Raw genomic sequence first — 57,671 nt, 5'->3', positions numbered from 1 at the left:
CAGGCCAACCAACGCTGGTTTCACCACTTCGTTGTAGTAGACGAAATCACGTTGCTGCACTTTGTCATACGCACGATGGATACGTCCGCCTAATTCCGGCAGCAGCATGATGCGAATGAAGTCATTCTCCATCCACACCGCCTGATAGTCGCGCATTTCACGCTTGCTGGTCAGGGTATCAATCACGCCGTAGGGATAAACCGCACCAGAGGATCCCTGATACACCCTTTTCTCCAGAAACATCGGGTTAGCGTCTTCTTCACCCACCGTCCACGTTGGGAGGGTGATCGTTTCCTGCCAGACTTTAACTGAACCGTACATGCCGCTCTCCACTCAATAAACAAAAGTAAAAATTTAACCTGAGGCTATTCTGCGGCAGTTAAGTGGCGTTAAAATGCGCAATGCTCACGCAATATAGTAAAGGGAGTTAAGTGTATGCAGCGTTCGGGATTCAATAACGCCAGGGTGCGTCAGGCAAATAAACAGATCTTTTTGTCGCATCTATGGCGGGAAAAACAGCTTAGCAAGTCGCAGTTGGCGCAGCTGACCAGTCTGTCGATCCCGGCGGTCAGCAATATTCTTGAAGAGCTGATGGATGAAGGGAGAATCAGCCATTCGCGAGAGACGTTAAGCCAGCGCGGTTTGAGTAGCGGCAGTTATCATTTGCCAGAAACAGGCGCCTGGACGCTCTGCATCAACGTCACCCCCACCAGCATCACCAGCCAACTGGCGGACGCGCGTCTGGTGGCCGTCGGCGACTGGCGCCATGAGGTCATTAATCCTGATACGCCAAAAGCGCTGCTGACAGCATTGGCGGCACACTGGCGAGAATACCGTCGGCAATTTCCAGAGGTTACGATTAATCTGGCGCTAGGCGTGCACGGCCAGGTTGATCCGATTACCGGCGCATCAAAAACCATGCCTCAGGCTCCGTGGAAAACACCGGTGGAAATAAAATACCTGCTTGAGGAGATGCTTGGTGTGCAGGTCCGGCTGGACAATGACTGCGTGATGCTGGCGCTGGCGGAAAAGTGGCAAAATCCGGCGGCTAACGGTGATTTTTGTGTGATTAACGTTGATTACGGCATTGGTTCATCGTTTGTCATTAACGATAACATCTGGCGGGGCAGTTTGTACGGCAGCGGTCAGATTGGCCATACAATAATTGATCCGGACGGGGTTGCCTGCGACTGTGGCCGTTATGGGTGTCTGGAAACGGTGGCGTCATTAAGCGCACTGAAAAAGCAGGCTCGCGTGTGGATGAAATCGCAACCGACATCCCTGTATGATCCTCAAACGCTGACGACCGACCAGCTTATTGATGCCTGGAGGCACGGAGATGTTCGCATTCAGGCGTGGGCCGAACATGCCGCCAGCGCCATTGGCCTGAGTCTGTACAATTTTCTAAATATATTAAATATTAATCAAATCTGGCTGTATGGTCGTAGCTGCGCCTTCGGCGAGAGCTGGCTCAATACGCTGGTGCAGCAAACCGGATTTAATCCGTTCGATCATGGCGATAACCCACGAGCCCGGGCAACGCAGATCGGTTTCGGTAAGCTTAATCGCGCTCAGCAACTGATGGGCATCGGCTATCTGTATGTCGAGTCGCAGCTTAGCGAGCTGTAGTCGTTAATCCACAACGCTCACGGCTAAACGTTCATGCACCGTGGCGATAAAGTCGGTCAACGCCGGTTTCAGCGCCCCCTTTTTCCACGCCATCAGCAGCGCAATGGTCGGAACATCGCCAACAATAGGGCGAAAAACCACCTGCCCGGTATTAAAATTATTCATATAACCGGGTATCAAAGTCACCCCCAACCCCATGCCAACCAGGTTCATGGTCACCAGAATATTGGTCGCCACCTGCACGATATTGGGCTGGCTTTTTTGCTGCTGAAACCAGTTTTTGACAATCATCGCTAACGCGCCGGAATAGGCCGGATCGGTACTGACAAAATTCACTCCATGCAGTTGCTGTGCCGATATCGCTTTCTCATTAGCGAGTGGATGATTCACCGGTAACACCACCACCAGCGGCTCATGAATCAGCTCCAGATAATCCAGTTCCGGGCTGTAAACCGGATGACGCATTAAGCCAACGTCCAGCTCTCCGCGCAGGATCTTCTCCTCCTGCTCGGTGGTGATCAAACTGACCAGTTCAATATGCGTATCCGGTTGTTTTAAACGAAACAAAGGCAGCACTTTGGGCAACAGATTTACCTCTGCGGAAGGGACAAAGCCGATGGCGAAATGGTTATCTTCCTGCACCGTTTTACGGGCGCGAACTTTGGCATTTTCCGCCTGCTCGAGGATAACCAACGCATCCTGTAAAAAACATTCACCTGCTGCCGTTAACGCAACTTTGCGCTTGTCCCGCACCAGCAAGGGAACCCCCACACAGGCCTCCAGATCGCGGATCTGACTGCTTAACGAGGGCTGAGAGGTATGCAGTTTTTCTGCCGCCCGGGTGAAATTCAGCGCCTGCGCCACCGCCACAAAATAGCGTAAGTGCCTCAGTTCCATGCCCTTCTCCTTGTTATCGAAAAAATGTCTCAACTGGTAGAAATTTACTATTTCACAGATTGATAACTAACCAGCAACATCCTTAGGGTACAAAAAAAGAAGGTCAATACATCTTAGCTTTCAGGATTAAAAAATATGACCATACCCTCAAATTTAGACATCTACCGACTGATCGACACGCAAAACGGTCGCGTAACCCCACGTATTTATACCGACCCTGAAATTTATCAACTGGAGCTGGAACGCATCTTCGGACGCTGCTGGCTGTTTCTCGCCCACGAAAGCCAAATCCCCAAACCGGGCGATTTCTTTAACACTTATATGGGCGAAGACGCCGTGGTGGTGGTGCGCCAGAAGGACGGCAGCATCAAAGCGTTTCTCAACCAGTGCCGCCACCGCGCGATGCGCGTGAGTTATGCCGACTGCGGTAACACCCGCGCCTTCACCTGCCCGTATCACGGCTGGTCGTATGGCATTAACGGCGAGCTGATCGACGTGCCGCTGGAGCCGCGCGCCTACCCACAAGGGCTGTGCAAATCCCACTGGGGGCTGAACGAAGTGCCATGCGTCGAGAGCTACAAAGGGCTGATTTTCGGTAACTGGGATACCACCGCGCCGAATCTTCGCGATTATCTCGGCGACATCGCCTGGTATCTCGACGGCGTGCTGGATCGCCGTGAAGGCGGCACTGAAATCGTCGGCGGCGTACAGAAGTGGACCATCGACTGTAACTGGAAATTCCCCGCCGAACAGTTCGCCAGCGACCAGTATCACGCGTTGTTCAGCCACGCCTCTGCCGTACAGGTATTGGGCGCGAAAGACGACGGCAGCGACAAACGCCTGGGAGACGGTCAAACCGCCCGCCCGGTGTGGGAAACCGCCAAAGACGCGCTACAGTTCGGCCAGGATGGACACGGCAGCGGCTTCTTCTTTACCGAGAAACCGGACGCCAACGTCTGGGTCGACGGCGAAGTCTCCAGCTACTATCGCGAGACCTATGAAGAGGCGGAGCGGCGTCTGGGTAAGGTTCGTGCGCTGCGCCTCGCCGGTCACAACAATATTTTCCCCACGCTCTCCTGGCTGAACGGTACCGCCACGCTGCGCGTCTGGCATCCGCGCGGGCCGGACAAAGTCGAAGTATGGGCGTTCTGCATCGCCGATAAAGCCGCCTCTGATGACGTCAAAGCCGCTTTTGAAAACAGCGCCACCCGCGCCTTCGGCCCGGCAGGGTTCCTTGAGCAGGACGACTCGGAAAACTGGTGTGAAATTCAAAAACTGCTGAAAGGCCACCGGGCACGCAACACTAACCTGTGCCTGGAGATGGGTCTCGGCCAGGAAAAACGTCGTGAAGACGGCATTCCGGGGATCACTAACTACATTTTCTCGGAAACCGCTGCCCGCGGCATGTATCAGCGTTGGGCCGATTTATTAAGCAGCGAAAGCTGGCAGGAAGTGCAGGAAAAAACCGCCGCATACCAGCAGGAGGTGATGAAATGAGCGCGTTAGTCTCCCCTGAGCTGCATCACCGCATCAGCCAGTTTCTGTATGAAGAAGCGCGTTTGCTGGACGACTGGCAGTTCCGCGACTGGCTGGCGCAGCTGGATGACGACATTCGTTACACCATGCGCACCACGGTCAATGCTCAAACCCGCGACCGCCGCAAAGGCGTACAGCCGCCGACCACCTGGATTTTCAACGACAATAAAGACCAGCTTGAACGCCGTATCGCGCGGCTGGAAACCGGCATGGCGTGGGCCGAAGAGCCGCCTTCCCGCACCCGCCACATGATCAGCAACCTGCAGGTTAGCGAAACCGACCAGCCGGACGTGTTCGCCGTGCGCCTGAACTATCTGCTGTACCGCGCACAAAAAGAGCGTGACGAGACGTTCTACGTCGGCACGCGCATGGATAAAGTCCGTCGTCTGCCGGGCGACGAATGGCGCTTACTGGGGCGTGAGATCGTGCTCGATCAGGCGGTGATCACCTCCCACAACCTGAGTGTACTGTTTTGATGAGCCGCATATTTGCCTGCTCCGCCACGGAGCTACCGGAGGGGGAAGCCCTCCGGCTGGAAACCTCTCCCGTCATCGCGCTGTTTCACGTTGGCGGTGAGTTTTATGCCATTAACGATCGCTGTAGCCACGGTAACGCCTCGATGTCGGAGGGCTATCTGGAAGACGACGCCACGGTGGAGTGCCCGCTGCACGCCGCCAGCTTCTGCCTGAAAACCGGCAAAGCGCTGTGCCTGCCCGCCACCGATCCGCTCACCACCTATGCGGTGCATGTGGAAGGCGGCGAGGTGTTTATTGATTTACCCGAGGAGGCCAGATGAGCGATTTACGCGATAACGTTGTGTTTATTACTGGCGGCGGCTCCGGGCTGGGGCTGGCGCTGGTAGAACGCTTTATTGAAGAAGGTGCGAAAGTCGCCACGCTCGAGCTGTCCGCAGCGAAGATTGCCAGCCTGCGCCAGCGCTTTGGTGAACACGTACTGGCGGTGGAAGGCAACGTGACCTGCTATGCCGACTACCAGCGCATGGTGGATCGGATCCTCACCACCTTCGGCAAGCTGGACTGTTTTATCGGCAACGCGGGTATCTGGGATCACAACGCTTCGCTGGTCAATACGCCCGCCGAGGCGCTGGAAAGCGGCTTCCACGAGCTGTTTAACGTTAACGTGCTGGGCTATCTGCTGGGTGCCAAAGCCTGCGCCCAGGCATTAATCGCCAGCGAAGGCAGCATCATCTTTACCCTGTCTAACGCCGCGTGGTATCCCGGCGGCGGCGGGCCCCTGTATACCGCCAGCAAGCACGCGGCCACCGGGTTGATTCGCCAACTGGCCTACGAACTCGCCCCCAAAGTGCGGGTGAACGGTGTCGGCCCGTGCGGCATGGCGACCGATCTGCGCGGCCCGCAGGCGCTCGGTCAGAACGATACCTCGATTATGCAGTCGCTGACGCCGGAGAAAATTGCCGCCATTCTGCCGCTGCAGTTCTTCCCAGAACCGGCAGATTTTACCGGCCCGTACGTGATGCTGGCGTCACGGCGCAACAACCGCACGCTGAGCGGCGTGATGATCAATGCCGACGCCGGTCTGGGGATCCGTGGGATCCGGCACGTCGCGGCTGGTCTGGATCTGTAAGGAGTCATCATGAACGAACAGATTATTGCCATCATCGGCGGCGGCCAGGCGGGAGCGATGGCCGCCGCCGCGCTACGTCAGCAGGGGTTTAGCGGACCGTTACACCTCTTTTCTGACGAGGCTCACCTGGCCTACGAGCGCCCGCCGCTGTCAAAAGCGATGCTGCTGGACGATAACCCGCAGCTTCAGCCGGTTCTGCCCGCCAGCTGGTGGCAGGAACACAACGTGCAGTTGCATCTGGGCGTTACGCTACGCGAGATTGATCGCGCCTCACGTACGTTAACGCTCGCCGATGGGCAAACCTACCGCTGGACTCAGCTGCTGCTGGCTACTGGGGCCGCCGCCAGACCGCTACCGCTGCTGGATGCGCTGGGCGAGCGCTGTTTTACCCTACGTCATGCGGGAGATGCCGAGCGTCTCCGGGCTGCGCTACAGCCAGGAAAATCGATCGTGATTGTCGGCGCGGGTACCATTGGCCTGGAGCTGGCGGCCAGCGCCACCCAGCGCGGCTGCCGGGTGACGGTAGTCGAACTGGCATCAACGGTGATGGGCCGCAATGCGCCTGCGCCGGTGCGCGACTATCTGTTAGCCCGCCATCAGCAGGCCGGGGTGAGAATGCTGCTCAATAGCGCCATTGAGCACGCTGAAGCGGGAGAATTTCTCACGCTCACGCTGCAAAATGGCGAAACGCTACAGGCTGATGCCGTGGTTTATGGTATCGGTATCGTGGCCAACGATACGCTGGCCCGCGACGCGGGGCTGGAAACGGCCAATGGTATTATTGTCGATAGCGCCTGCGCCACCTCCGACCCGGTCATTTTCGCCGCCGGTGATGTGGCGCTCACTCGCCAGTCGGACGGTTCGTTAAAGCGCATCGAAAGCTGGGAAAATGCCAACTGCCAGGCGCAGGTCGCCGCCGCCGCGATGCTCGGTTTACCCCTGCCGGAAGCCACGCCGGGCTGGTTCTGGACCGATCAATACAGCGATAACCTGCAGTTTGTTGGCGAAATGCAAGGAGAAAGTTGGCTCGTACGTGGCGATCCTGATGCGCAGAAAGCAATATGGTTTAGTTTGCAGAATGACGTCGTTGTCGGCGCAGTGACGTTGAACCAGGGTCGGGAAATGCGCTTATTGCGGAAATGGATTCAGGCTAAGAAAAAGCCGCCAGTGGCGGCTTTAGTCGATGAAACAATCTTGCTTAAGTCACTATAACTGGCGGATGTCTCTTCGTTTATCCGGCCTACAGGTAACTCACCTGTAGGCCGGATAAGGTCCAGCAATCAATATGACTTACGCGTAAACCGGGAAGCGTGCGCAGATATCCAGCACTTTACCTTTGATGCGCTCAATTACCGCTTCATCATTGATATTGTCCAGAACATCACACATCCAGCCAGCCAGCTCTTTCACTTCCGCTTCTTTAAAGCCACGGCGAGTGACAGCCGGAGAACCGATACGGATACCGGAAGTCACAAACGGGCTCTTCGGATCGTTCGGTACGCTGTTTTTGTTGACGGTGATGTTAGCACGACCCAGTGCAGCGTCGGCTTCTTTACCGGTCAGGTTTTTATCAACCAGATCCAGCAGGAACAGGTGGTTTTCAGTCCCACCGGAAACCACTTTGTAGCCGCGGTTCAGGAACACTTCCACCATCGCTTTGGCGTTTTTCGCAACCTGCTGCTGGTAAACTTTGAACTCTGGCTCCATCGCTTCTTTCAGCGCCACGGCTTTCGCCGCGATCACGTGCATCAGCGGGCCGCCCTGCGCGCTTGGGAACACGGCGGAGTTCAGTTTTTTGTACAGCTCTTCATCACCGCCTTTTGCCAGGATCAGGCCGCCGCGCGGACCCGCCAGCGTTTTGTGGGTGGTGGTGGTCACAACGTGAGCGTGCGGAACCGGGTTCGGGTAAACGCCGGCGGCAATCAGACCGGCAACGTGCGCCATGTCGACGAACAGGTATGCGCCGATGCTGTCAGCGATTTCACGCATTTTTGCCCAGTCAACCACGCCGGAGTAGGCAGAGAAGCCACCGATAATCATTTTCGGTTTGTGCTCTTTGGCCTGCTTAGCCATGTCTTCGTAGTCAATTTTACCGGACTCATCAATGCCGTAAGGAATGATGTTGTAGAGTTTGCCGGAGAAGTTAACCGGGGAGCCGTGAGTCAGGTGGCCGCCCTGCGCCAGGTTCATACCCAGCACGGTATCGCCCGGCTGCAGCAGCGCGGTATAGACAGCGAAGTTAGCCTGAGAGCCAGAGTGCGGCTGTACGTTAGCGTAGTCAGCGCCAAACAGCTCTTTAGCGCGATCGATAGCCAGTTGCTCAACGATATCAACGTACTCGCAACCGCCGTAGTAGCGCTTGCCCGGATAACCTTCAGCGTATTTGTTGGTCAGCTGAGAACCCTGCGCCTGCATTACACGCGGGCTGGTATAGTTTTCGGAGGCGATCAGTTCGATGTGCTCTTCCTGACGTACTTTTTCCTGCTCCATAGCCTGCCACAGTTCGGCATCATAATCGGCAATGTTCATTTCACGCTTTAACATCCGCATCTCCTGACTCAGCTAACAAGTAAATTTTGGCCTGAAAAGGCAGTCTTCCAGGACTTCGGCCAACAGTATAACCGAATCATTCTTCGATAACAGGTCTTGACAAAGGATTTTACGCAAACGATTACCTTCACGGCACACAAGGCTTTGGAGAACAAAGGTCTGCTGAATTTCAACGGATTTCTTTTCAGGTTTGTGATGCAGATTTTTCACGATGTAACCTTTACAACGCAAAGTTACAAAGAACCATTTACAATGCAGGGGTATTTTTTATAAGATGCATTTGACATACATCATTAAAGTTTTAGATAAAGGAAGACCGTATGCTTGACGCACAAACCATCGCTACAGTGAAAGCCACCATTCCCCTGCTGGTTGAAACAGGTCCAAAGCTGACCGCCCATTTCTACGATCGCATGTTTACGCATAACCCAGAGCTGAAAGAAATTTTCAACATGAGTAACCAGCGCAATGGCGACCAACGTGAAGCGCTGTTTAACGCCATTGCCGCGTATGCCAGCAACATCGACAACCTGCCAGCGCTGTTGCCAGCCGTTGAGAAAATCGCCCAGAAACATACCAGCTTCCAGATAAAACCAGAGCAGTACAACATCGTAGGAAGTCACCTGCTGGCCACGCTGGACGAAATGTTCAGCCCGGGCCAGGAAGTGCTGGATGCGTGGGGCAAAGCATACGGCGTGCTGGCGGGCGTGTTTATTAACCGTGAAGCGCAAATCTACAGCGAAAACGCCAGCAAAACCGGCGGTTGGGAAGGTACGCGTCCTTTCCGTATCGTGGCGAAAACGCCGCAAAGCCGCGCGATTACCAGCTTTGAGTTTGAACCCGTCGATGGCGGCGCAGTGGCGGAATACCATCCGGGTCAATACCTGGGCGTCTGGCTGAAGCCGGAAGGTTTCCCGCATCAGGAAATCCGTCAGTATTCGCTGACCCGTAAGCCAGATGGCAAAGGCTACCGTATTGCCGTGAAGCGCGAGGACGGTGGTCAGGTTTCAACCTGGCTGCATAACCACGCCAATGTCGGTGATGTAGTTCACCTGGCCGCGCCAGCGGGGGATTTCTTTATGGACGTTGCGACCGATACGCCGGTGTCGCTGATTTCCGCAGGCGTGGGCCAAACGCCGATGCTGGCGATGCTGGATACGCTGGCGAAAGCTCATCATACGGCGCAGGTTAACTGGTTCCACGCGGCGGAAAATGGCGATGTACATGCTTTCGCCGATGAAGTAAAAGAACTCGGCAAAACGCTGCCACGCTTTAGCGAGCATACCTGGTATCGTGAGCCAAACGAAGCCGATCGCGCGAAAGGTGCGTTTGATAGCATTGGTCTGATGGATCTGAACAAACTGGAAGGGGCAATCAGCGATCCGGCGATGCAGTTTTATCTGTGCGGCCCGGTCGGCTTTATGCAGTTCGCCGCGAAGCAACTGGTCGGTCTGGGCGTGAAAAACGAGAACATTCATTACGAATGCTTCGGCCCGCATAAAGTATTGTAATGTATTACGCGAGTAGGCCGGATAAGGCGTTTACGCCGACATCCGGCAATCACTCTGCCTGATGCACTACGCTTATCAGGCCTACAAATTAACGGCGCGGCTTAGATTGCCGCGTCGTCTTCTTCACCGGTACGAATACGAATAACGCGTGCCACGTCGAAAACAAAAATCTTACCGTCACCGATTTTACCGGTCTGCGCGGTACGAATAATGGTGTCAACGCAGGTATCGACGATGTCGTCGGGAACGACAATTTCAATTTTTACCTTCGGCAGAAAATCCACCATGTATTCCGCACCACGGTATAACTCGGTATGGCCTTTCTGACGGCCAAATCCTTTCACTTCTGTCACAGTCATACCGGTAATGCCGACTTCAGCCAGCGCTTCACGGACGTCGTCCAGCTTGAAAGGTTTAATAATCGCATCAATCTTTTTCATGCTATTCCTTGAAAAGGTCGCCTGTCTTTTGATCGAATAAAACTAACATAATCCGCAGATTTATTCTTTGAAATCGTTTGCCTCCAGCTCATGGCGAGAAAGCAACTTGTAGAACTCGGTGCGATTGCGCCCCGCCATTCGCGCCGCATGGGTCACATTGCCTTTTGTGATTTGCAATAGTTTGCGCAGGTAGTTAAGTTCAAACTGATTGCGCGCTTCAACAAAAGTCGGCAGCGCGGTGTTCTCCCCTTCCAGGGCCTGCTCCACCAGCGCATCGCTGATAACCGGCGAAGAGGTCAAGGCCACGCACTGCTCAATCACGTTGACCAACTGACGTACGTTGCCCGGCCAACTGGCGGTCATCAAACGCTTCATGGCATCGGTCGAGAAGGCGCGCACGAAGGGTTTGTGCCGTTCAGCAGACTGTCGCAGCAGGTGGTTTGCCAGCAGCGGAATATCTTCCGTACGCTCGGCAAGCGCTGGGATCTTCAGACTAACCACGTTGAGGCGATAGTACAAATCTTCACGGAACTCGCCCCGCGCCATCGCTTTAGGCAGGTCGCGGTGGGTAGCCGATATAATGCGCACATCAATGTCTATATCGCGGTTACTGCCCAGCGGCCTGACCTTGCGTTCCTGTAAAACGCGCAGCAATTTGACTTGTAACGGCGCGGGCATATCGCCAATCTCATCAAGGAACAGCGTCCCGCCTTCCGCCGCCTGAAACAGGCCCTCGCGATTGCTTACCGCACCGGTAAAGGCGCCGCGCGCATGACCAAACAGTTCGGATTCCAGCAACTGTTCCGGTAACGCGCCGCAGTTAATAGCAATGAATGGCTTGTGGCTGCGCGGGCTGGCGTTATGAATCGCCTGGGCAAACACCTCTTTCCCGGTTCCGCTTTGACCGTTAATCAATACGCTCACATCCGATTGCGCTACCATCCGCGCCTGTTCTAACAGACGCAGCATCAGCGGGCTGCGGGTGACGATAGACTCACGCCAGCTGTCATCAGTGGCTGGCGCAGACTGTTCCAATGCGCCATCAATCGCGTGGTATAACGCGTCTTTATCAACCGGCTTGGTGAGAAAACTGAATACCCCTTGCTGCGTCGCGGCAACGGCATCAGGGATGGAACCGTGAGCAGTAAGGATGATAACCGGCATTCCAGGTTGTACTTTCTGGATTTCAGTAAACAGCTGCATGCCGTCCATTTCATCCATACGCAGATCGCTGATAACCAGATCCACTTTTTCGCGGTTCAGCACCCGTAACCCTTCCTGCCCACTTTCGGCGGTTACGACGCTGTAACCTTCGCTGGTCAGTCGCATACCGAGCAATTTCAACAGGCCCGGATCGTCATCCACCAGCAGCAGATGTGCGGGCTTACGGCTTATCATGGTGTGACCTCATCGGCAGATGGCGCAGTGCCATCCTCGTTATCAGGCGTGGTGAGTTTATCATTCCCGTGCGGCGCGTCAGGATTGTAGCTGCCGGCAGGTTTGCGCGTGGAAAGCTGACGTTCTATATCAGTCAGATTCTCCAGCTTACGGGTTGTGAGATCGAGCTGGGACTGCAAATGCTGCTGCTGTTGACGCAGCGTGTCCAGATCGCTGTCCGATGTTTGCTGGAGTTTACTGTAGCGCATACGCTCTTCGGCAAGCTGCAGTTGTAGCGTTTGGCTGCTGAGCCAGACCTGATACAGAGGTCTGACTTGCGGCGGAATTTGCGGACTTAATGCCTCGAGGCGCGTAACAGCCTCCCGCCTTTCAGGTGGCGTAATGTTAGCGTTATCAAGCAGAATCCCGCGTCTGAAAGCCCCCTGCCAGGTATCTGGCATCATCATACTGGCTTCACTGCGCGCCTGTACCGGCATCAGGCGATTGGCGCAATCCATTGCCCGCAGCCAGTACAGTGGGTTTGTCTCTGTAGGCTGGCTCGTCAGGGACCAGATATCCGTACACTCGGTTGCAAGATAGTCCGCCAGTTGGTAAGGCGGAATTTTCTCCTGAGAGGGGTCGCCAGTAACATGATTCACCGCGTTCGGCACGCACCCGGCCAGCGCCAGACACGGCAGGCTCATAAGCAAGACTCGACGGAAAAAATGTCGTTTAAGCATTCGGAAAACAACGTGTGGCATACTCACCAGACTTAGGTTTATTTTAGTGATTTTTTGCAGCAGATAGGGGCAATTCTATGCGAAAACAAACGCTTTGCGCATGGTCATCAACCAGATACAGTTTGCCTCGCATACGGCGGATGCAATCTCTGGCAATGCTCAGCCCCAACCCGCTTCCTTTTACCGCCCCTTTTCGCTGATGGCTACCCTGGAAAAAAGGCTCGAAGATCATGGTCTGTTCTGCTTCTGGAATCGGTGTGCCTGTATTCGTTATATCGATGTATACCGTTGAGCCATGCAAACTGCTGCGAATCCAAATGTTACCGGATTCAGCGCCATAGTGCACCGCATTGGAATAAAGATTGTCCAGCACGCTCATCAACAGCATCGGTTCCGCCAGGCAGGTGTTCGCCTCAAGCGCTACCTCAGTATGTATCATTTTGCCGCGAGCAGGCAGGCTATGTGCAGAAACAACGCTTTCAACCAGCGGCGCAATGTCCACACTCTCAAGCTCAACCTCGTCATCCGCCAGTTTGCGGTTGTAATCAAGAAGCTGCTCAATCAGCTTTTGCAGGTTACGGCTGCTGTCATCCAGAATACCGACCACCTCTTTTTGCTCCGGCGTAAGCGGTCCAACGACCTGATCGGCCAGCAACTCCGTCCCTTCGCGCATGCTCGCCAGCGGCGTTTTCAGCTCATGGGAAAGATGACGTAAAAACTGATGCCGTTGCGACTCAAGCCAGGAAAGACGTTCGCTCAACCAGATAATGCGCTGACCGACAGACCTCAGCTCACGCGGCCCGGTAAATAATACGCTGTCGCCCAGCGAGCGCCCTTCCCCCAGCCGATTGATCATCCTTTCTATGCCCTTCACCGGGCCGATAATCATACGAGTGAACAGCAGTACCATCGCCAGGCTGACGAGAAACAGCACCAGCGCCTGCCAGCCGAAGAACTGCCCACGTTCGGCAATTTCCTGCTGTAGCTGCTGGCCACGAGAAAAGACCACGGTGCGCGTCGCCTGTACCATCTCGGTATTGGCATTCGCGAACGCTTCCAGCCGGGCTGCCGCTACGCTATCTGGACCGCTGTTATTGCACTGTAATTGCGCGAGGTCGTTGAGATCCTGACGTAACGCCTGATAAAGCTTGGTATCCGGCAACACGCCCGCATGCGCATCCAGCATGTCGCTATAGCGCTTACGCTGACTCTGGTAGACCTTTGCCAACGTTGAGTCATCAAGCACACAATACTGCCGGTAGCTACGCTCCATCTCCAGCGCGGCGTTGGTCATCGCCTCACTGCGTCTGGCGTCAATCAGCGTGGTGCGGTTGGTCAGCGCCGCCTGCGCGCTCAAGGCATTCAGGCTTTGCCACGCCTGCCAGGCCAGAACTAACAACGGCAGCAGAATCAGCAAGAAGGCCAACATAACCAATTGACGTAAAGATCGGGGGAAAACTGACCAGCGCTTCAAGGCGTTACTCTCAATGGACAGGAATAGCTTGATGCTAACTGAGGGGAACGCCAGATACAACAAAGCCGGGATTAACCCGGCTTTGTTGTGGAATAAGGCGGTGCCTAACTCGACGTTTCGCCCGGAGGTTGATATGAGCCATGCTAATATCAGATGTTGGACGGCAGGCACCTTGTTGTGCGTCATTCGAAGTTTATGTAGCGCTTCCCGAAGGGGCTGACATAAGAAGGTGAATGAGCCACTGGTTAATATTATGCAGCATCTGTGCCAATATTCAAAACACTTTGTTAACACAATGATAGATATGAAGAATATCGTTGTTCATGCAAAAAATGGTTCTGCCGGTTTTTTGCACTTTCTGTCGCCAATCAGCAACATCTGTAGCACTTAAAAACAAAACCATTATAAATCATATAATTAAATGTCTCTTTTTGACGACATCGTCACCCCGCCCATGTCGGGATTTCCCGACACTTTAATTTTGCGGCATAAGCACTGAGTTTATTGCCGGATGGCGGCGTAAACACCTTATCCGGCCTACAAAGAGACAGGCAAAAAAAAAGCCCCTCGCAGGAGGGGCTTAATGGCTATCGGGCTAATTAACCGAGCTGTTTGCGCGCGTTGCGGAAAATACGCATCCACGGGCTGTCTTCGCCCCAGTTTTCCGGGTGCCAGGAGTTAGCCACGGTGCGGAACACACGTTCCGGGTGCGGCATCATAATGGTGACGCGACCATTTTCAGTGGTAACGGCAGTAATACCGTTCGGCGAACCGTTCGGGTTAGCCGGGTAGGTTTCGGTCACCTTACCGAAGTTATCAACGTAGCGCAGCGCCACCAGGCCTTTGCTCTCAAGCTGAGCCAGATGCGCGTCGTCACGCACTTCCACACGGCCTTCACCGTGAGAAACGGCAATCGGCATCATCGAACCAACCATGTCGGAGAGCAGTAAAGACGGGCTTTGCGTCACTTCGACCAGGCTGAAGCGGGCTTCAAAACGATCGGAGTGGTTACGCACAAAGCGCGGCCACAGGTCGCTTCCCGGGATCAGTTCGCGCAGGTTAGACATCATCTGACAACCGTTACACACGCCCAGCGCCAGCGTTTGCGGGCGATGGAAGAAGGTTTCAAACTCATCACGGACGCGGTTGTTGAACAGAATCGACTTCGCCCAGCCCTCCCCGGCGCCGAGCACATCACCGTAAGAGAAGCCGCCACAGGCTACCAGCGCCTGGAAATTCCCCAGACCGATACGTCCGCCCAGCAGATCGCTCATGTGCACGTCGATAGCATCGAAGCCCGCACGATGGAAAGCGGCCGCCATCTCGACGTGGGAGTTAACGCCCTGCTCACGCAGTACAGCGACTTTAGGACGTGCGCCGGTGGCGATGTACGGGGCAGCAACATCTTCGTTGATATCGAACGTCAGTTTAACGTTGAGGCCAGGATCGGCGTCGTTGGTTTTAGCGTCGTGTTCCTGATCGGCGCACTCCGGGTTGTCGCGCAGACGCTGCATCTGCCAGGTGGTTTCTGCCCACCACATACGCAGGGTAGTACGGCTTTCGCTGAACACCGACTGTCCGTTAGCGGAGAGAGTGAAGCGGTCGCCTTCCACGGCTTTGCCGAGGTAGTGTACGCAGTCTGCCAGGCCGTTGGCCGCCAGAATGGCTTCCACCGCGTCACGGTCAGCGGCGCGAACCTGGATCACCGCGCCCAGTTCTTCGTTAAACAGCGCTGCCAGACGATCGTCGCCCAGCGTGCTGATATCAGCCTCAATACCACAGTGCCCGGTGAAAGCCATTTCCGCCAGCGTCACCAGCAAGCCGCCGTCGGAGCGATCGTGGTAAGCCAGCAGCTTGCGCTGTGCGACCAGCGCCTGCATGGCGTAGTAGAAGCCTTTCAACTGCGCCACGTCACGTACGTCGGCCGGTTTGTCGCCCAGTTGGCGGTAAACCTGCGCCAGCGCGGTCGCGCCGAGTGCGTTGTGGCCCAGACCAAGGTCAATTAACAGCAGGGCATTATCTTCAGTAGAGAGCTGCGGAGTAATGGTGTGGCGCACGTCTTCCACGCGGGCAAAAGCGGTGATCACCAGTGACAACGGCGAGGTCATTTCGCGCTGTTCGTTGCCTTCCTGCCAGCGGGTCTTCATCGACATGGAGTCTTTACCCACCGGAATGGTCAGGCCAAGCGCCGGACATAATTCTTCCCCGACGGCTTTTACCGCTTCGTATAACCCGGCATCTTCACCCGGGTGACCCGCAGCCGCCATCCAGTTTGCGGAGAGTTTAATGCGTTTGATGTCGCCAATCTGTGTTGCCGCAATGTTAGTCAGCGCTTCACCTACAGCCAGACGGGCAGAAGCTGCGAAGTCCAGCAGAGCGACTGGCGCACGTTCGCCGATAGACATCGCTTCGCCATAGTAGCTATCAAGACTGGCGGTGGTCACCGCACAGTTAGCCACCGGGATCTGCCACGGCCCGACCATCTGGTCACGCGCCACCATACCGGTAACGGTACGGTCGCCGATGGTTACGAGGAAGGTTTTTTCCGCGACGGTCGGAAGATGCAGTACGCGGTTCACCGCATCGGCAATCGAGATTTCGCCACGATTCAGGGCATCACCCTTAGCTTTCAGCGTCTGCACATCGCGGGTCATCTTCGGCGTTTTGCCCAGCAACACGTCCAGCGGCATATCGATCGGCTGGTTGTCGAAGTGGCTGTCGCTCAGGGTCAGGTGCTGCTCTTCAGTAGCTTCCCCAATCACCGCATACGGCGCGCGCTCGCGCTTACACAGTTCGTCAAACAGTGGCAACTGGTCAGCGGCCACCGCCAGCACGTAGCGCTCCTGGGATTCGTTACACCAGATTTCCAGCGGGCTCATACCCGGCTCGTCGCTCAGGATATCGCGCAACTGGAATTTACCGCCGCGACCGCCATCGCTTACCAGCTCCGGCATGGCGTTGGACAGACCGCCCGCGCCGACGTCGTGAATAAACAGAATCGGGTTGGCATCGCCCATCTGCCAGCAGCGGTCGATAACTTCCTGACAGCGGCGTTCCATTTCCGGGTTATCGCGTTGTACGGAGGCGAAGTCGAGATCGGCATCAGACTGACCGGAAGCCATAGAGGATGCAGCGCCACCGCCGAGGCCGATGTTCATCGCCGGACCGCCGAGGACAATCAGCTTCGCGCCGACGACGATCTCGCCTTTCTGCACGTGATCGGCGCGGATGTTGCCGATCCCGCCCGCCAGCATGATCGGCTTGTGGTAGCCGCGCAGCTCTTCACCGTTGTGGCTGTTAACCTTCTCTTCGTAAGTTCGGAAGTAGCCGGTCAGCGCCGGGCGACCAAATTCATTATTAAACGCCGCGCCGCCTAATGGCCCTTCGGTCATGATATCCAGCGCGGTAACGATACGGTCCGGCTTACCAAAGTCTTCTTCCCATGGCTGTTCAAAGCCCGGAATACGCAGGTTGGAAACGGAGAAGCCCACCAGCCCGGCTTTCGGCTTCGCGCCGCGCCCGGTTGCGCCTTCATCACGAATTTCACCGCCGGATCCGGTTGCCGCGCCCGGCCACGGAGAGATGGCGGTCGGGTGGTTGTGAGTTTCTACCTTCATCAGGATATGGGCTGGCTCCTGATGGAAATCGTAGCGACCGGTTTTGTGGTCGGCAAAGTAGCGCCCCACGTCAGAACCTTCCATCACCGCGGCGTTGTCTTTATAGGCGGACAGCACGTGGTCCGGCGTGGTTTCAAAGGTATTTTTGATCATCTTAAACAGCGACTTCGGCTGCTGTTTACCGTCGATAACCCAGTCGGCGTTAAAAATCTTGTGGCGACAGTGCTCAGAGTTGGCCTGCGCGAACATGTACAGTTCGATGTCGTTCGGGTTGCGCCCCAGTTTGCTGAACGCGTCCTGCAGATAGTCGATTTCATCCTCCGCCAATGCCAGGCCGAGACGCACGTTGGCGTCAATCAGCGCCTGACGGCCCTCACCCAGCAGATCGACGCTGGAGACCGGCGCAGGCTGGTGATGCGCAAAGAGTTTTTCGGCATCGTTTAGCGCAGAGAAAACCGTTTCCATCATGCGGTCGTGCAGTACGTCGGCAACCTCCTGCCACTGCTCCGCAGTCAGCGTAGACGCTTCGACATAGTAAGCAACGCCACGTTCCAGACGGCTAATCTGTTGTAGGCCGCAATTGTGGGCAATATCAGTCGCTTTAGAAGACCACGGGGAGATGGTGCCCGGACGAGGGGTGACCAGCAGTAATTTGCCCTCAGGAGCGTGGCTGTGAAGAGCAGGACCATATTTCAGCAGGCGTGCAAGCTGCGCGTGCTCATCTTTATTCAACGGTGCGTTCAGATCGGCAAAATGGACGTACTCGGCGTAAATATTGTGGACCTGGAGGTTGGCAGCCTGAAAACGTGCCAGCAGTTTGTTAATACGGAATGCAGACAGTGCAGGTGAACCACGCAGAATTTCCATCATAAGTCTCTCGTCTTCTAAGCTTTCGGTGTGCCCAAGTGGGGGAAACGGGCGGTATTATAAAGAATCTACCGCGCCGACGAAACCGTTTGCGTCGAAATAAAATCGCGGCCTCGTCTTATCATCAAATGCGGTCTGTTTTCTTAATAAGTTGCCAACTGACGCAAGTTTAAGCAAAATGCCGCTCATTAATGACGACTTCACTTCTTAAACAACACTACAGCAGGCAGAGACAACGTACGGTTCAGAGAATTAACTAATTGAAAAAATTAAAGATTAATTATCTGTTCATCGGCATATTAACGCTGTTGTTGGCAGCGGCCCTCTGGCCATCTATTCCCTGGTTCGGTAAAGCCGAAAATCGTATCGCCGCCATTCAGTCGCGGGGAGAACTGCGCGTCAGTACCATTGACTCGCCATTAACTTATGCGACCCTCAACGGCAAAAAATTCGGTCTGGATTATGAACTGGCCCAGGCGTTCGCCAACTATTTAGGCGTGAAATTAAAAATCACCGTGCGCCAGAACATCAGCCAGCTGTTTGACGACCTGGATAACGGTAATGCCGATCTGTTAGCCGCAGGTCTGGTGTATAACAGCGAGCGGGTGAAAAATTACCAGCCCGGCCCGACCTATTACTCGGTGTCACAACAGTTGGTGTATCGGGTTGGGCAATATCGCCCTCGAACCCTGGCTAGCGTGAATGAAAATCAGTTGACTATCGCCCCGGGGCATGTGGTGGTTAACGATCTCCAGCAGCTAAAAGAGAAAAAATTTCCCGACCTGAGCTGGAAAGTGGATGACAAAAAGGGCACCACTGAACTACTTGATGATGTCATCGCCGGTAAGCTGGATTACACCATTGCCGATTCCGTCGCCATCAGCCTGTACCAACGCGTACACCCTGAGCTGGCCGTCGCGCTGGACGTCTCCGACGAACAGCCGGTGACCTGGTTTAGTCGTCTGGACGATGACAATACGCTGGCCGCTGCCCTGTTGGATTTCTTTAATTCCATGAACGAAGAGGGTTCCCTGGCAAGACTGGAAGAGAAATATCTTGGGCATGGCGATGATTTTGACTATGTCGACACCCGCACCTTTTTGCGCGCCGTAGACAGCGTGTTGCCAGACCTCAAGCCGCTGTTTGAGAAGTATGCGCAGGAAATAGACTGGCGACTGCTTGCCGCGATCTCTTATCAGGAGTCGCACTGGGACGCGCAGGCCACTTCTCCGACCGGCGTACGCGGACTGATGATGTTGACCAAAAATACCGCCCAGAGTCTCGGACTGACTGACCGTACCGATGCCGAACAGAGCATCAGCGGCGGCGCGCGTTATTTGCAGGATATGATGAGTAAAGTGCCGGATACCGTCCCGGAAGGAGAACGGATCTGGTTTGCGCTTGCCGCCTACAATATGGGTTATGCGCATATGCTGGACGCGCGGGCGCTGACGGTCAAAACCAAAGGCAATCCGAATAGCTGGTCCGATGTAAAACAGCGTCTACCGCTGCTCAGCCAAAAGCCGTATTACAACAAGCTGACCTATGGCTATGCGCGTGGTCATGAAGCCTATGCCTATGTGGAAAATATCCGTAAATACCAGATAAGCCTGGTGGGATATCTGCAAGAAAAAGAAAAACAGGCGCAGGAAACGCAGCAACTGGCGCAGGATTACCCGGCGGTGTCGCCCGCGGAGTTATTAGGTAAAGAGAAATTCCCGCTTTCCGCGTTTCTGTCTCAGACGTCGTCAAACTACCTGACGCACTCCCCTTCCCTTCTGTTTTCAGCGCAAAAGAAAGAGGAAAAGTAGTCTTATCGGCCTGATAAACATCAGGCAATCAGACCGGCATTTACGCATTGGCGGATTTTTTCAGGGCTTTAATTTCCTGACGACGCATACGAAAGAAATCGCTGAGCAGCGTGGCGCATTCATCCCGCAGGACTCCCTCTGTCACTTCAACCCGATGATTCATTCCAGGGTGATGTAGCACGTCAATTAATGAACCCGCCGCCCCCGTTTTCGCATCGCGCGCGCCAAAAACCACCCGGCCGATACGGCTGTGCACCATCGCGCCGGCGCACATCACGCACGGCTCCAGAGTGACGTACAACGTGGCATCCAACAGACGGTAATTTTGCAGCACCAGGCCGCCCTGACGCAGCGCCATAATTTCAGCGTGGGCCGTGGGATCATGGTGACCAATCGGCCGATTCCAGCCTTCGCCAATGACGCGGTTATTATGCACTAATACTGCGCCCACCGGGACTTCACGCTCATCCCAGGCGCGCTTAGCCAGCGTTAAAGCATGACGCATCCAGTATTCGTGGCTAAATTCAACTTCAGACAAAGGGGGTAACTCCAGTAATCAAAGCGGGCGCATTATACACAGACGCTATCGTTTACTCTATTCGAGTTGTTGCAGTTCCCCACGCGGCGTGACGCGCCAGCGATGCTGGCAAAAAGAGAGCAGCGGGTTGTCCTGCTTACTGTCGCTAAAACCACTATAAAGTTGCAGCGGCGCGCCAATCTGACGTTCCAGCTGTGTCACTTTCTCATGCCCCAGACAACGCAGAGGCAGCACCCAGCCACCGTATCCTCGCGCCATTTTACTGGCGATCAGATTGACGCGTGGTAGCCACGGGGTATCAAAGTAAACCTGCTCCACCAGCGACTGTGGGGAGCCGGTGATAAGCCAGATGTCGGCGTCAGAACTTAACAGATAAGTGGTCAGCCGCTGCTGTACGAGCGGAAACGCCGTCACGTTATCGCGAAACCAACGTACAAAATCGGCCTGGTGCGCTTTCAGACGCGCCTCGCTACGACCAAAAGTGCATCCCCACAACAGCAGGCTCATTGGCCAGCGGGCCGCGCGTCCTTTTATCAACAACGCCAGCGCAATCACCGGTAACAGAGGTAGCACAAGCAGCACGTTCAGCGGCTGACGACGCAGCAGATAACGTATAAAACTCCCGAACATATCCTGCTGATGTAACGTGCCATCCAAATCAAAAAAGACAACGCGGCGCTGGTGATTGGTCAAACTTTATTCCTCTGGATCGTTGAACCCCAATAGCCAGGTAAACAGAAACCCGGCAATAACTGCTACCAGATAGCCTAACAGATAGAACATCACTTTTCCGGCAACAATCGTTAATGCCAGCGGTAATCCTGAGATACCAAAGGTGATAACCGTCGCCACTTTCCAGTAGCTTATCAGCGCCCCGCCTACCGCTCCGCCAAGACAGGCACCGATAAACGGCTTACCCAACGGCAGCGTAACACCAAAAATCAGCGGTTCGCCAATCCCCAACAATCCAACCGGCAACGCCCCTTTGATCACCTTTTTTAGTCGTGCGTTGCGGGTTTTCATCAGCACCGCAATCGCAGCACCGATTTGCCCAACACCCGCCATTGCAAGGATTGGGAAGAGCGCGTTATAACCATGCGCCTGCACCAGTTCGACGTGGATAGGCACTAACCCCTGATGAAGTCCGGTGAGCACCAGCGGCAGGAAGGTTCCCGCCAGTATAGCGCCGACCAGAAAACCGCCGCGATCGATAGCCCAGGATGCGCCGTGAGCGATAGATTCGGAAATCCAACCGCCCAACGGTTGCAGCGCCACTATCGCAATAGCCCCGGTAATAATGGTGGTCAGCAGTGGGTTAAGGATCAGTTCCAGTGATTCCGGCAGCAGTTCGCGGAATTTGCGTTCGATCCAGCACATCAACGCTACCACCAACAGCACGGCGATTACCCCGCCGCGCCCCGGCTGCAGCGTTTCGCCAAACAGGGTAATTTGCGCCAATTGCGGACTGGAGAGGATCCCCGCCATCACTCCGCCCATCGCCAGAGAACCACCAAACACTTTAGCGGTATTCACCCCGACCAGAATATTCATAATGGCAAACACGGCGCTGCCAAATATGCCCATCAGTCCAAGTAAATTCGGATAGTGGGTCGCAAAATCCCCGACGATATCCGGTCGCTTAAGGATGTTAATAATGCCGGTAATTAAACCGGAGGCGATAAACGCCGGAATAAGAGGGATAAAGACGTTCGCCAGCTTACGCAGCGCATCGCTCATCGGCGCTTTGTATTTCGCTTTAGCCGCTGACTTCGTGCGCTCGATATCATGCGCATCGGTGCGCTCGCCGCCATCGGCAATCAGGGCGCGCATAGCATCCACCACCCTGGCGGCTTTACCGGGACCGACGATGATCTGGTGCTGCGCGCCCTGCTTCACGTAGCCGCTGACGCCGGACAGTTGCTTGAGTCGGGATACATCGAGCTGAGCCTCATCCCGGACTTCCACCCTGACACGGGTCATACAGTTTTCCAGGCGCAGAATATTTTTCTCTCCGCCAACGCCCAGCAGAATGTCGCTGGCCAGCACCGCCGTCTTATCCATATACACCTCTTAGTGTTCTAACGCCGCGCGTAAAAAACCCTGGTGAGCGGCAAGCTTTTCGCGGGCGGCAGCGGCGTCCAGGCCGGTGAGCGCCATTAAAATGGCGGGTTTAACCTCAAAGTCAGTCTGCTTTAACAGCGCTTGCGCCTGCTCTCGCGCAATGCCAGTGGCCTCAACCACCATGCGACACGCCCGATCGACCAGTTTGACGTTGGTTGCCTGCATATCCACCATCAGGTTCTGATACACCTTGCCAAACTTCACCATCGCACCGGTGGAGATCATATTGAGCACCAGTTTTTGCGCAGTGCCGGATTTCAGTCGTGTTGACCCCGTCAGGGCCTCCGGCCCTACCACAGGGGATATGGCAATATCCGCTTCATGAGCAATAGGAGAGTCCGGATTGCAGGAAATCGCCACCGTCGTACAGCCTACCGTCCGGGCATATTTCAGCCCACCAATCACATATGGCGTACGACCTGAAGCCGCCAGACCAACCACCAGATCCTCTGGGGTAAGGTTGAGCGTACGCAGATCGTCTTCACCTAACTGCGGGTTATCTTCCGCGCCTTCAACCGCCTTCAGCAACGCGCCCGGTCCTCCGGCTATCAGGCCAACCACCAGACCGTGCGGTACGCCGAAAGTCGGTGGGCATTCAGAAGCATCCAGCACGCCAAGACGCCCGCTGGTACCCGCGCCCATGTATATAATGCGTCCGCCCGCTTTAAGCGCATCCGCCGCCGCATCGACCGCTCGCGCAACGTCAGGAAGAGTGGCTTTTACTGCTTGTGCTACCAGCGTATCCTGTTGATTAAAACGATGAACCAACTCCAGCGTGGAGAGCGCATCAAGATCCATGGTCTGAGGGTTACGGGTTTCTGAAACTAATGCACCGAGATTCATTTTTTGGTCCTTAGGAATTTTTAATTCATAATAATCTGTCATAATGGAATATTATATTCATCCAGGCGAGGGAAATTTTGTTTTGTAATCGCCATCACGTTTTCGCCAGGAGACAGCATGAACTGTTTAATTCGCATTCGTCAGCGTTACCCGGATCTCGCGCAAAGCGATAAAAAACTTGCGGATTATCTCCTTGCTCAACCGGATACCGCGCGTCACCTCAGCTCACAGCAGTTGGCCTTCGAAGCGGGCGTCAGCCAGTCCAGTGTGGTGAAGTTCGCGCAAAAATTGGGTTTTAAAGGATTTCCGGCACTGAAACTGGCGATTAGCGAAGCGCTGGCCAGTAATCCCAACCCCCATTCTGTTCCGGTGCATAACCAGATTCGGGGTGATGACCCGATGCGTCTGGTGGGTGAAAAGCTGATTCAGGAGAACGTGGCGGCGATGCATGCGACGCTGGATATTAACAGCGAAGAAAAACTGTTGGAGAGCGTCACGATGTTGCGCTCTGCCCGACGTATTATTCTGACCGGTATTGGCGCATCGGGTCTGGTCGCGCAGAACTTTGCCTGGAAGCTGTTGAAGATAGGTTTTAACGCGGTAGTCGAACGTGATATGCACGCCCTGCTGGCGACGGTGCAGGCGCTTTCACCAGGCGATTTGTTGCTGGCTATTTCGTACACCGGTGAGCGCCGCGAACTTAATCTGGCGGCAGATGAAACGCTGCGTACCGGGGCCAAAATTCTCGCCATCACCGGATTTACGCCCAATGCCCTGCAGCAACGTGCAAGTCATTGTCTGTATACGATTGCCGAGGAACAGGCTACGCGCAGCGCCGCGATCTCCTCCACCCACGCGCAAATGATGCTCACCGATTTACTGTTTATGGCGCTGGTGCAGCAGGATCTGGAGCATGCCCCGGAACGCATTCGTCACAGCGAAGCGCTGGTAAAAAAACTGGTCTGAGCAAAGAATGCGCGTATAATGCCCGCCCGATTTGTGATGTTTTGAGAGTTTCCTGATGGCCCTGTTAATCACTAAAAAGTGTATCAATTGCGATATGTGCGAACCTGAATGCCCGAATGAGGCGATTTCGATGGGTGACAGCATTTACGAGATTAACAGCGACAAATGTACGGAATGCGTAGGCCATTACGACACGCCAACCTGCCAGAAGGTGTGCCCGATCCCCAATACTATTTTGAAAGATCCGGCACATTTAGAGAGTGAAGAGCAGTTGTGGGATAAATTCGTCCAGATGCATCACGCGGACAAAATCTAACTTTCAATAATCACCGTGGCGCAGGCGTAGTGACGTTCATCGGCCAGCGTCACATGCATATGGGCGACGCCGAGTTTTTCCGCCAGGTTTAACGCCTCCCCCCATAACCGCAGACGCGGCTTACCGAGCTCGTCGTTGAAAACCTCAAACTGGTTGAATGCCAGGCCGTTGCGGATACCCGTACCAAAGGCTTTTGCTGCCGCTTCTTTAACCGCAAAACGCTTCGCCAGAAAACGCACCGGCTGCTGATGCGTCTCCCAGATTGCCCATTCGTTGTCGCTGAGCACGCGTCTTGCCAGACGGTCACCGGAGCGGGAGATCACCGCTTCAATGCGGGCAATCTCCACGATATCCGTACCTAATCCCAAAATCGCCATTAGCCACGCGCTTCCAGCATCAGGCGTTTCATTTCTACTACCGCGTCTTTCAGACCGCTCATCACTGCGCGTCCGATAATGGCATGACCGATGTTCAGTTCGTGCATTTCAGGGATCCGCGCGATGGCTTTAACGTTGTGGTACGTCAGGCCGTGACCCGCATTCACCTTCAGGCCAAGGCTTGCGGCAAAGGTCGCTGCTTTGGCGATACGCGCCAGTTCGCTGGCCTGTTCCGCGTCAGTTTTCGCATCAGCGTAACAGCCGGTGTGAATTTCAATAAACGGCGCGCCAACTTCAGCAGCGGCTTTAATCTGTTCTTCGTCGGCATCGATGAACAGCGAAACCAGAATGCCAGCATCCGCCAGGCGTTTACAGGCGTCGCGCATTTTGTCGCGTTGACCGGCGACGTCCAGACCACCTTCGGTAGTAACTTCCTGACGTTTTTCCGGCACCAGGCAGCAAAAATGCGGCTTCGTCTCAACGGCAATGGCCAGCATCTCTTCGGTTACCGCCATTTCCAGATTCATACGGGTATCCAGCGTCTGGCGCAGAATACGCACGTCTCTGTCGGTAATATGGCGACGGTCTTCACGCAGATGTACGGTAATGCCGTCTGCGCCCGCCTGTTCAACGATAAACGCCGCCTGAACCGGGTCCGGGTATGCGGTGCCGCGTGCATTACGTAAAGTGGCAATGTGGTCAATGTTGACGCCTAACAGTAATTCAGCCATGACAATCCTCGTTAATCATTTTTAATTTTTACTGCGCGTTTTGGCATAAATTGCCGGAACAGTTCCCGGCTTTTTAACGGCTTACCACCAAGATACGGCTTTAACGCCATGCGGGTAAAGCGTTTCGCAGCGCGAAGCGTATCAGCATCCGGAAATTCACGCGACTCAAGCGCTTTCAGATGGCGTCCGGTAAAGGTGGCGTTATCAATCACGACACTTGCGATAAATCCTTTCTCTTCCCGATAGCGATAGGTCATGGTGTCATCTACCGGCTCACCGCTACCCGCGCAGTGGGTAAAATCCACGCCATAACCCAGATGACCGAGTAAAGCCAGTTCAAAGCGACGCAAGGCAGGCTCTGGCGAACCCGTCGCGCCTGCCAGCGCCTGAATACAGTTCAGGTAGTCGAAAAAGAGTTCAGAAAAGCGGGTCTCGTATTCAAGCACGCGTGAGATAAGCTCGTTGATATACAGACCGCTGTACAACGTAATACCGCTTAGAGGGAGTGCCAGAGAGACGGCTTCGGCGCTACGCAAGGTTTTGACCTCACCACGTCCACCAAAGCGAAGCAGTAACGGCGTAAAAGGCTGGAGTGCGCCTTTAAGATTAGAACGTTTGGAACGCGCGCCTTTGGCTACAAGGCGCACGCGGCCCGATTCTTCCGTGAAGACGTCCAGTACGAGGCTGGTTTCGCTCCACGGGCGGCTGTGCAGGACAAAAGCGCGTTGCCATCCTTCCATCATAATACTCGTCGTCTTTCAAGTTGCAGGTGCGTTAGCTGCGCCCGTTCACCCCAGTCACTTACGAGAGTAAGCTCCCGGGGATTCACGGACTTGCCGCCTTCCTGCACCTCGAAAGCCATAGAGTATTAAAACTACTGGTCGTCGCCGTAACCGAGGCTGCGCAGCGCGCGTTCGTCATCGGCCCAGCCGGATTTCACTTTCACCCACAGTTCAAGGTGAACAGGCGCTTCGAACATTTCCTGCATGTCTTTACGCGCTTCAATACCGATGGTTTTAATTTTGGCCCCTTTGTTGCCAATCACCATCTTCTTCTGCCCTTCACGTTCGACAAGGATCAGACCGTTGATATCGTAGCCGCCGCGCTCGTTAGAGATAAAACGCTCAATCTCAACGGTGACGGAGTACGGCAGTTCAGCGCCCAGAAAACGCATCAGCTTCTCACGGATGATTTCAGAGGCCATAAAGCGCTGAGAACGATCGGTGATGTAATCCTCCGGGAAGTGATGAATTGCTTCCGGCAGATGCTTACGTACGATACCCGCAATGGTATCAACATTCAGACCGGTCTCGGCAGAGATCGGCACGATGTCGAGAAAGTTCATCTGGCTGGCCAGGAACTGCAGGTGCGGCAGCAGATCGGCTTTTTCCTGAACGTTATCGACTTTGTTCACCGCCAGAATTACCGGGGCTTTACCATCACGCAGCTTGTTGAGCACCATTTCGTCGTCCGGCGTCCAGCGAGTGCCTTCCACAACGAAAATCACCAGCTCAACATCACCAATCGAGCTGCTCGCCGCCTTGTTCATCAAGCGGTTAATGGCACGTTTTTCTTCCATATGCAGGCCCGGGGTATCAACATAAATCGCCTGATACGCGCCTTCGGTATGGATGCCAACAATACGGTGACGAGTTGTCTGAGCCTTACGAGAGGTAATAGAAATCTTCTGCCCAAGCAGATTATTCAACAAGGTGGATTTGCCAACGTTCGGGCGGCCGACGATGGCAATAAATCCGCAGTAAGTTTTATCGATGCTCATTCCAGCTCCAGTTTTTTCAACGCCTGTTCGGCGGCAGCCTGCTCAGCCTTACGACGGCTCGAACCTGTGCCAACCACCGGTTCACTCAGGCCGCTGACCTGGCAGTGGATAGTAAATTCTTGATCGTGAGCTTCACCACGGACCTGCACCACCAGGTAGGACGGCAGCGGCAGGTGGCGACCCTGCAAATATTCCTGCAGGCGCGTTTTCGGATCTTTTTGTTTGTCGCCTGGGCTAATTTCATCCAGACGGGTTTGATACCAATTCAGGATCAGTTGTTCAACGGTTTGAATATCGCTGTCGAGGAAGACGCCGCCGATCAAAGCTTCAACGGTGTCCGCCAGGATCGATTCACGACGGAAACCGCCGCTTTTCAGCTCGCCTGGCCCCAAACGTAAACATTCACCGAGGTCAAACTCACGGGCTAATTCTGCCAGCGTATTACCGCGAACCAGCGTCGCGCGCATGCGGCTCATATCACCTTCATCCACACGCGGGAAACGGTGATATAACGCATTAGCGATGACAAAGCTCAAAATAGAGTCGCCTAAAAATTCTAAACGCTCGTTATGTTTGCTGCTGGCGCTACGGTGAGTTAATGCCTGCTGCAACAGCTCCTGATGATTAAAAGTGTAGCCCAGCTTCCGTTGAAGCCGATTAATTACGATGGGGTTCATGCGATACCAATAAATGAATGCGTCAACAATTCAGCACACGAAACAGACCTGATATACGCCATTCACTTAGCCATCTGGCATCGTCTGAATGCTTTTGTATACAAACCAACGCTGTTTCGTGTGCCGTGGCAACCTGTCGGTGCCAACCTAAAACTTCGGGGGAATATTCTATACACAACGACAAGGGATGTCGTTAGTCTGCGGGAATTTATCCGAGAAATAATTCACGTTGTCGCCATAATGACGACAACGTGAACGATTATTAGCAATTAATGAATACCGCCAATACGGCTTAAACGCACGCCGGTCGGCCATTCACCCTCTTGCTTGTCGAAACTCATCCAGATTGCAGTCGCTTTACCCACCAGATTCGCTTCCGGCACAAATCCCCAGTAACGGCTGTCCGCGCTATTGTCACGGTTATCACCCATCATGAAGTAGTGTCCCGGTGGGACGATCCAGGTCGCTAGCTGCTGGCCAGGCTGACGGTAGTACATCCCTACCTGATCCTGCGCGATTGGCACGGTCAGAATGCGGTGCGTTACCTCACCGAGCGTTTCTTTACGTTCGGTGAGGCGAATACCGTTCTCTTTCGTTTCGTTCAACGGAACTTCAAAGAAACCGCTGGTCGCTTCCCCGCCGTTGCGACGAGCAAAGGTCTGCACAAAATCACTTGGCTGAACATCAGAGTAGGTTACCGGCAGCGCATTTTCACACGCCTGACCGGAGCTGCAACCAGGCTGAATAGTCACCTCTTTCGCCACCGGATCGTACGTCACTTTGTCTCCCGGTAAACCGACAGCGCGTTTGATGTAGTCCAGACGTGGATCTTCCGGGTATTTAAATACCACGATATCACCGCGTTTCGGATGGCCGGTTTCGATCAACGTTTTCTGGTAAATCGGATCTTTAATCCCGTAGGCGAATTTCTCCACCAGAATAAAGTCGCCAATCAACAGCGTCGGCATCATCGAACCTGACGGGATCTGGAACGGTTCATAAATAAACGAACGCACCACCAGCACGATAGCTAATACCGGGAAAACGGATGCGCCAGTTTCCAGCCAGCCCGGCTTAGGGGCCACTTTTTTCAGCGTTGCTTTATCCAGTGAATCACCTGCAGCAGCTTGCGCTGCTGCCTGACGCTCCCGGCGTTTTGGCGCGAAAATGAATTTATCTACGCACCATAAAATGCCCGTCACTAGTGTGGCAATCACCAGAATCAGGGCAAACATGTTCGCCATGCCAACTCCTTAAGATTATTTGCTGTCTTTACCGACATGCAGAATGGCGAGGAACGCTTCCTGCGGCAGTTCGACGTTACCGATCTGCTTCATGCGCTTTTTACCCTCTTTCTGTTTTTGCAGCAGCTTTTTCTTACGGCTGATATCGCCACCGTAGCATTTCGCCAGAACGTTTTTACGCAGTTGCTTCACCGTTGAACGCGCGATGATGTGCGTGCCGATGGCCGCCTGGATCGCGATATCAAACTGCTGGCGCGGGATCAGATCTTTCATCTTTTCGACCAGCTCACGGCCACGGCTCTGGGAGTTGTCGCGGTGAGTGATCAGCGCCAGCGCATCAACACGTTCGTTGTTGATGAGGACATCAACACGCACCATGTCAGATGCCTGGAAGCGTTTGAAGTTATAGTCCAGCGACGCATAGCCGCGGGAGGTCGACTTCAGGCGGTCGAAGAAGTCGAGTACCACTTCCGCCATCGGAATTTCATAGGTCAGCGCGACCTGGTTACCGTGATAAACCATGTTGGTCTGTACGCCACGTTTCTCGATACACAGCGTGATGACGTTACCAAGGTAAGCTTGCGGCAGCAGCATGTGACACTCGGCGATCGGCTCGCGCAGTTCGTAGATGTTGTTCAGCGGCGGCAGCTTGGACGGGCTATCGACGTAGATTGTCTCCTTCGCCGTGGTTTCCACTTCGTAAACTACGGTCGGCGCGGTAGTGATCAGATCCAGATCGTATTCACGTTCCAGACGTTCCTGAATGATCTCCATGTGCAACAGGCCGAGGAAGCCGCAGCGGAAGCCAAAGCCCAGCGCGGTTGAGCTTTCCGGCTCATAGAACAAGGAAGCGTCGTTCAGGCTCAGCTTGCCGAGCGCATCACGGAAGTTTTCGTAATCGTCAGAGCTGACCGGGAACAGACCGGCATAAACCTGCGGTTTCACCTTCTTGAAACCTGGCAGCGCTTTCTCTGCCGGGTTACGCGCAGACGTTAAGGTATCACCCACCGGGGCGCCAAGAATGTCTTTAATCGCACAAACCAACCAACCTACCTCGCCGCATTTCAGCTCGGTACGGTCAACCTGTTTCGGCGTGAAGATACCCAGACGGTCGGCGTTATAAACCTGACCGGTGCTCATCACTTTAATCTTGTCGCCTTTACGCATGGTGCCGTTTTTAATACGCACCAGCGAAACCACGCCCAGGTAGTTATCGAACCAGGAGTCGATAATCAGCGCCTGCAATGGGCCTTCCGGATCGCCTTCCGGCGGCGGAATGTCGCGCACCAGACGTTCCAGCACGTCGGTCACGCCCACGCCGGTTTTCGCCGAGCAGCGTACTGCGTCGGTGGCGTCGATGCCGACGATATCTTCAATTTCTTCCGCTACACGCTCAGGGTCAGCGGCTGGCAGGTCAATTTTGTTCAGTACCGGCACCACTTCCAGATCCATTTCCATGGCGGTGTAGCAGTTGGCCAGCGTTTGCGCTTCTACACCCTGCCCGGCGTCAACCACCAGCAGTGCGCCTTCACAGGCGGCAAGCGAGCGGGAAACTTCATATGAGAAGTCGACGTGGCCCGGGGTGTCGATAAAGTTAAGCTGATAGGTTTCACCATCAGATGCTTTGAAATCGAGCGTCACGCTCTGCGCTTTGATAGTAATACCGCGCTCACGCTCAAGATCCATCGAGTCGAGAACCTGCGCTTCCATTTCACGGTCAGACAGGCCACCGCAGATCTGGATAATACGGTCAGACAGCGTCGATTTACCGTGGTCGATGTGAGCTATGATTGAAAAGTTACGTATGTTCTTCATATAGAGTAATTATTGTGCCTTACGCCCGCCTGAGCAGGCTCTGAGAAGTCGCTGATCTGAGCTTAACGTCTGTTTAAGTGAAACGCCGCATTCTACACTACAACGCTGAGGCGAGGAAACGTTCATAGAGCAAGGATAGCGGGAACTGGAAACAACCTTACAAAGTCGGTGAAACTTTTGCCGGATGGCAGCATAAACGCCTTATCCGGCCTACACTTGCATCTGAAAACGCGGTAGGCCTGATAAGCGCAGCGCCATCAGGCAAAGATATCACTGCTGGGTTTCAACGCGAATAAGATCGGGCGGGAGGGCAACGTTCAGAATGACCGGCTGCCAGGCTTCACGTTCAGCAAGCTTACGGGAATATCCGCGGGCGATCAGGAATCCGCCCACGCCACCCAGTACAGCCCCGCTTAAAGCTGCCAGGTCGGAGCCAAACAGCACCTGGAACAGCGCCGCGAAAAGAAAGAGCCCCGCCAGCGGAGACATATAAACCAGCATCGCCGATCCCAACAGGCTCCTCTCGGCAATGCCCAGCTCAACTTTTTGACCAGGGGCCAATGGCTCATCGCTGGGTACCACAATAGTGTGCGTGGTCTGCGGTCCAAGTTTATTCAGCACGCGGCTCCCGCATCCGGTCCGGGAAGCACAGCTACTACATGACGCTTTCACATCACAGCTGACCGTCGCCAGACCATTTTGCCAGGAAACGACTGTCGCCCACTCTTTGATCATTGTGCGGCCCTGAACTTAATATTGTCCGCGATACGCTTCGCCGTTTGTGGCGGCAGCTCGCCCACTATCGTAATTTCCGCGTTATCACGCACGCTGGTGCTGACCGTTCTACGCCCGGTTCGCAGCAGTTGATCGGTGCTGTTTTGCGTCGCGCGGTTTACGTTCACGGAGAAACTGAACAGGCCATCCGAATAAAGGCGTGATTCAATCGGCATGTTATCCATGGTCGGCAGCGGACGTCGACTGCTGGAGACTTCACTAAAGCCTTGCGGCACCCATGATGGACTCCAGTTGAAGTTGGTTTTTTCACCCGCAGGAACCGACAGCAACGGCGGTAGATTGGCTTTCGCCAGCGTCTGCATGCTGTCGCTAACGCCGTTGTTTACGGTAAAGGCGATGACGCGGAACTGTTCCAGCGTTTCGCCATCACGATCGAGAAGATCGACACGCATCGGTAGCTTGGTTTCGGTGTCCATCCAGACGATATAGCTGTAACGGGTGCCGTCACGAGCGACAACGCGGATCACTTCACAGAGCCGATCGGCAATGCGAGTGCGGCCTACTGAAATAAAATCATAGTAGGGTGCAAGGCGTTTGAAGTCGGTATAAATCAGGGATGGCAATGAATCAACGATATAGTCGCCGTTCAGCGTGAACGGTTCGAGCCCAGGCTCGAAATAACTTATTTCATTGCCGCGTTGCACCACTTCCCGGCGCGGTCCATCCAATTGCAACAACTGTGCTAACGGACGGTTATCCTGGCGGGCATGGCGATAACGTAGGGATTCAACACCCTGTTTATTGATGCTGACAAATGACAGCTCATAGGTTAGCGACTGGCTGGCCAGATTCATCTGCTGCAACAACGCCCCGGACGCAGGATTGGCCGAGGCGTTTACAGAGAAGAACAGGCTACCAGCCACAAGTGACATGGCAAACCAAAGTTGCTTCATTACTGCGATTGCGTTCCTAAAGTTTGAATTCCTGGCACCTGCACAGCGGCTTGCTGTGTTTGCGCCTGCTCAAACTGAAGCTGTTCAGAGTGCAGTCGACGTTGCAGTTCGTAATCCTGCAACATGGCATTAATACGACGACGCTGCTCCTGTACCTGCTGTTGCTGACCGCCGCTGGCTGTCGCGTCAGAAGGTACACCCAGGCTTACCGGACTGGCTTTACCCATCATCGGTAATGTATTAAATACCGGCGTTTCGGGCTGCTGGGACGTTTCAGATTGACCGTTATAGTGCTGGACGCCAACAATAACTGCAAGTGATACACACGCGGCCACCCCCATTTGGGTAAGCTGCGCGGCCCACGGACGCATTTTCTTCCAGAATGGCATTTTCTGCCACTGGTGCGGTGCTGGCTGGGCCTCAGGAATCAATGGCGCCGTCTGACGTACTGGCTCATCCTGGATGGCAGCCATTACGCGGGCGGAAATATCGAAATGGAGAACGTCGGCGGTATCACCTCGCATGGAATCGCGAATCAGGTGATAACTCTCCCAGGTTTTTTGCATTTCCGGGTCGTGAGTCAGCTCTTTAAGCAACTTAGTATCCAGCGTTTCGCCATCCATTAAAGCGGAAAGTTTTTCTTTCTGCATGCCTAATACCTTTTCCAGTATCCCGCTATCGTCAACGCCTGATAAGCGGTTGAACTTTATTATCAATAGCTTCCCTCGCTCGGAAGATACGTGAACGCACCGTACCTACCGGACAATCCATGATAGCGGCTATCTCTTCATAGCTCAGGCCATCCAGCTCCCGCAAGGTTATTGCCATGCGTAAATCTTCCGGGAGGGACTCAATAGTTCGGAAAACTATCTGTCTCAGTTCTTCTGACAACATTAAGTTCTCAGGGTTCGAAATTTCTTTCAGTGCACCGCCACTTTCGTAGTTTTCTGCTTCAATCGCATCTATATCACTGGAAGGTGGACGACGCCCCTGAGCGACCAGGTAATTCTTCGCTGTATTGACTGCGATACGATACAGCCAGGTATAAAAAGCACTATCCCCCCGGAACGAGTCCAGCGCACGATAGGCCTTGATAAATGCTTCTTGTACTACATCGGGTACATCGCCCGACGGTACATAGCGAGAAACCAGACTCGCCACCTTATGCTGATAGCGGACTACCAGTAGGTTAAAGGCTTTCTGATCTCCCTTCTGGACCCGTTCTACCAGGACCTGGTCCGTTAACTGCTCGCTCATCCGAGGTAAAGTCTCCCCAAACCAAATTTCCACGCGCTGTCGAAACGCCACTCCATAAGCTTCACTATGAGCAAGCAAATGCTTAGAGTGCTCAAGTTTCGTAAAGTTCCGTTACGCATTTGTTTTTTGTTTGTCATGTTGTAGACAGGTCTTATCTCTCATTATAAGTCTACATAACCCGATCAACGCACTATCTGTAAGAAATGCCCATTTCACCGCTTGCAGAGTAACCCAACGGCCACTTTATTTCATCACATAATCTGATGCTAACGGCCTGCTTCACAAAATAATTTTGCTCATTTCGGCCTCGTCATACTTTTTCTTTCATGTTTAGCCATTGCAACACATTTAAAAAATAAAACGTGCAGCAACGCGTATTCTGGTGCTATTGTGAGCAAACACTGTTTAGTAAATTAAACAAACATTATGAATACAACTCCTGAATTATCCTGTGACGTGCTGATCATTGGCAGCGGAGCTGCCGGACTCTCGCTGGCGCTGCGGCTGGCTGAGAAACATCAGGTTATTGTACTGAGCAAAGGTCCTGTTAGCGAAGGCTCGACGTTTTATGCTCAGGGTGGTATTGCCGCGGTTTTCGATGAAACCGACAGTATCGACTCCCACGTTGAAGATACGCTGGTTGCCGGGGCCGGACTTTGCGATCGTCATGCGGTAGAGTTTGTCGCCAGCAATGCCCGCACCTGTGTGCAGTGGCTTATCGATCAGGGTGTGTTATTTGATACGCAGGTTCAGCCCAACGGTGAAGAGAGTTATCACCTGACCCGTGAAGGCGGTCATAGTCATCGACGCATCCTGCATGCTGCGGATGCTACTGGTAAAGAAGTCGAAACCACCCTTGTCAGCCAGGCGCAAAATCATCCTAACATACAGGTTCTGGAGCGCAGTAATGCCGTCGATCTGATTGTCTCTGATAAAATCGGCCTGCCGGGAACGCGTCGGGTTGTTGGGGCCTGGATCTGGAATCGTAATAAAGAAGCTGTCGAAACCTGCCATGCGAAGTCAGTGGTGTTAGCTACCGGCGGCGCGTCAAAAGTGTATCAGTACACTACCAATCCGGATATCTCCTCGGGGGACGGGATTGCGATGGCCTGGCGCGCGGGATGTCGTGTCGCCAATCTTGAATTTAACCAGTTTCATCCAACGGCGCTGTATCATCCGCAGGCGCGCAATTTCCTGCTGACCGAGGCGCTGCGTGGCGAAGGCGCGCACCTGAAGCGCCCGGACGGCTCGCGCTTTATGCCCGATTTTGACGAGCGTGGCGAACTGGCTCCCCGCGATATCGTCGCCCGTGCCATTGACCATGAGATGAAGCGTCTGGGCGCTGACTGCATGTTCCTCGACATCAGCCATAAACCGGAAGCATTTGTTCGTCAGCATTTCCCGATGATTTATGAAAAACTGCTGGGACTGGGCATCGATTTGACCAAAGAGCCGGTCCCTATCGTCCCTGCCGCGCACTATACCTGCGGCGGTGTGATGGTTGATGACTTTGGCCGCACGGATGTCGACGGTCTGTATGCCATCGGAGAAGTGAGCTATACCGGCCTGCATGGCGCCAACCGTATGGCGTCGAACTCATTGCTTGAGTGCCTGGTTTACGGCTGGTCAGCCGCTGAAGATATCGACAGGCGAATGCCTTACGCACGCGGTGTCAACACACTTCCCGCCTGGGATGAAAGTCGTGTGGAAAATCCGGATGAGTTGGTGGTGATTCAGCATAACTGGCATGAGCTGCGCTTATTTATGTGGGACTACGTCGGGATTGTGCGTACGACTAAGCGCCTGGAGCGCGCGCTGCGCCGTATCACCATGCTGCAACAGGAAATCGACGAGTATTACGCCCATTTCCGCGTGTCGAACAATTTGCTGGAACTGCGCAACCTGGTGCAGGTTGCCGAGCTGATTGTACGCTGCGCAATGATGCGCAAAGAGAGTCGGGGCCTGCACTACACGCTGGATTATCCTGAACAACTTCCCGAGTCAGGCCCGTCCATCCTCTCGCCGCTAAGTCATCACATAAACAGATAAAACGCCTGGGTCAGCGCCGTGTAACCTTCAGAGTAACGTTGGTCTGGCCCACGGATAACCAACCTGTCGCTAAAGCACTCCCCGGCCTGCGGGGAGAATGCCAACAATACACGATGTGGTAGCCGGGCCTCAGTTTCTGCCACATCCGTACGTAAACGCAAATGCCAGCCCATACTTAATGCCTGCTGGGTAAAGGCGTTACCAATTTGTTCCGGCAGCACGACACAAAAAAAACCATCTTCTGTAATACTCCCCGCCGCCAGCGCCAGCAATGCTTCATGATCGAGCGCGGTCGTGTAACGTGCCTGCTCGCGCTGCGGCGTGGCGCATTCCACTCCCTGTTCATAATAAGGTGGATTGCTGATAATCAAATCAAAACGCACGGTCTGGCGTGGTATCCATTGCTGCGCATCTGCTGTATGAACGCTGACGCGATGCATCCACGGAGATTGCGCGATGTTCTCCTGCGCCTGCTGCGCGGCGTCAACATCAAGCTCCACGGCGTCAATGATGACATTTTCATCAGTACGCTGGGCCAGCATCAACGCCAACAAGCCGCTCCCGGTACCAATATCCAGGATCCGTTTTACGCCCGCAACGGGGGCCCAGGCCCCTAATAAAATACCGTCCGTTCCGACTTTCATCGCACAACGATCATGCGCCACAAAAAACTGCTTAAATGTAAATCCATTACGTCTAAGTACGGATGTAGACTGGGGCATGGAGAACAACCTTCCTGGGGAAAAAAGACGATAACATAGGATAAAAACAATACCTGAGAAGCTATATCCATACAAACAGATGAAGATTGCAGCCGTAACGTCTATAATCAGCGCCCCACACAGAGGTAGAACATGACTGTAACGACTTTTTCCGAACTTGAACTCGATGAAAGCCTTCTGGATGCCCTCCAGGAAAAAGGTTTCACTCGCCCGACCGCCATTCAGGCTGCCGCCATTCCGCCTGCGCTCGATGGCCGTGATGTACTCGGTTCTGCGCCGACAGGCACCGGTAAAACGGCGGCATATTTGCTGCCAGCGTTGCAGCACCTGCTCGACTTCCCGCGCAAAAAATCTGGCCCACCGCGCATTTTAATTCTGACGCCAACGCGCGAACTGGCGATGCAGGTTGCCGACCACGCCCGTGAACTGGCGAAGAATACGCATCTGGATATCGCCACAATTACCGGCGGCGTGGCTTACATGAACCATATGGAAGTCTTTAGCGAAAACCAGGATATCGTGGTCGCCACCACCGGTCGCCTGCTGCAATACATCAAAGAAGAGAATTTCGACTGCCACGCGGTTGAAACGCTGATCCTCGATGAGGCAGACCGTATGCTGGACATGGGCTTTGCCCAGGACATCGAACATATCGCCGGTGAAACCCGCTGGCGTAAGCAGACGATGTTATTCTCTGCCACGCTGGAAGGCGACGCGATTAAAGATTTTGCCGAGCGCCTGCTGGAGGATCCGGTTGAGGTTTCGGCGGATCCCTCGACCCGCGAACGCAAGAAGATCCATCAATTTTACTACCGTGCCGATGACATCGAGCACAAAACGGCTCTGTTGATCCATCTGTTAAAACAGCCGGAAGCGACCCGTTCGATTGTTTTTGTACGTAAGCGTGAGCGTGTGCACGAGCTGGCAGGCTGGCTGCGCCAGGCTGGCATTAATAACTGCTATCTCGAAGGCGAGATGGTACAGATCAAGCGTAACGAAGCGATCAAACGCCTGACCGATGGTCGTGTGAACGTACTGGTTGCGACCGATGTTGCCGCTCGCGGGATCGACATTCCTGATGTTAGCCACGTGTTTAACTACGACATGCCGCGCAGTGGTGATGCCTATCTACACCGCATTGGCCGTACCGGCCGCGCTGGCCGTAAAGGTACCGCGATTTCTCTGGTTGAAGCGCACGACCACCTGCTGCTTGGTAAAGCGAGCCGCTATATCGACGAACCGCTGAAGGCGCGCGTTATTGACGAACTGCGTCCGACAACTCGCGCGCCAAGTGAGAAATCTAACGGCAAGCCGTCCAAGAAAGTGCTGGCGAAGCGCGCCGAGCAAAAAGCCAAAGAAAAAGAGAAACCGCGCGTGAAGAAACGTCACCGCGACGCCAAAAATATCGGCAAACGTCGTAAGCCGAGCGGAACGGCTCCCCAGCAGTCCGACAAAGAGTAAAACCGTATGCCGGGCCGTTTAGCCCGGCATTTTTTCATGCATCGCAAAGCTCTCTTCAATACACTCAATAAACACCCGCATCGCCGGGCTAACGACTTTTCCAGCATGGTAACCGCACAATGCCGTAATTAACTCCGGCTGTTCGCTGAACGGTAACTCAACCAATTCCCCTGAACGGAGCTCCTTCTCAACGGCAAAACGCGGCAAAAAACTGACGCCAAGATTTGCCGATACGCAGTGCTTGATGCTCTCAATACTCCACAACTCAATCGTATTTTCCAGCGTAATATGACGCTTACGCAGTAGCCCTTCGAAGCGTTGTCTGAAAATACATTGCGGTTCATTAATGATAAAGCTGCAGGGAATGTGCTGGTGATGCCGGGTGAAATCAACGTGCTGCAGCAGAGGCGACGCAACCAGCACCAGTGACTGATCGCCCAGCGGTATCATCTCAAGTGCATCATCATTACCAACACGATAAAACACGCCCAGATCAACCTCATCACCGAGCAACGCATCGCGAATGACATAGCAGTTGAGCGACTGTAAGGACAACCGCACATGAGGCGCGCGTTGTTTAAATCGCTGTAGAACCTGCGGCATTTTATACGCCAGCAGCGTTTCGCCGGTCGCAACGCGTAGATCGCCGCTCGGCTGCGCATCCTGCTGTGCTGACTGACGAATCGATGCCATCACGCGGGTCAGGTCGTGTATATGCGGCATCAACCGTTTGCCCTCACTGGTGAGACACATTCTGCGGCCAATTTTTTCGAACAGCTGCACCGAAAGCTCTTGCTCAAGCTGTTGAATATGAAACGTCACGGTCGATTGCGTACAACAAAGCTTTTGTGACGCCCGCAGGAACGACCCCTCTTCCACCACCGTTTTTAACGTAATAAACCGACGTAAATCCATCCGCACCAACCCATCGAAAATATCGAACTCAGAATGCGAAAACATTCATTTTTTTAAATGTTTTGACTCGGGTACTGTCTACCAAAACAGAGGAGATAACAAGTGACCCCCATACTTTTAAGTGCATTCTGGACCTATACATTGATTACCGCGCTAACCCCTGGCCCAAATAACATCCTTGCGCTCAGTGCTGCGACGTCACACGGTTTTCGCCAGAGCACGCGCGTGCTTGCCGGGATGAGTCTGGGCTTTTTAATCGTCATGCTGATATGCGCCGGGATTTCGTTTTCGCTTGCCGCGATGGATCCGGCCATCATCCACTGGCTCAGTTGGGCAGGCGCGGCATATATCTTGTGGCTGGCATTGAAAATCGCCACCAGCCCGGCGGCAAACGATAATTTGCAGTCCGAACCGATCGGCTTCTGGGCGAGTTTTGGCTTGCAGTTTGTTAACGTCAAAATCATTTTGTACGGCATTACCGCGTTATCCACGTTCGTACTGCCCTATACGCAGGATGCACACTGGCTGATTGGGGTGAGTATTCTGCTGGCGCTGATCGGCACCTTTGGTAATGCATGTTGGGCGCTGGCAGGCCATCTTTTTCAGCGCCTCTTTCGCCGTTACGGCCGACAGTTGAATATCATTCTGGCGCTGCTGTTAGTGTATTGCGCAGTACGAATTTTTTACTAACGGATATAAAAAAGCGGAAGACGCGCTGGCATCTTCCGCTTTTGATTCTCTGCTAAACGGGGTTATTCCCCGCGAGCCTTACAGGCTCTCAGTAAAGGTACGAGCAATAACGTCGCGCTGCTGTTCTGGGGTCAGAGAGTTGAAACGTACCGCATAACCAGAAACACGGATGGTCAGCTGCGGATATTTTTCCGGATGCTTAACCGCATCTTCCAGCGTTTCGCGACGCAGAACGTTCACGTTCAGGTGCTGACCACCTTCCACGCGAACTTCCGGCTGTACGTCTACCGGCACTTCACGGTATTCGATTTCACCCAGTTTGCTGACGGCAACGACGTCATCCGCATTGAAACCTGCTTTCGCAACGATGCAGCGTGCTTCGCCTTTTTCGCTGTCCAGCAGCCAGAAAGAGTTCAGCAGGTCGTCGTTTGCAGCTTTAGTAATCTGGATACCTGTAATCATTTGATGCCTCCCCGGCAAAATTATTTGATCTCGGTTGGCCGTCATCCGGCCAATTGGTAAAACCATTGTTGCTTGAGTGTATATATACCCCTCACACACCCTTGAATCTTTGATTTAAATCAACAAAAACCACACATGAAAAGTGGTGATAGGTGGATTTTATTGTTTTACATCAACTTACGCCACGTACACAGCTAAACTTTTTACATAAATTTTCAACTATCTTTAAGGCCCATGCCGTTGAGAAACGTACAGAATTTTGCGACGTGGTAAGAAGCAGTTAAGCTACAGGGATTGAAAATTCGCAGGAGAGCGAGATGGCCACCGAATTAACCTGGCACGATGTGCTGGCAGATGAGAAACAGCAGCCTTATTTTGTTAACACGCTACATACTGTCGCTGGCGAGCGTCAGTCGGGTATGACAATTTACCCGCCGCAAAAAGATGTGTTTAACGCTTTTCGCTTTACCGAACTTGGCGACGTGAAAGTCGTCATCCTGGGGCAGGATCCTTACCACGGTCCAGGCCAGGCACACGGTCTCGCGTTCTCTGTTCGTCCGGGTATTGCCACTCCCCCCTCGCTGCTGAACATGTACAAAGAGCTGGAAGCGACGATTCCTAGCTTCACGCGCCCAACGCACGGTTATCTGGAAAGCTGGGCACGTCAGGGGGTACTGTTACTGAATACCGTACTCACCGTCCGCGCCGGTCAGGCACATTCGCACGCCAGCCTGGGCTGGGAAACCTTCACCGATAAAGTCATCAGCCTGATTAATCAGCATCGCGAAGGCGTTGTTTTCCTGCTCTGGGGTTCACACGCACAAAAGAAAGGCGCGATCATTGATACCCAACGTCACCATGTGTTGAAAGCGCCGCATCCGTCACCGCTCTCCGCACATCGCGGTTTCTTTGGCTGCAATCACTTTGTACTGGCTAATGAATGGCTGGAACAACGAGGTGAAAAACCGATTGACTGGACGCCGGTGTTACCTGCAGAAAGTGAGTAAAAAAATGCCAGCGATTCGCTGGCATTTTTATTATCAGGCTTTGTTCTGACGCCACCACTCCGCGAGCAGTACGCCGGTTGCCACAGATACGTTGAGCGTTTCAACGTTACCCGTACCGTCAATCGCCACGCACAGGTCGTCGGCTGAGCATGCCGCTTCCGGCAGCGCTTCACGCTCACGCCCTAATACCAGCACCATTTTTTCCGGCAGCGTAGTAGTAAACAACGGTTTGCCTTTCACGCTTGAGGTCATCACTACCGTGTAACCTGCCTTACGGAAGTCGTCCAGCACATCGACAATGCTGTCACCGGTGATCGGCTGAACATGCTCTGCGCCACCTTCAGCGGTACGGATTGCCGCACCTGATTCCAGCAGCGCCGCATCCTGTACCACCACGCCTTTCACACCAAAGTGGGCGCAGCTACGCATCATTCCGCCCAGGTTGTGCGGGTTAGCGATGTCTTCCAGAGCCAGTACGCAATCCTGCACCCCAGCCTGACCCACCCACTGCTTAACGGTGGTACCGTTACGTTTTTTGATTAGGAAACAAACACCGCCATGGTGCTCAGTACCGGAGGCTTTCGCCAGCTCAGCTTCATCAACCACATGGTAAGCTTTACGGTTTGCCGCCATCCAGCGTAATGCTTCTTTAAAGCGCGGGGTGACGCTCTGCACGAACCAGGCGCGAACAATAGCGTCCGGACGACTCTGGAACAGAGCCTGACAGGCATTTTCACCGTAAACGCGGGTTTCTTCCGCGCGCTGACGACGTAAGACTTCAGGATCGATAAAACTCTTGCCGCTAATGCCACCATGATCGGCTTTAGCCTCAGCATCATCATTCGGTGCGCGGGACACGGTACGCCATGGTGAATCTTCACGTCTGCGATCGCGTTCTGCATCGCGGTCACGACCACGTTCACGGCCGCGTTCGCTGTTCGGACCCTTTCTGTCATCACGGGCAGGGCGACGACCACCTTCGGCTCGGGAAGTACCGGGGCGTCCGCCGCCTTTACCAGTACGTGGATTTTGGGTGCGTTTATCCGAGTCATCGTCACTGCGGACGTACATCACTTTGACCTTGCCGTTTTTGTTCTTCAGTTCGTCGCTCATGTTTTTCTCCACCTGCTCTGCGCGAAGCGCGCAGATTACCCGATGTGCACGTCGTTAGCCATTATTTCATTTAAAAGCTAAGGACTATTGTACTCATTGAATAAAACGCATTGTTGTTTAGAACAGACTCCCCGATAATATGTAACATAATAGAAACATACTGGCGTCACTGCCATGAAGTCCACACTACTCATCCAGAGGTTAGTTATGAATACCGTTTGTACCAGCTGCCAGGCTATCAACCGCATTCCCGACGATCGTGTCCAGGAAGCGGCTAAATGCGGACGCTGTGGTCACGACCTGTTCGATGGGGAGGTGATCAATGCGACCGGTGAAACACTGGATAAACTGTTAAAAGACGATCTCCCGGTGGTGGTTGATTTTTGGGCCCCCTGGTGCGGACCATGCCGTAACTTTGCCCCAATTTTTGAAGATGTCGCGGAAGAGCGTAGCGGTAAAGTACGTTTTGTTAAAGTGAATACAGAAGCCGAGCGTGAGCTCAGCGCCCGCTTCGGCATCCGCAGTATTCCGACCATCATGATCTTCAGAAAAGGTGAAATCGTCGATATGCTTAATGGCGCCGTACCTAAGGCTCCGTTTGATAGCTGGCTTAACGAATCATTATAATCTCTGCGGGGCGCATCTTGTGCCCCGTTTTCACCTCTGCGACAATAGCGTTTTTCAACGTGTTCCCCCATGACCGATAACGCAGTTCTTCAGTTACGCGCTGAGCGCCTCGCGCGCGCCACGCGTCCTTTCCTCGCCCGAGGTAACCGTATTCGTCGCTGCCAGCGCTGCCTGCTGCCGCTAAAGCTCTGCTTATGCGCAACGTTAGTACCGTCTGAGGCCAAAAGCCGTTTTTGTCTGGTCATGTTTGATACCGAGCCGATGAAGCCCAGTAACACGGGACGTTTAATCGCCGATATTTTGCCCGATACCGCGGCTTTTCAGTGGTCACGCACCGAACCGCCGCAGGCGCTGCTTGAGCTGGTGAAAAATCCCGATTACCAGCCGATGGTGGTATTCCCGGCGTCCTATGCGGGCGAAGAGCGCGAAGTGATTTTCACGCCGCCGACCGGCAAACCGCCGTTGTTTATTATGCTCGATGGCACCTGGCCGGAAGCGCGTAAAATGTTCCGTAAAAGCCCGTACCTCGACAACCTGCCGGTGATCTCCGTTGATTTATCGCGCCTGTCCGCTTATCACCTGCGTGGTATTCACGCCGAAGGGCAATACTGTACTGCCGAAGTCGCCATCGCTTTGCTGGATCTGGCTGGCGATACGCAAGCTGCGGAAGGGTTAAGCGATCACTTCACTCGCTTTAAAACCCGTTACCTGGCAGGAAAAACTCAACATCAGGGAAGCGTCACAGCAGACTCGACAGAAAGCGTTTAAAATCATTCAGTCACTGGTGTCATTAAGGAAGCCGATATGAGTCAACGTGGTCTGGAAGCACTACTGCGACCGAAATCCATTGCGGTGATTGGGGCGTCGATGAAGCCTAACCGCGCGGGTTACCTGATGATGCGTAATCTGCTTGCCGGCGGTTTCAATGGGCCAGTTCTACCGGTGACGCCCGCCTGGAAAGCGGTATTAGGCGTACTGGCCTGGCCCAATATCAGCAGCCTGCCTTTTAGCCCCGACCTCGCCGTGTTGTGCACCAATGCCAGCCGTAACCTGGCATTGCTCGAAGCGCTTGGCGAGAAAGGCTGTAAAACCTGCATTATTCTTTCGGCTCCCGCGGCCCAGCATGCAGAACTGCTGGCCTGCGCCTCACGCTATAAAATACGCCTGCTGGGTCCCAACAGTCTGGGACTTCTCGCCCCCTGGCAGGGACTTAACGCCAGCTTTTCCCCCGTCCCGATTAAGCGCGGCAAGCTGGCTTTTATCTCTCAATCCGCCGCCGTATCCAATACCATACTCGACTGGGCGCAGCAGAGAGAAATGGGCTTTTCTTACTTTATCGCGTTGGGTGACAGCCTGGATATCGACGTTGATGAGCTGCTGGATTACCTGGCGCGCGACAGTAAAACCAGCGCAATATTGCTCTATCTCGAACATTTGAGCGATGCCCGGCGCTTTGTCTCTGCCGCCCGTAGCGCCGCGCGCAACAAACCCATTCTGGTGATTAAGAGTGGCCGCAGCCCGGCAGCGCAGCGTTTACTGCACACCAGTGCAGGGATGGACCCAGCCTGGGATGCGGCTATTCAGCGCGCCGGTTTATTACGCGTGCAAGATACTCACGAGCTGTTCTCGGCGGTCGAAACCCTGAGTCACATGCGCCCGCTGCGTGGTGACAGACTAATGATCATCAGTAACGGCGCCGCGCCTGCCGCACTGGCATTGGATGAGCTATGGTCGAAGAATGGCAAACTCGCCACGCTGAGTGAAGATACCTGCCAGAAATTACGCGATGCGCTACCAGCCCATGTTGATATCGGCAACCCGCTGGATCTTCGTGACGACGCCAGTAGCGAACACTATGTAAAAACGCTGGATATTTTGCTCGCCAGCCAGGACTTCGACGCGCTGATGGTGATTCATTCGCCCAGCGCCGCCGCCCCCGGGACCGAAAGCGCGCAAGCGTTGATCGAAGCAGTAAAGCAGCATCCTCGAGGGAAATTTATCTCCTTACTGACCAACTGGTGTGGGGAGTTTTCTTCCCAGGAAGCCCGTAGGCTATTTAGCGAAGCAGGGGTGCCCACCTACCGTACGCCGGAAGGAACCATCACCGCGTTTATGCATATGGTCGAGTATCGGCGTAACCAGAAGCAACTGCGAGAAACGCCTGCGCTACCGGACTACCTGACCACGAACACCGCAGAGGCGCATAATCTGTTACAGCAGGCGATTGCCGAAGGGGCCACATCGCTGGATACCCATGAAGTGCAGCCGATTTTACAAGCTTATGGCTTACACACGCTCCCGACCTGGATCGCCAGCGACAGCGCGGAAGCTGTGCATATCGCAGAGCAGATCGGCTATCCGGTGGCGCTCAAGCTGCGTTCCCCTGATATCCCGCATAAATCGGAAGTTCAGGGGGTAATGCTCTACCTGCGTACGGCAACAGAGGTACAGCAGGCCGCGAATGCGATTTTTGATCGGGTGAAAATGGCATGGCCGCAGGCGCGCATCCACGGTTTATTAGTGCAAAGCATGGCGAATCGCGCTGGCGCTCAGGAGCTTCGCGTCGTCGTTGAACACGATCCGGTATTTGGCCCACTGATTATGCTGGGTGAAGGTGGGGTTGAGTGGCGACCAGAAGAGCAAGCCGTGGTGGCATTGCCGCCATTGAACATGAATCTGGCGCGTTATCTGGTGATCCAGGGGATCAAAAATAAGAAGATCCGCGCTCGTAGCGCACTACGCCCACTGGATATCGCCGGACTAAGCCAGCTTCTGGTGCAGGTATCCAACCTGATCGTCGATTGTCCGGAAATTCAGCGTCTGGATATCCATCCGCTGCTGGCCTCCGCCGGTGAGTTTACCGCGCTGGACGTCACGCTGGACATTGCCCCTTTCACGGGCGATAACGAAAGCAGATTGGCTGTACGCCCCTACCCTCATCAGCTTGAAGAGTGGGTTGAGTTGAAGAACGGCGAGCGCTGCCTGTTCCGCCCCATTTTGCCTGAGGACGAACCTCATCTGCAGCAGTTCATTTCTCAGGTAACCAAAGAAGATCTTTATTATCGCTATTTTAGTGAGATCAACGAATTTACCCATGAAGATTTAGCCAATATGACACAGATCGACTACGATCGTGAAATGGCCTTTGTCGCTGTGCGTTGTAGAGATAATCATGAAGAGATCCTCGGCGTGACGCGAGCTATCTCGGATCCTGATAACGTAGATGCCGAGTTTGCCGTCCTGGTTCGTTCTGATCTCAAAGGACTTGGACTGGGTCGCCGATTGATGGAAAAATTAATTGCCTATACCCGAGATCACGGACTTAGACGCTTGAATGGTATTACGATGCCAAACAATCGCGGTATGGTCGCCCTGGCCCGGAAACTCGGGTTCGTTGTTGACGTCCAACTCGAAGAGGGGATTGTTGGGCTAACGCTTAATCTGGCCCAATTTGAGGAATCGTGAGTAAGGTACTGGAAATGTTGACCACATTAATGGGTACTGGTGGTATCATTGCCCGCTTATGTCGTCTGCATAGCACAGAGGACCCTTCAATGAACAGAGAAGAAATGCACTGTGATGTTGTCAAAATTTAAGCGTAATAAACATCAACAACACCTTGCCCAACTACCCAAGATTTCTCAGTCAGTTGATGATGTAGATTTCTTTTATGCTCCCGCTAATTTCAGGGAGACTCTGCTGGAAAAAATCGCCAGCGCGACGCGACGGATCTGCATTATTGCGCTGTACCTGGAACAGGATGACGGTGGCAAAGGCATACTCGACGCGCTCTATGCGGCAAAACGGCAGCGTCCTGAACTGGATGTCCGGGTGCTTGTCGACTGGCACCGAGCCCAGCGCGGGCGCATTGGTGCTGCGGCATCTAATACCAATGCTGACTGGTATTGCCGCATGGCGCAAGAAAACCCCGGTATCGATATTCCTGTCTATGGCGTGCCGATTAACACGCGCGAAGCCCTTGGCGTTCTGCATTTCAAAGGCTTTATCATCGATGACAGCGTCCTGTATAGCGGCGCCAGCCTGAACGATGTTTATCTGCATCAGCATGATAAATATCGCTACGACCGTTATCAGCTGATTCGCAACGCGCAAATGGCCGATATCATGTTCAATTGGGTGGCGCAAAACCTGATGAATGGCCGCGGCGTTAATCGTCTTGATGATATCAATCGCCCTAAAAGCCCGGAAATTAAAAACGACATCCGCTTGTACCGTCAGGAACTGCGCGATGCGTCATTCCATTTTCAGGGAGATGCGGATAATGAACAGCTTTCTGTTACGCCTCTGGTTGGACTCGGAAAATCCAGTCTGTTAAATAAGACTATTTTCCACCTCATGCCCTGCGCAGAGCACAAACTCACAATTTGTACCCCTTATTTCAATCTGCCCGCCATACTGGTGCGCAATATCATTCAGCTGCTGCGTGAAGGGAAAAAGGTCGAAATCATTGTCGGTGATAAAACCGCCAACGACTTTTATATCCCGGAAGATGAGCCTTTTAAAATCATCGGCGCGCTGCCCTATCTGTATGAAATTAACCTGCGCCGTTTCCTGAGCAGACTGCAATATTATGTGAATACCGACCAGTTAGTCGTGCGCTTATGGAAAGATGATGACAACACTTATCATCTGAAAGGTATGTGGGTTGATGATAAATGGATGCTGCTCACCGGCAACAACCTTAATCCTCGAGCCTGGCGTCTGGATCTGGAAAATGCCATCCTTATCCACGATCCTAAGCAAGAGCTGGCGCCCCAGCGTGATAAAGAGCTGGAGCTTATTCGCACGCATACCACCGTGGTTAAGCACTACCGCGACCTGCAAAGCATTGCTGACTATCCAGTCAAAGTGCGTAAGCTGATCCGTCGACTACGCCGTATTCGTATCGACAGATTAATTAGCCGTATTCTGTAACCAAGACCCCGTCACTGACGGGGTTTTTCATATGGAGGCAACGGTGCGCCTGTTTATTCTTACCAGTATCCTGGCTATTTCTGGCTGCAGCCACATGGCAAACGACCGCTGGAGCGGACAAGACAAAGCTCAACATTTTATTGCCTCCGCCATGCTTGCCGCAGCCGGTAACGAATATGCCCAGCATCAGGGTAACAACCGAGATCGCAGTGCGGCTATTGGTTTGATGTTCTCAGTCAGCCTGGGCGCGTCAAAAGAGCTGTGGGACAGCCGCCCCGCTGGGAGCGGCTGGAGCTGGAAGGACTTTGCCTGGGATGTTGCGGGCGCCTCAACCGGCTATGCAGTCTGGCAACTGGCGCATCATTAGAGGCGCAGCCCTTTCCCCTTACCATGCAGCATCAGCGATACTAAAAATGCGACGACTGCCAGCGCGGTAACGTACCAGAAGAATGTGGTTTCCATCCCGATGGATTTCAGGGATAAGGCAACATATTCGGCTGAACCACCAAACAGAGCATTCGCCACCGCATAAGATAACCCAACCCCCAGGGCGCGCACCTGCGCCGGAAACATCTCAGCCTTCAGAATGCCGCTGATGGACGTATAGAAACTCACGATCAACAAGGCGCACATTACCAGAGCAAACGCCATATACGGAGACGTCACGTTTTGCAATGCTGTCAAAATGGGAACGGTGAAAATCGCAGCTAATGCGCCAAAGCATAGCATGGAAGTACGTCGGCCAATTTTATCTGACAAAGCGCCAAACAATGGTTGCACCAGCATGAACACACACAGTGCCGCCGTCATAATCCCGCTGGCTACGTTGGCATGCATACCTGCGGTATTAACCAGGTACTTCTGCATATAGGTTGTGAAGGTGTAAAAACACAGCGAGCCAGCAGCAGTAAAGCCAAGCACCATGATGAAGGCTTTGCGATTACGCCACAGACCTTTCAGAGAGCCCGCTTCTTTCAGCGCGCGAACATCCTGTTTCGAGGTTTCATCCAACTGGCGACGCAGCCATAGCGCGACAATAGCTAACACGGCGCCCAGCGCAAATGGAATACGCCACCCCCACTCTCTTAGCGCTGAATCTTCTAAGGTTTGCTGTAAAATGACCACAACCAGTAATGCCAATAGCTGCCCGCCAATTAACGTTACGTACTGGAATGAAGCATAAAAACCTTTCTTACCTTCAATGGCCACTTCACTCATGTAGGTAGCGCTGGTCCCGTATTCGCCCCCGACAGACAGTCCCTGAAATAGTCTGGCCAGCAGCAATAGCGCAGGAGCCCAGGTACCGATGGTTTCATACCCCGGAAGACAAGCGATCACCAGCGATCCCATACACATCATACAAACTGACAGCAGCATGGATTTTTTGCGCCCGTGCTTATCAGCGATGCGACCAAACAACCAGCCGCCAATTGGTCGCATCAGAAAGCCTGCGGCAAAAACGCCGGCAGTCTGTAAGAGTTGCGTAGTGGTGTTTCCTGATGGAAAAAAGATATGAGCAAAATAGAGAGAGCAGAAAGAATAGATATAGAAATCAAACCATTCGACCAGATTCCCTGATGATGCTCCGACAATCGCCCAAATACGACGACGGGTATCGCCGTCTGTCAGCGTCCCGTTCTCAGTTACACTGCTATCAGCCATTAGAATTATACCCCTGCCAAGGATCGCGTGAATTTATCAATGCTAGTTGTGTCTTTTTTGGTAAATTAAATGTTATATAATTGTTATAATTAATTATGCGATATAAGTCACGGTTTTAATTAGCACAGAAAGGATTCAGATATGTTCGAGGGGATAGCGTCGGAGGTCGCATAAGGCGACAGGCGGAGTTTATTTCACACAGACGCAAAAAAGCCCATCCGGCAGGATGGGCTTCTTCACTTTATTTGATGCCTGGCAGTTTATGGCGGGCGTCCTGCCCGCCACCCTCCGGGCCGTTGCGGCGCAACGTTCAAATCCGCTCCCGGCGGATTTGTCCTCCTCAGGAGAGCCCTCACCGACAGACAACAGATAAAACAAAAGGCCCGGTCTTTCGACCGGGCCTTCCGCTTTTATTTGATGCCTGGCAGTTCCCTACTCTCGCATGGGGAGACCCCACACTACCATCGGCGCTACGGCGTTTCACTTCTGAGTTCGGCATGGGGTCAGGTGGGACCACCGCGCTACAGCCGCCAGGCAAATTCTGTTTATTAACCCGCTTTTCGCCGGTTAATGTCATCTGTAATCAAGCTGAAACTGATGTCTGTCTTTCGCCAAAACACCTTCGGCGTTGTAAGGTTAAGCCTCACGGTTCATTAGTATCGGTTAGCTCAATGTATCGCTACACTTACACACCCGACCTATCAACGTCGTCGTCTTCAACGTTCCTTCAGGAGACTCTAGGTCTCAGGGAGAACTCATCTCGGGGCAAGTTTCGTGCTTAGATGCTTTCAGCACTTATCTCTTCCGCATTTAGCTACCGGGCAGTGCCATTGGCATGACAACCCGAACACCAGTGATGCGTCCACTCCGGTCCTCTCGTACTAGGAGCAGCCCCCCTCAATTCTCCAGCGCCCACGGCAGATAGGGACCGAACTGTCTCACGACGTTCTAAACCCAGCTCGCGTACCACTTTAAATGGCGAACAGCCATACCCTTGGGACCTACTTCAGCCCCAGGATGTGATGAGCCGACATCGAGGTGCCAAACACCGCCGTCGATATGAACTCTTGGGCGGTATCAGCCTGTTATCCCCGGAGTACCTTTTATCCGTTGAGCGATGGCCCTTCCATTCAGAACCACCGGATCACTAAGACCTGCTTTCGCACCTGCTCGAGCCGTCACTCTCGCAGTCAAGCTAGCTTATGCCTTTGCACTAACCTCCTGATGTCCGACCAGGATTAGCTAACCTTCGTGCTCCTCCGTTACTCTTTGGGAGGAGACCGCCCCAGTCAAACTACCCACCAGACACTGTCCGCAACCCGGATTACGGGCCCACGTTAGAACACCAGCCATTAAAGGGTGGTATTTCAAGGACGGCTCCATGCAGACTGGCGTCCACACTTCAAAGCCTCCCACCTATCCTACACATCAAGGACCAGTGTTCAGTGTCAAGCTATAGTAAAGGTTCACGGGGTCTTTCCGTCTTGCCGCGGGTACACTGCATCTTCACAGCGAGTTCAATTTCACTGAGTCTCGGGTGGAGACAGCCTGGCCATCATTACGCCATTCGTGCAGGTCGGAACTTACCCGACAAGGAATTTCGCTACCTTAGGACCGTTATAGTTACGGCCGCCGTTTACCGGGGCTTCGATCAAGAGCTTCTCCTTACGGATAACCCCATCAATTAACCTTCCGGCACCGGGCAGGCGTCACACCGTATACGTCCACTTTCGTGTTTGCACAGTGCTGTGTTTTTAATAAACAGTTGCAGCCAGCTGGTATCTTCGACTGATTTCAGCTCCATGAGTAAATCACTTCACCTACCTATCAGCGTGCCTTCTCCCGAAGTTACGGCACCATTTTGCCTAGTTCCTTCACCCGAGTTCTCTCAAGCGCCTTGGTATTCTCTACCTGACCACCTGTGTCGGTTTGGGGTACGATTTCGTGTTACCTGATGCTTAGAGGCTTTTCCTGGAAGCAGGGCATTTGTCACTTCAGCACCGTAGTGCCTCGTCATCACACCTCAGCGTTAAAAGGTACCGGATTTACCTGGAACCTCCGCCTACATGCTTAAACCGGGACAACCGTCGCCCGGCCAACATAGCCTTCTCCGTCCCCCCTTCGCAGTAACACCAAGTACAGGAATATTAACCTGTTTCCCATCGACTACGCCTTTCGGCCTCGCCTTAGGGGTCGACTCACCCTGCCCCGATTAACGTTGGACAGGAACCCTTGGTCTTCCGGCGTGCGGGTTTTTCACCCGCATTATCGTTACTTATGTCAGCATTCGCACTTCTGATACCTCCAGCAGCCCTCACAGGCCACCTTCAACGGCTTACAGAACGCTCCCCTACCCAACAACACATAGTGTCGCTGCCGCAGCTTCGGTGCATGGTTTAGCCCCGTTACATCTTCCGCGCAGGCCGACTCGACCAGTGAGCTATTACGCTTTCTTTAAATGATGGCTGCTTCTAAGCCAACATCCTGGCTGTCTGTGCCTTCCCACATCGTTTCCCACTTAACCATGACTTTGGGACCTTAGCTGGCGGTCTGGGTTGTTTCCCTCTTCACGACGGACGTTAGCACCCGCCGTGTGTCTCCCGTGATAACATTCTTCGGTATTCGCAGTTTGCATCGGGTTGGTAAGTCGGGATGACCCCCTAGCCGAAACAGTGCTCTACCCCCGAAGATGAGTTCACGAGGCGCTACCTAAATAGCTTTCGGGGAGAACCAGCTATCTCCCGGTTTGATTGGCCTTTCACCCCCAGCCACAAGTCATCCGCTAATTTTTCAACATTAGTCGGTTCGGTCCTCCAGTTAGTGTTACCCAACCTTCAACCTGCCCATGGCTAGATCACCGGGTTTCGGGTCTATACCCTGCAACTTAACGCCCAGTTAAGACTCGGTTTCCCTTCGGCTCCCCTATACGGTTAACCTTGCTACAGAATATAAGTCGCTGACCCATTATACAAAAGGTACGCAGTCACACCCGAAGGTGCTCCCACTGCTTGTACGTACACGGTTTCAGGTTCTTTTTCACTCCCCTCGCCGGGGTTCTTTTCGCCTTTCCCTCACGGTACTGGTTCACTATCGGTCAGTCAGGAGTATTTAGCCTTGGAGGATGGTCCCCCCATATTCAGACAGGATACCACGTGTCCCGCCCTACTCTTCGAGTTCACAGCACATGCGTTTTTGTGTACGGGACTATCACCCTGTACCGTCGGACTTTCCAGACCGTTCCACTAACACACATGCTGATTCAGACTCTGGGCTGCTCCCCGTTCGCTCGCCGCTACTGGGGGAATCTCGGTTGATTTCTTTTCCTCGGGGTACTTAGATGTTTCAGTTCCCCCGGTTCGCTTCGTTAACCTATGTATTCAGTTAACGATAGTGTGACGAATCACACTGGGTTTCCCCATTCGGAAATCGCCGGTTATAACGGTTCATATCACCTTACCGGCGCTTATCGCAGATTAGCACGTCCTTCATCGCCTCTGACTGCCAGGGCATCCACCGTGTACGCTTAGTCGCTTAACCTCACAACCCGAAGATGTTTCACTTCTGATTGCGAAAATTTGAGAGACTCGAACACACCTTTTATCTGTTCTTATTACGGAGAACAGACACAGTGTGTCGTTTCAATTTTCAGCTTGATCCAGATTTTTAAAGAGCAAATATCTCAAACATCACCCGAAGATGAGTTTTGAGATATCAGGGTGCGCGTCTTTCACTCACGAACCAGCAAGTGGCGTCCCCTAGGGGATTCGAACCCCTGTTACCGCCGTGAAAGGGCGGTGTCCTGGGCCTCTAGACGAAGGGGACACTGAAGTCTCAATCGCAAGACGCCTTGCTATTCACTTTTCATCAGACAATCTGTGTGAGCACTACAAAGGTCGGTTCTTTAAGGTAAGGAGGTGATCCAACCGCAGGTTCCCCTACGGTTACCTTGTTACGACTTCACCCCAGTCATGAATCACAAAGTGGTAAGCGCCCTCCCGAAGGTTAAGCTACCTACTTCTTTTGCAACCCACTCCCATGGTGTGACGGGCGGTGTGTACAAGGCCCGGGAACGTATTCACCGTGGCATTCTGATCCACGATTACTAGCGATTCCGACTTCATGGAGTCGAGTTGCAGACTCCAATCCGGACTACGACATACTTTATGAGGTCCGCTTGCTCTCGCGAGGTCGCTTCTCTTTGTATATGCCATTGTAGCACGTGTGTAGCCCTACTCGTAAGGGCCATGATGACTTGACGTCATCCCCACCTTCCTCCAGTTTATCACTGGCAGTCTCCTTTGAGTTCCCGACCGAATCGCTGGCAACAAAGGATAAGGGTTGCGCTCGTTGCGGGACTTAACCCAACATTTCACAACACGAGCTGACGACAGCCATGCAGCACCTGTCTCAGAGTTCCCGAAGGCACCAAAGCATCTCTGCTAAGTTCTCTGGATGTCAAGAGTAGGTAAGGTTCTTCGCGTTGCATCGAATTAAACCACATGCTCCACCGCTTGTGCGGGCCCCCGTCAATTCATTTGAGTTTTAACCTTGCGGCCGTACTCCCCAGGCGGTCGACTTAACGCGTTAGCTCCGGAAGCCACGCCTCAAGGGCACAACCTCCAAGTCGACATCGTTTACGGCGTGGACTACCAGGGTATCTAATCCTGTTTGCTCCCCACGCTTTCGCACCTGAGCGTCAGTCTTTGTCCAGGGGGCCGCCTTCGCCACCGGTATTCCTCCAGATCTCTACGCATTTCACCGCTACACCTGGAATTCTACCCCCCTCTACAAGACTCTAGCCTGCCAGTTTCGGATGCAGTTCCCAGGTTGAGCCCGGGGATTTCACATCCGACTTGACAGACCGCCTGCGTGCGCTTTACGCCCAGTAATTCCGATTAACGCTTGCACCCTCCGTATTACCGCGGCTGCTGGCACGGAGTTAGCCGGTGCTTCTTCTGCGAGTAACGTCAATCGCTGTGGTTATTAACCACAACGCCTTCCTCCTCGCTGAAAGTACTTTACAACCCGAAGGCCTTCTTCATACACGCGGCATGGCTGCATCAGGCTTGCGCCCATTGTGCAATATTCCCCACTGCTGCCTCCCGTAGGAGTCTGGACCGTGTCTCAGTTCCAGTGTGGCTGGTCATCCTCTCAGACCAGCTAGGGATCGTCGCCTAGGTGAGCCGTTACCCCACCTACAAGCTAATCCCATCTGGGCACATCCGATGGCAAGAGGCCCGAAGGTCCCCCTCTTTGGTCTTGCGACATTATGCGGTATTAGCTACCGTTTCCAGTAGTTATCCCCCTCCATCGGGCAGTTTCCCAGACATTACTCACCCGTCCGCCACTCGTCACCCGAGAGCAAGCTCTCTGTGCTACCGTTCGACTTGCATGTGTTAGGCCTGCCGCCAGCGTTCAATCTGAGCCATGATCAAACTCTTCAATTTAAGTTTGATGCTCGTGAATTAAACTTCGTAATGAATTACGTGTTCACTCAGAGACTTGGTATTCATTTTTCGTCTTGCGACGTTAAGAATCCGTATCCTCGAGTGCCCACACAGATTGTCTGATAAATTGTTAAAGAGCAGTGCCGCTTCGCTTTTTCTCAGCGGCGCGGGGTGTGCATATTACGCTATCCCGCTTCAGAGTCAAGCGTTTATTTACGCTTTTCTCCGCTGACCCGGCGGCGTGTAATCCGTTGTTCCGTGTCAGTGGAGGCGCATTATAGGGAGTTATTTCAGGCTGACAAGTAAAAAATACAAAAAACTTATCAAACGATTACTTTTCACTCAATCCTTCTATTTTTGCCTGGTTTTTAAACAAAAACGAGCCCCACAGGGCTCGTTTATTATCGTTTTGTGACTTACTGCACTGCCACGATACGGTCGTCGTTCACTTCCAGGCGAATGGCTTTGCCAGGAATCAGCTCCCCAGACAAAATTTGCTGCGCCAGCGGGTTTTCGATCTGTTGCTGGATAGCGCGTTTCAATGGACGCGCGCCATATACCGGATCGTAACCATTCGCACTCAGCAGTTTGAGCGCTTCGTCAGAGATATGGATTTCATAGCCACGCTCTTCCAGACGTTTATACAGACGCTGCAGTTGGATCTGAGCAATAGAAGCAATGTGCTGCTCACCCAACGGATGGAATACCACAACCTCATCTATACGGTTGATAAATTCCGGACGGAAGTTATGGCTCACAACGCCCAGCACCATATCCTTCATGTGGCTGTAATCGAGCTCGCCAAAACGTTCCTGGATCAGATCAGAGCCCAGGTTCGAAGTCATGATGACCACCGTATTACGGAAGTCGACCGTTCTCCCCTGCCCGTCGGTCAGACGACCATCGTCAAGCACCTGCAACAGAATGTTGAACACATCCGGATGCGCTTTCTCCACTTCATCCAGCAGGATGACGGAGTAAGGACGACGGCGCACTGCTTCAGTGAGATACCCCCCCTCTTCGTAGCCGACATATCCCGGAGGCGCACCGACCAGACGAGACACCGAGTGTTTCTCCATAAACTCGGACATATCGATACGCACCATTGCATCGTCACTGTCGAACATAAAGTTTGCCAGCGCTTTACACAGTTCGGTTTTACCGACACCGGTCGGCCCAAGGAACAGGAATGAACCAATCGGACGGTTCGGGTCAGACAGCCCAGCACGGCTACGGCGAATCGCGTTAGATACCGCTTCAACCGCTTCGTTCTGGCCAATCACACGGCTGTGCAACTCCTGCTCCATACGCAACAGTTTTTCCCGTTCGCCTTCCAACATGCGGGCAACCGGGATCCCCGTCCAACGCGCCAGCACTTCAGCAATTTCTGCATCGGTCACTTTGTTACGCAACAGACGCATAGTTTTACCTTCCGACTGGGTAGCGGCTTCCAGCTGTTTTTCCAGCTCCGGGATTTTACCGTACTGCAGCTCGGACATCCGCGCCAGGTCGCCCACACGACGCGCCTGCTCGATGGCGATCTTCGCCTGCTCCAGCTCAGCCTTAATCGTCTGAGTACCGGAGAGCGAGGCTTTTTCCGCTTTCCACTCTTCTTCTAACTCAGAATACTGGCGCTCTTTGTCGTCCAGTTCTTCGTTGAGCATATCAAGACGTTTTTTACTCGCCTCATCAGACTCTTTCATTAATGCCTGCTGTTCCAGTTTGAGCTGGATAATACGGCGGTCGAGTCTGTCCAGTTCTTCCGGCTTGGAGTCAATCTGCATACGAATGCTGGATGCCGCTTCATCGATCAGGTCGATGGCTTTATCCGGCAACTGACGGTCGGCAATATAGCGGTGAGACAGCGTCGCTGCCGCAACAATCGCCGGGTCAGTGATCTGCACATGGTGGTGCAGCTCATAACGTTCTTTCAGACCACGCAAAATGGCGATGGTGTCTTCTACTGAAGGTTCAGCCACAAACACTTTCTGGAAACGGCGTTCCAGCGCCGCATCTTTTTCGATGTACTGACGATATTCATCGAGCGTGGTTGCGCCTACGCAGTGCAGTTCCCCACGCGCCAGCGCCGGTTTCAGCATGTTCCCGGCGTCCATGGCGCCATCGGCTTTACCTGCGCCAACCATGGTATGCAGCTCATCAATAAACAGAATGAC

General features: G+C 53.7%; 48 protein-coding genes, 1 tRNA gene, 3 rRNA genes and 1 pseudogene (2 of these 53 running past the window's edge). 19 read left to right on the top strand and 34 right to left on the bottom strand.

What is annotated here, in order from left to right:
- Window positions 1-321: the start of a DUF5107 domain-containing protein gene (locus tag AC534G_RS06515; RefSeq protein ID WP_110497148.1), read on the bottom strand. 2,946 nt of this gene lie to the left of the window's left edge; only the first 321 of its 3,267 coding nucleotides appear in the window; its start codon is at window positions 319-321; its stop codon lies beyond the left edge, outside the window.
- Window positions 322-435: 114 nt separating this feature from the next.
- On the opposite strand from AC534G_RS06515, the gene AC534G_RS06510 reads away from it, so the two are divergent.
- Window positions 436-1,629, top strand: a complete 1,194-nt coding sequence (locus AC534G_RS06510) for an ROK family transcriptional regulator (protein WP_085049312.1) — start codon at window positions 436-438, stop codon at window positions 1,627-1,629.
- A gap of 3 nt (window positions 1,630-1,632) precedes the next feature.
- Here the strand turns inward: AC534G_RS06510 and hcaR are convergent, their stop codons facing one another.
- Window positions 1,633-2,526: a DNA-binding transcriptional regulator HcaR gene (gene hcaR / locus AC534G_RS06505; protein WP_069324443.1), complete on the bottom strand. Its 894-nt coding sequence runs from the start codon at window positions 2,524-2,526 to the stop codon at window positions 1,633-1,635.
- Window positions 2,527-2,661: 135 nt separating this feature from the next.
- Here hcaR and hcaE point away from each other — a divergent pair, with 135 nt between their 5' ends.
- The 5 genes from hcaE to hcaD are packed head-to-tail and all read left to right on the top strand — an operon-like array spanning window position 2,662 to window position 6,879.
- Window positions 2,662-4,023, top strand: coding sequence for a 3-phenylpropionate/cinnamic acid dioxygenase subunit alpha (hcaE, locus tag AC534G_RS06500; RefSeq protein ID WP_038642663.1), 1,362 nt, complete (start codon window positions 2,662-2,664; stop codon window positions 4,021-4,023).
- Window positions 4,020-4,538: a 3-phenylpropionate/cinnamic acid dioxygenase subunit beta gene (gene hcaF, locus AC534G_RS06495; protein WP_110497146.1), complete on the top strand. Its 519-nt coding sequence runs from the start codon at window positions 4,020-4,022 to the stop codon at window positions 4,536-4,538. The genes hcaE and hcaF overlap by 4 nt, the downstream gene beginning before the upstream one ends.
- The gene (gene hcaC, locus AC534G_RS06490; RefSeq protein ID WP_038642667.1) at window positions 4,538-4,858 is read left to right on the top strand and encodes a 3-phenylpropionate/cinnamic acid dioxygenase ferredoxin subunit; all 321 of its coding nucleotides are present in this window, start codon (window positions 4,538-4,540) and stop codon (window positions 4,856-4,858) included. Before hcaF ends, hcaC begins: the two co-directional genes overlap by 1 nt.
- Window positions 4,855-5,667, top strand: coding sequence for a 3-phenylpropionate-dihydrodiol/cinnamic acid-dihydrodiol dehydrogenase (hcaB, locus tag AC534G_RS06485; protein ID WP_110497144.1), 813 nt, complete (start codon window positions 4,855-4,857; stop codon window positions 5,665-5,667). Before hcaC ends, hcaB begins: the two co-directional genes overlap by 4 nt.
- 9 nt (window positions 5,668-5,676) lie before the next feature.
- Complete coding sequence (hcaD, locus tag AC534G_RS06480) at window positions 5,677-6,879, top strand: phenylpropionate dioxygenase ferredoxin reductase subunit (protein WP_110497142.1); 1,203 nt, start codon at window positions 5,677-5,679, stop codon at window positions 6,877-6,879.
- Window positions 6,880-6,957: 78 nt separating this feature from the next.
- Here hcaD and glyA read toward each other — a convergent pair whose 3' ends face one another.
- Window positions 6,958-8,211 (bottom strand): serine hydroxymethyltransferase, encoded by a 1,254-nt coding sequence (gene glyA, locus AC534G_RS06475; RefSeq protein WP_032939458.1) that lies wholly within the window; start codon window positions 8,209-8,211, stop codon window positions 6,958-6,960.
- Window positions 8,212-8,537: 326 nt separating this feature from the next.
- Between glyA and hmpA the strand changes: the two genes are divergently transcribed.
- Window positions 8,538-9,728 (top strand): NO-inducible flavohemoprotein, encoded by a 1,191-nt coding sequence (gene hmpA / locus AC534G_RS06470; protein WP_038642674.1) that lies wholly within the window; start codon window positions 8,538-8,540, stop codon window positions 9,726-9,728.
- A gap of 101 nt (window positions 9,729-9,829) precedes the next feature.
- On the opposite strand, the gene glnB is transcribed toward hmpA, so the two are convergent.
- The 5 genes from glnB to purL all read right to left on the bottom strand — a co-directional run bounded on the left by glnB (window position 9,830) and on the right by purL (window position 18,246).
- Complete coding sequence (gene glnB, locus AC534G_RS06465; protein ID WP_000717694.1) at window positions 9,830-10,168, bottom strand: nitrogen regulatory protein P-II; 339 nt, start codon at window positions 10,166-10,168, stop codon at window positions 9,830-9,832.
- 60 nt (window positions 10,169-10,228) lie between these two features.
- Window positions 10,229-11,563 (bottom strand): two-component system response regulator GlrR, encoded by a 1,335-nt coding sequence (glrR, locus tag AC534G_RS06460; protein WP_304529550.1) that lies wholly within the window; start codon window positions 11,561-11,563, stop codon window positions 10,229-10,231.
- Complete coding sequence (qseG, locus tag AC534G_RS06455; protein ID WP_038642680.1) at window positions 11,563-12,306, bottom strand: two-component system QseEF-associated lipoprotein QseG; 744 nt, start codon at window positions 12,304-12,306, stop codon at window positions 11,563-11,565. The genes glrR and qseG overlap by 1 nt, the downstream gene beginning before the upstream one ends.
- A 22-nt stretch (window positions 12,307-12,328) precedes the next feature.
- Window positions 12,329-13,759, bottom strand: coding sequence for a two component system sensor histidine kinase QseE/GlrK (gene qseE, locus AC534G_RS06450; RefSeq protein ID WP_123261017.1), 1,431 nt, complete (start codon window positions 13,757-13,759; stop codon window positions 12,329-12,331).
- 599 nt (window positions 13,760-14,358) lie between these two features.
- Window positions 14,359-18,246 carry a phosphoribosylformylglycinamidine synthase gene (gene purL, locus AC534G_RS06445; RefSeq protein WP_110497140.1) on the bottom strand — a complete coding sequence of 1,296 codons (3,888 nt, stop codon included), beginning with the start codon at window positions 18,244-18,246 and terminating at the stop codon, window positions 14,359-14,361.
- 257 nt (window positions 18,247-18,503) lie between these two features.
- Here purL and mltF point away from each other — a divergent pair, with 257 nt between their 5' ends.
- Window positions 18,504-20,054 carry a membrane-bound lytic murein transglycosylase MltF gene (gene mltF / locus AC534G_RS06440; protein WP_085049302.1) on the top strand — a complete coding sequence of 517 codons (1,551 nt, stop codon included), beginning with the start codon at window positions 18,504-18,506 and terminating at the stop codon, window positions 20,052-20,054.
- A 40-nt stretch (window positions 20,055-20,094) separates the two neighbouring features.
- Here mltF and tadA read toward each other — a convergent pair whose 3' ends face one another.
- From tadA to murQ, 4 genes are read right to left on the bottom strand one after another with little or no spacing between them, the layout of a single operon-like run.
- Window positions 20,095-20,592 carry a tRNA adenosine(34) deaminase TadA gene (tadA, locus tag AC534G_RS06435; RefSeq protein WP_038642688.1) on the bottom strand — a complete coding sequence of 166 codons (498 nt, stop codon included), beginning with the start codon at window positions 20,590-20,592 and terminating at the stop codon, window positions 20,095-20,097.
- A 57-nt stretch (window positions 20,593-20,649) separates the two neighbouring features.
- Window positions 20,650-21,285 (bottom strand): phosphatidylglycerophosphatase C, encoded by a 636-nt coding sequence (yfhb, locus tag AC534G_RS06430; protein WP_496594520.1) that lies wholly within the window; start codon window positions 21,283-21,285, stop codon window positions 20,650-20,652.
- A gap of 3 nt (window positions 21,286-21,288) precedes the next feature.
- Window positions 21,289-22,653: a PTS transporter subunit EIIC gene (locus tag AC534G_RS06425; RefSeq protein WP_085049301.1), complete on the bottom strand. Its 1,365-nt coding sequence runs from the start codon at window positions 22,651-22,653 to the stop codon at window positions 21,289-21,291.
- Between the two features lie 9 nt (window positions 22,654-22,662).
- On the bottom strand, window positions 22,663-23,556 hold the full coding sequence (murQ, locus tag AC534G_RS06420; RefSeq protein ID WP_110498799.1) for an N-acetylmuramic acid 6-phosphate etherase: 894 nt from the start codon (window positions 23,554-23,556) through the stop codon (window positions 22,663-22,665).
- A gap of 117 nt (window positions 23,557-23,673) precedes the next feature.
- Here murQ and AC534G_RS06415 point away from each other — a divergent pair, with 117 nt between their 5' ends.
- Window positions 23,674-24,522: a MurR/RpiR family transcriptional regulator gene (locus AC534G_RS06415; RefSeq protein ID WP_085049300.1), complete on the top strand. Its 849-nt coding sequence runs from the start codon at window positions 23,674-23,676 to the stop codon at window positions 24,520-24,522.
- Window positions 24,523-24,577: 55 nt separating this feature from the next.
- On the top strand, window positions 24,578-24,838 hold the full coding sequence (locus AC534G_RS06410; RefSeq protein ID WP_038642696.1) for a YfhL family 4Fe-4S dicluster ferredoxin: 261 nt from the start codon (window positions 24,578-24,580) through the stop codon (window positions 24,836-24,838).
- On the opposite strand, the gene acpS is transcribed toward AC534G_RS06410, so the two are convergent.
- From acpS to rseD, 12 genes and pseudogenes are all read right to left on the bottom strand, one after another.
- Window positions 24,835-25,215 (bottom strand): holo-ACP synthase, encoded by a 381-nt coding sequence (acpS, locus tag AC534G_RS06405; RefSeq protein WP_038642698.1) that lies wholly within the window; start codon window positions 25,213-25,215, stop codon window positions 24,835-24,837. The two genes, AC534G_RS06410 and acpS, sit on opposite strands and share 4 nt — an antisense overlap.
- Entirely contained in the window at window positions 25,215-25,946 is a 732-nt protein-coding gene (pdxJ, locus tag AC534G_RS06400; RefSeq protein WP_003838383.1) for a pyridoxine 5'-phosphate synthase, read from the bottom strand. The genes acpS and pdxJ overlap by 1 nt, the downstream gene beginning before the upstream one ends.
- Before the next feature lie 11 nt (window positions 25,947-25,957).
- The gene (recO, locus tag AC534G_RS06395; protein WP_038642700.1) at window positions 25,958-26,686 is read right to left on the bottom strand and encodes a DNA repair protein RecO; all 729 of its coding nucleotides are present in this window, start codon (window positions 26,684-26,686) and stop codon (window positions 25,958-25,960) included.
- A 134-nt stretch (window positions 26,687-26,820) separates the two neighbouring features.
- The gene (gene era, locus AC534G_RS06390; protein WP_110497136.1) at window positions 26,821-27,726 is read right to left on the bottom strand and encodes a GTPase Era; all 906 of its coding nucleotides are present in this window, start codon (window positions 27,724-27,726) and stop codon (window positions 26,821-26,823) included.
- Complete coding sequence (gene rnc, locus AC534G_RS06385) at window positions 27,723-28,403, bottom strand: ribonuclease III (RefSeq protein WP_003037579.1); 681 nt, start codon at window positions 28,401-28,403, stop codon at window positions 27,723-27,725. Before rnc ends, era begins: the two co-directional genes overlap by 4 nt.
- Window positions 28,404-28,672: 269 nt before the next feature.
- A complete protein-coding gene (gene lepB / locus AC534G_RS06380; RefSeq protein WP_038642704.1) occupies window positions 28,673-29,647 on the bottom strand; it encodes a signal peptidase I in 975 nt (324 codons plus the stop codon).
- A gap of 15 nt (window positions 29,648-29,662) precedes the next feature.
- On the bottom strand, window positions 29,663-31,462 hold the full coding sequence (gene lepA, locus AC534G_RS06375) for a translation elongation factor 4 (RefSeq protein WP_038642706.1): 1,800 nt from the start codon (window positions 31,460-31,462) through the stop codon (window positions 29,663-29,665).
- Window positions 31,463-31,732: 270 nt separating this feature from the next.
- A complete protein-coding gene (gene rseC / locus AC534G_RS06370; RefSeq protein ID WP_038642708.1) occupies window positions 31,733-32,197 on the bottom strand; it encodes a SoxR-reducing system protein RseC in 465 nt (154 codons plus the stop codon).
- Window positions 32,194-33,150, bottom strand: coding sequence for a sigma-E factor regulatory protein RseB (gene rseB, locus AC534G_RS06365; protein WP_038642710.1), 957 nt, complete (start codon window positions 33,148-33,150; stop codon window positions 32,194-32,196). Before rseB ends, rseC begins: the two co-directional genes overlap by 4 nt.
- Window positions 33,150-33,800 (bottom strand): anti-sigma-E factor RseA, encoded by a 651-nt coding sequence (gene rseA / locus AC534G_RS06360; protein ID WP_110497132.1) that lies wholly within the window; start codon window positions 33,798-33,800, stop codon window positions 33,150-33,152. The genes rseB and rseA overlap by 1 nt, the downstream gene beginning before the upstream one ends.
- Before the next feature lie 31 nt (window positions 33,801-33,831).
- Window positions 33,832-34,407 carry an RNA polymerase sigma factor RpoE gene (gene rpoE / locus AC534G_RS06355; RefSeq protein ID WP_003037573.1) on the bottom strand — a complete coding sequence of 192 codons (576 nt, stop codon included), beginning with the start codon at window positions 34,405-34,407 and terminating at the stop codon, window positions 33,832-33,834.
- Window positions 34,404-34,569 (bottom strand): annotated as a pseudogene (gene rseD, locus AC534G_RS06350) (rpoE leader peptide RseD). The gene rpoE and the pseudogene rseD overlap by 4 nt, the downstream one beginning before the upstream one ends.
- Before the next feature lie 264 nt (window positions 34,570-34,833).
- Here rseD and nadB point away from each other — a divergent pair.
- Window positions 34,834-36,456 (top strand): L-aspartate oxidase, encoded by a 1,623-nt coding sequence (gene nadB / locus AC534G_RS06345; protein ID WP_038642714.1) that lies wholly within the window; start codon window positions 34,834-34,836, stop codon window positions 36,454-36,456.
- Here nadB and trmN read toward each other — a convergent pair.
- On the bottom strand, window positions 36,441-37,178 hold the full coding sequence (gene trmN / locus AC534G_RS06340) for a tRNA(1)(Val) (adenine(37)-N(6))-methyltransferase TrmN (protein ID WP_085048976.1): 738 nt from the start codon (window positions 37,176-37,178) through the stop codon (window positions 36,441-36,443). The two genes, nadB and trmN, sit on opposite strands and share 16 nt — an antisense overlap.
- Window positions 37,179-37,310: 132 nt before the next feature.
- Here trmN and srmB point away from each other — a divergent pair, with 132 nt between their 5' ends.
- Window positions 37,311-38,639 carry an ATP-dependent RNA helicase SrmB gene (srmB, locus tag AC534G_RS06335; RefSeq protein WP_038642718.1) on the top strand — a complete coding sequence of 443 codons (1,329 nt, stop codon included), beginning with the start codon at window positions 37,311-37,313 and terminating at the stop codon, window positions 38,637-38,639.
- An 18-nt stretch (window positions 38,640-38,657) separates the two neighbouring features.
- Here srmB and AC534G_RS06330 read toward each other — a convergent pair whose 3' ends face one another.
- Window positions 38,658-39,554, bottom strand: coding sequence for a LysR family transcriptional regulator (locus AC534G_RS06330; protein ID WP_110497130.1), 897 nt, complete (start codon window positions 39,552-39,554; stop codon window positions 38,658-38,660).
- A 102-nt stretch (window positions 39,555-39,656) separates the two neighbouring features.
- Here AC534G_RS06330 and eamB point away from each other — a divergent pair, with 102 nt between their 5' ends.
- Window positions 39,657-40,244, top strand: a complete 588-nt coding sequence (gene eamB, locus AC534G_RS06325; RefSeq protein ID WP_038642722.1) for a cysteine/O-acetylserine transporter — start codon at window positions 39,657-39,659, stop codon at window positions 40,242-40,244.
- Between the two features lie 78 nt (window positions 40,245-40,322).
- Here the strand turns inward: eamB and grcA are convergent, their stop codons facing one another.
- Window positions 40,323-40,706 carry an autonomous glycyl radical cofactor GrcA gene (gene grcA / locus AC534G_RS06320; protein ID WP_005121223.1) on the bottom strand — a complete coding sequence of 128 codons (384 nt, stop codon included), beginning with the start codon at window positions 40,704-40,706 and terminating at the stop codon, window positions 40,323-40,325.
- 317 nt (window positions 40,707-41,023) lie between these two features.
- On the opposite strand from grcA, the gene ung reads away from it, so the two are divergent.
- Window positions 41,024-41,713, top strand: a complete 690-nt coding sequence (gene ung, locus AC534G_RS06315) for a uracil-DNA glycosylase (RefSeq protein ID WP_110497128.1) — start codon at window positions 41,024-41,026, stop codon at window positions 41,711-41,713.
- A 33-nt stretch (window positions 41,714-41,746) separates the two neighbouring features.
- Here ung and AC534G_RS06310 read toward each other — a convergent pair whose 3' ends face one another.
- Window positions 41,747-42,826: a tRNA/rRNA methyltransferase gene (locus AC534G_RS06310; RefSeq protein WP_110497126.1), complete on the bottom strand. Its 1,080-nt coding sequence runs from the start codon at window positions 42,824-42,826 to the stop codon at window positions 41,747-41,749.
- A gap of 207 nt (window positions 42,827-43,033) precedes the next feature.
- Here AC534G_RS06310 and trxC point away from each other — a divergent pair, with 207 nt between their 5' ends.
- The 5 genes from trxC to AC534G_RS06285 all read left to right on the top strand — a co-directional run bounded on the left by trxC (window position 43,034) and on the right by AC534G_RS06285 (window position 48,755).
- On the top strand, window positions 43,034-43,453 hold the full coding sequence (gene trxC / locus AC534G_RS06305) for a thioredoxin TrxC (protein WP_003037559.1): 420 nt from the start codon (window positions 43,034-43,036) through the stop codon (window positions 43,451-43,453).
- A gap of 69 nt (window positions 43,454-43,522) precedes the next feature.
- Window positions 43,523-44,221: a tRNA-uridine aminocarboxypropyltransferase gene (gene tapT / locus AC534G_RS06300; RefSeq protein WP_087856392.1), complete on the top strand. Its 699-nt coding sequence runs from the start codon at window positions 43,523-43,525 to the stop codon at window positions 44,219-44,221.
- A 36-nt stretch (window positions 44,222-44,257) separates the two neighbouring features.
- On the top strand, window positions 44,258-46,918 hold the full coding sequence (locus AC534G_RS06295) for a bifunctional acetate--CoA ligase family protein/GNAT family N-acetyltransferase (protein ID WP_038642730.1): 2,661 nt from the start codon (window positions 44,258-44,260) through the stop codon (window positions 46,916-46,918).
- A gap of 114 nt (window positions 46,919-47,032) precedes the next feature.
- A complete protein-coding gene (gene pssA, locus AC534G_RS06290) occupies window positions 47,033-48,388 on the top strand; it encodes a CDP-diacylglycerol--serine O-phosphatidyltransferase (protein ID WP_038642732.1) in 1,356 nt (451 codons plus the stop codon).
- A 31-nt stretch (window positions 48,389-48,419) separates the two neighbouring features.
- The gene (locus tag AC534G_RS06285; protein ID WP_201746028.1) at window positions 48,420-48,755 is read left to right on the top strand and encodes a YfiM family lipoprotein; all 336 of its coding nucleotides are present in this window, start codon (window positions 48,420-48,422) and stop codon (window positions 48,753-48,755) included.
- Here AC534G_RS06285 and AC534G_RS06280 read toward each other — a convergent pair.
- The 6 genes from AC534G_RS06280 to clpB form a co-directional block, all read right to left on the bottom strand.
- Window positions 48,752-50,050 carry an MFS transporter gene (locus AC534G_RS06280; RefSeq protein WP_061382224.1) on the bottom strand — a complete coding sequence of 433 codons (1,299 nt, stop codon included), beginning with the start codon at window positions 50,048-50,050 and terminating at the stop codon, window positions 48,752-48,754. The two genes, AC534G_RS06285 and AC534G_RS06280, sit on opposite strands and share 4 nt — an antisense overlap.
- 419 nt (window positions 50,051-50,469) lie before the next feature.
- A 5S ribosomal RNA gene (gene rrf, locus AC534G_RS06275) occupies window positions 50,470-50,585 on the bottom strand.
- 97 nt (window positions 50,586-50,682) lie between these two features.
- Window positions 50,683-53,587 (bottom strand): 23S ribosomal RNA (locus AC534G_RS06270).
- A gap of 209 nt (window positions 53,588-53,796) precedes the next feature.
- A tRNA-Glu gene (locus AC534G_RS06265) sits at window positions 53,797-53,872 on the bottom strand.
- An 85-nt stretch (window positions 53,873-53,957) separates the two neighbouring features.
- Window positions 53,958-55,497, bottom strand: a 16S ribosomal RNA gene (locus tag AC534G_RS06260).
- The 16S, 23S and 5S rRNA genes sit together here with 1 tRNA gene alongside, the layout of an rRNA operon.
- A gap of 416 nt (window positions 55,498-55,913) precedes the next feature.
- Window positions 55,914-57,671, bottom strand: partial view of an ATP-dependent chaperone ClpB gene (gene clpB, locus AC534G_RS06255; RefSeq protein ID WP_038642736.1) — the 3' portion only. The gene runs 816 nt beyond the window's last position; the window shows 1,758 of its 2,574 coding nt (coding positions 817-2,574); the start codon falls outside the window, past its right edge; the stop codon is at window positions 55,914-55,916.

The sequence above is a fragment of the Citrobacter sp. CRE-46 genome (assembly GCF_059615875.1).
The sequence above is the reverse complement of the archived record's forward strand: the minus strand, read 5'-3'. Positions and strand labels throughout refer to the sequence as shown.

What these genes read in the sequence shown, in the direction of transcription:
- AC534G_RS06510 (WP_085049312.1), top strand. Translation starts at nt 436, where the DNA reads ATGCAGCGTTCGGGATTCAATAACGCCAGGGTGCGTCAGGCAAATAAA.
- hcaR (WP_069324443.1), bottom strand. Translation starts at nt 2,526, where the DNA reads ATGGAACTGAGGCACTTACGCTATTTTGTGGCGGTGGCGCAGGCGCTG.
- hcaE (WP_038642663.1), top strand. Translation starts at nt 2,662, where the DNA reads ATGACCATACCCTCAAATTTAGACATCTACCGACTGATCGACACGCAA.
- hcaF (WP_110497146.1), top strand. Translation starts at nt 4,020, where the DNA reads ATGAGCGCGTTAGTCTCCCCTGAGCTGCATCACCGCATCAGCCAGTTT.
- hcaC (WP_038642667.1), top strand. Translation starts at nt 4,538, where the DNA reads ATGAGCCGCATATTTGCCTGCTCCGCCACGGAGCTACCGGAGGGGGAA.
- hcaB (WP_110497144.1), top strand. Translation starts at nt 4,855, where the DNA reads ATGAGCGATTTACGCGATAACGTTGTGTTTATTACTGGCGGCGGCTCC.
- hcaD (WP_110497142.1), top strand. Translation starts at nt 5,677, where the DNA reads ATGAACGAACAGATTATTGCCATCATCGGCGGCGGCCAGGCGGGAGCG.
- glyA (WP_032939458.1), bottom strand. Translation starts at nt 8,211, where the DNA reads ATGTTAAAGCGTGAAATGAACATTGCCGATTATGATGCCGAACTGTGG.
- hmpA (WP_038642674.1), top strand. Translation starts at nt 8,538, where the DNA reads ATGCTTGACGCACAAACCATCGCTACAGTGAAAGCCACCATTCCCCTG.
- glnB (WP_000717694.1), bottom strand. Translation starts at nt 10,168, where the DNA reads ATGAAAAAGATTGATGCGATTATTAAACCTTTCAAGCTGGACGACGTC.
- qseG (WP_038642680.1), bottom strand. Translation starts at nt 12,306, where the DNA reads ATGCCACACGTTGTTTTCCGAATGCTTAAACGACATTTTTTCCGTCGA.
- purL (WP_110497140.1), bottom strand. Translation starts at nt 18,246, where the DNA reads ATGATGGAAATTCTGCGTGGTTCACCTGCACTGTCTGCATTCCGTATT.
- AC534G_RS06425 (WP_085049301.1), bottom strand. Translation starts at nt 22,653, where the DNA reads ATGGATAAGACGGCGGTGCTGGCCAGCGACATTCTGCTGGGCGTTGGC.
- murQ (WP_110498799.1), bottom strand. Translation starts at nt 23,556, where the DNA reads ATGAATCTCGGTGCATTAGTTTCAGAAACCCGTAACCCTCAGACCATG.
- AC534G_RS06415 (WP_085049300.1), top strand. Translation starts at nt 23,674, where the DNA reads ATGAACTGTTTAATTCGCATTCGTCAGCGTTACCCGGATCTCGCGCAA.
- AC534G_RS06410 (WP_038642696.1), top strand. Translation starts at nt 24,578, where the DNA reads ATGGCCCTGTTAATCACTAAAAAGTGTATCAATTGCGATATGTGCGAA.
- acpS (WP_038642698.1), bottom strand. Translation starts at nt 25,215, where the DNA reads ATGGCGATTTTGGGATTAGGTACGGATATCGTGGAGATTGCCCGCATT.
- pdxJ (WP_003838383.1), bottom strand. Translation starts at nt 25,946, where the DNA reads ATGGCTGAATTACTGTTAGGCGTCAACATTGACCACATTGCCACTTTA.
- recO (WP_038642700.1), bottom strand. Translation starts at nt 26,686, where the DNA reads ATGGAAGGATGGCAACGCGCTTTTGTCCTGCACAGCCGCCCGTGGAGC.
- era (WP_110497136.1), bottom strand. Translation starts at nt 27,726, where the DNA reads ATGAGCATCGATAAAACTTACTGCGGATTTATTGCCATCGTCGGCCGC.
- rnc (WP_003037579.1), bottom strand. Translation starts at nt 28,403, where the DNA reads ATGAACCCCATCGTAATTAATCGGCTTCAACGGAAGCTGGGCTACACT.
- lepB (WP_038642704.1), bottom strand. Translation starts at nt 29,647, where the DNA reads ATGGCGAACATGTTTGCCCTGATTCTGGTGATTGCCACACTAGTGACG.
- lepA (WP_038642706.1), bottom strand. Translation starts at nt 31,462, where the DNA reads ATGAAGAACATACGTAACTTTTCAATCATAGCTCACATCGACCACGGT.
- rseC (WP_038642708.1), bottom strand. Translation starts at nt 32,197, where the DNA reads ATGATCAAAGAGTGGGCGACAGTCGTTTCCTGGCAAAATGGTCTGGCG.
- rseB (WP_038642710.1), bottom strand. Translation starts at nt 33,150, where the DNA reads ATGAAGCAACTTTGGTTTGCCATGTCACTTGTGGCTGGTAGCCTGTTC.
- rseA (WP_110497132.1), bottom strand. Translation starts at nt 33,800, where the DNA reads ATGCAGAAAGAAAAACTTTCCGCTTTAATGGATGGCGAAACGCTGGAT.
- rpoE (WP_003037573.1), bottom strand. Translation starts at nt 34,407, where the DNA reads ATGAGCGAGCAGTTAACGGACCAGGTCCTGGTAGAACGGGTCCAGAAG.
- nadB (WP_038642714.1), top strand. Translation starts at nt 34,834, where the DNA reads ATGAATACAACTCCTGAATTATCCTGTGACGTGCTGATCATTGGCAGC.
- trmN (WP_085048976.1), bottom strand. Translation starts at nt 37,178, where the DNA reads ATGCCCCAGTCTACATCCGTACTTAGACGTAATGGATTTACATTTAAG.
- srmB (WP_038642718.1), top strand. Translation starts at nt 37,311, where the DNA reads ATGACTGTAACGACTTTTTCCGAACTTGAACTCGATGAAAGCCTTCTG.
- AC534G_RS06330 (WP_110497130.1), bottom strand. Translation starts at nt 39,554, where the DNA reads ATGGATTTACGTCGGTTTATTACGTTAAAAACGGTGGTGGAAGAGGGG.
- grcA (WP_005121223.1), bottom strand. Translation starts at nt 40,706, where the DNA reads ATGATTACAGGTATCCAGATTACTAAAGCTGCAAACGACGACCTGCTG.
- ung (WP_110497128.1), top strand. Translation starts at nt 41,024, where the DNA reads ATGGCCACCGAATTAACCTGGCACGATGTGCTGGCAGATGAGAAACAG.
- AC534G_RS06310 (WP_110497126.1), bottom strand. Translation starts at nt 42,826, where the DNA reads ATGAGCGACGAACTGAAGAACAAAAACGGCAAGGTCAAAGTGATGTAC.
- trxC (WP_003037559.1), top strand. Translation starts at nt 43,034, where the DNA reads ATGAATACCGTTTGTACCAGCTGCCAGGCTATCAACCGCATTCCCGAC.
- tapT (WP_087856392.1), top strand. Translation starts at nt 43,523, where the DNA reads ATGACCGATAACGCAGTTCTTCAGTTACGCGCTGAGCGCCTCGCGCGC.
- AC534G_RS06295 (WP_038642730.1), top strand. Translation starts at nt 44,258, where the DNA reads ATGAGTCAACGTGGTCTGGAAGCACTACTGCGACCGAAATCCATTGCG.
- pssA (WP_038642732.1), top strand. Translation starts at nt 47,033, where the DNA reads ATGTTGTCAAAATTTAAGCGTAATAAACATCAACAACACCTTGCCCAA.
- AC534G_RS06285 (WP_201746028.1), top strand. Translation starts at nt 48,420, where the DNA reads ATGGAGGCAACGGTGCGCCTGTTTATTCTTACCAGTATCCTGGCTATT.
- AC534G_RS06280 (WP_061382224.1), bottom strand. Translation starts at nt 50,050, where the DNA reads ATGGCTGATAGCAGTGTAACTGAGAACGGGACGCTGACAGACGGCGAT.